Here is a 48,370-nt window from a genome sequence, read left to right as displayed (position 1 = left end):
TCCTGGAAGCACTCCGATGTTTCCCGGCTGCGCCCGTGGCGGCAGCGGCTTGCATGATGAAAGTGACTATGCCACTGTCGCCGCCATGCGGCGCACCCGGCTGACCGATGTCCCCTGTCCGATCGCCCGCGGCCTCGACGAGGTCGGGGAATGGTGGTCCCTGCTGATCCTGCGCGATGCGATGCGCGGCCTGACGCGCTTCGACGAGTTCCAGCGCAGCATCGGGCTCGCCACCAACATGCTGACCCGCCGCCTGCAGGCCCTGGTCGAGGCCGGGCTGCTGGAGAAGCGGCCCTACCAGGAACGCCCGCTGCGCCACGGCTATCATCTGACCGACAAGGGACTGGATTTCCTGCCGGTGCTGGTCGCCATGGCCGACTGGGGCAGCCGCTGGCTGCTGCCCGGCGGGGCGTTCCGGCTGGTCGACAGCGAGACCGGGCAGTCCGTCGACCCGGTGCTGATCGACCGGAACAGCGGCGAAGCGGTCCGGCCGGAGCGGCTGCGTCCGGAAATGACGATCCCTGCAAAGGACGAAACGCAATGAGACGAGTCGTGGTCACCGGTCTGGGGGCGGTCACACCGCTCGGTGCCGGCGTGATGCCGAGTTGGCGCGCCGTTCTGGACGGGCGGAGCGGCATACGGGCGATAAACCGGGATCGATGTCGCCGACCTGCCCTGCCGCATCGCCGGCCAGGTGCCGGAAAGCGGCGATGCGGCCCCGGATGCCGTCTTCGATGCCGATGCGGTGGTGCCGCCGAAGGACCAGCGCAAGATGGATCGCTTCATCCTGCTGGCGCTCGCCGCCGCGGAGGAGGCGGTGTCCGATGCCGGCTGGCGTCCGGCGGACGCGGAGGCGCAGGAGCGCACCGGCGTGCTGATCGGCTCCGGCATCGGCGGCCTGCCGGGGCTGGCCGAGACGGCGCTGACCCTGCACGAGAAGGGGCCGCGCCGCATCTCGCCCTTCTTCGTGCCGTCGATGCTGATCAACCTCGCATCGGGCCACGTGTCGATCCGCTACGGCTTCCGCGGGCCGAACCACGCGGTCGTGACCGCCTGCGCGACGGGGGCGCACGCCATCGGCGACGCGGCCCGGCTGATCGCCATGGACGACGCCGACGTCATGCTGGCCGGCGGCAGCGAGGCGGCGCTCTGCCGGCTCGGGCTGGCGGGCTTCTGCGCCGCCCGCGCCATGTCCACGGGCTTCAACGACGACCCGTCCCGCGCGTCCCGCCCCTGGGACCGCGACCGCGACGGCTTCGTGATGGGCGAAGGCGCCGGCGTGCTGGTGCTGGAGGAACTGGAGCATGCCCGACGTCGCGGAGCAACGATCCATGCCGAGGTCACCGGCTACGGTCTGTCGGGCGACGCCTACCACATCACCTCCCCGGCGGAGGACGGCAATGGCGCCTTTCGCGCCATGCGCGCTGCGCTGAAGCGGGCCGGGCTGGCGCCGGAGGAGGTCGATTACGTCAACGCCCACGCCACCTCCACCCCGGCCGGCGACCCGGTGGAGATCGCGGCGGTCAAGCGGCTGTTCGGTCCGGCGGCGGCCGGCCTTTCCATGTCCTCGACCAAATCGGCGACCGGCCATCTGCTGGGGGCGGCGGGTGCCGTGGAGGCGATCTTCGCCATCCTCGCCCTGCGCGACCAGGTGGCCCCGCCCACCCTCAACCTGGACGCGCCGTCGGAGGGCTGCGACCTGGATCTGGTGCCGCTGCGGCCGAAGGAGCGGCGTATCCGTCATGTCCTGTCCAACAGCTTCGGCTTCGGCGGAACCAACGCCGCGCTGGTGTTCAGCCCCGTGGCGTGACGGGGGTGACGGAAGGGGGGACTGGAACCCTGAGCCCGGCCACCGTAGATATGCGGGCGGCCGCGCGCCCTTCCCCCACCGCCTCACGGACCGCCGATGATCCGCGCCCTTTTTCTTGCCTTCTCCCAGCTGACCGATCCCCGCGTGCGCCGGGTGGTGTGGACCGGGATGTTCGTCTCGGCGCTCGCCTATGCGCTGCTGGCCGGCGGGACGTGGTGGGCGCTGTCGGTGACGCCGCTCAGCGGCTATGTCTGGCTCGACACCATCATCGACCTGCTGGGCGGGCTGGGGGTTCTGGTGGTGGCGTGGCTGCTGTTTCCGGCCACCGTCGGCATGGTGTCGAGCTTCTTCCTGGACGAGGTGGTCGAGCGGGTGGAGGCGCGCCACTATCCCGCCCTGCCGGCGCCTCGCCAGGCAGGCTGGCTGGAGGAACTGGCGACGGCGCTGCGATTCCTGATCCTGGTTCTGGCGATCAACCTGGTGGCGCTGCCGATCTACATCTTCGCGCCGGGCCTGAACCTGATCGTCTTCTACACCGTCAACGGCTATCTGCTGGGCCGGGAGTATTTCGAGATGGTCGCCCACCGGCGGCTGGACCGGACGTCGGCGCGGATGCTGCGGCGGGCCCGGCCGCTGAAACCTTTTTTGGCCGGGGTCGCCATCGCCTTTCTTTCGACAATCCCCTTCGTCAATTTGCTGGTCCCGGTCGTCGCCAGCGCCTTCATGGTTCATGTCCTACAGTCCATGTCGGCTCCCCTTGCGGCGGGCCGGACGACCGTGATACGCCGCTAGGCGGCACGGCCGCACACCGTCGCCTTCCCGGCGGCGCCCTTCCGGCACCGGGCCTCCAGCCCTCCGGCCCATCCCGCCACCCGTAGTCCAGATTGGGGGAACCGCTCATGCTGTTCGGACGAAAGTCTCCGCCCGCCGCTCCCAAGGCCGACAGCCCCGCCCCGCCGCAGCCGGGTGCCCGTCCGTACACACCGGGCGAGGCCGGCGCCGTCTCGTCGCCGCTCGCCTCGCTGAACACTCCGGTTCCCGGCCAAATCCCTGGGCACATGCCCGGACAGATGCAGGGCGGCGACCCGACGTCCGCCGTCGCGGCCGGCGCCGCCGCACCCAGCATGGCCCACGCGCTGGCCGATGCGCAGCACGCCGCGCCGGCTTATCCCGATATGCCTTCCGCCTCGAAGGGACCCGACATGAACAGCATTCCCAAGCCCCCGACCGCGCCGTCCGTGCCCGGCGCCGGTTTCAAGACCGATGTGCCGCGCCGCGTCGTCGACATGCCGGGCTCGGCCCCGCGCCAGCCGTCGATGCCGGTCGCCGCCGCTCCGGTTCCGCCCGCCCCGGCCCCGGCCCCTGCCCCGGCCATGCCGGAGCAGCGCCGCCTGACCGTCGGCCGCGACATCTCCCTGACCGGCGAGATCGGCTCCTGCGACGTGCTGGTGGTCGAGGGCACGGTGGAGGCCAAGCTGCGCGAGGGCCGTCTGGTCGAGATCGCTGAGTCCGGCCTGTTCAGGGGCTCGGTCGACATCGAGGAGGCCGACATCGCCGGCCGGTTCGAGGGCGACATCGCCGTCCGCGGCCGTCTGACCGTGCGCTCCACCGGCAAGATCACCGGGTCGATCCGCTTCGGCGAGCTGGCGGTCGATGCCGGCGGCCAGCTGATCGGCGACGTCCAGATCTACGGCACGGGCACCAAGCCGGCCGCCGTGCCGGTCGCTGCGCCGGTTCAGGTCGAACAGGCTCCGACGGCCGAAGCGGTCTGACCCGCACCGGACGCGAAAACGCCCGGCTGGCTCCCGCCATGCCGGGCTTTTTCTTGCCCGGACTTCTTCTGTGGGGCGCGGGTCAGGCGATGATCTTGTCCTTGAAGGCGCAGAGGTCGGCCACCGGGCAGATCGGACAGTCGGGCTTGCGGGCCTTGCAGACATAGCGGCCGTGCAGGATCAGCCAGTGATGGGCATGGCGGCGGTAGAGCTTCGGCACCGCCTTCAACAGCTTGGCCTCCACCGCGTCCGGCGTCTTGCCGGGAGCAAGCCCGGTGCGGTTGCCGACGCGGAAGATGTGGGTATCGACCGCGATGGTCTCCTCCCCGAAGGCGACGTTCAGGACGACATTGGCGGTCTTGCGGCCGACACCGGGAAGCTGCTCCAGCGCCTCTCGGTCGCGCGGCACCTCTCCGCCATGGCGTTCGATCAGCAGTTCCGACAGGCGGATGACGTTCTTGGCCTTGGTGTTGAACAGGCCGATCGTCTTGATGTACCCGCGCAGCCCTTCCTCGCCCAGCGCCACCATCTGTTCGGGCGTGGTGACGATTTTGAACAGCGGGCCGGTGGCCTTGTTCACGCCGACGTCGGTCGCCTGGGCCGACAGCACGACGGCGACCAGCAGCGTGTAAGGATTGACGTATTCCAGCTCGCTCCGGGGTTCCGGGTTGGCGGCGGACAGGCGGCGGAAGAATTCCTGGACGGCGGCGGGCTTCATGGCCGCCACCATAGCCGCAACGGCCGGGGTTGCGCCAGAGCCGGGGAGCAGGTGCCGGGATGCGGCGAACCGACCCAAACTGCAGCGCTGCATCGCATATTGCGACAGAAATGGAGAGAAATCACGCCAATCCAACAGAATTCGTCGCAGGAATGGCGCTTCTCCCCGGATCCGGCGGTGGCGTATGATTTGCTGGTCGGCAAGACACCGGCCGAACGCCTGCGCTTGAACCATGGATCTTCGTGGTTGTATTGCTCGGCCGAGATAAGGGTGTATGGATATGACCGCTTCTTATCTTGTGGAAGTCAGGGACTGGGGGCTGCACGTCCGGTTGCAGGGATCGCTGTCGATCGACCAGCGCGATGCCGTCGCCCGGCAGGTGGAGGTGCAGTGCGCCAATCTGGGCAGCCGCGGCACGCCATGGAGCAGCCTGATCGAATTCGACCGTTTCGAAATCTACGATTTCCGGCCCGAGATCGTCGTCGGCCTGATGACGCTGGCTCGGCGTTGCGGCCAACTGCGGTGCGCGGTGGTGATGACCGACTGGCACTGGGCCTCGGCGATGGCCGATGCAATGATCGCCGCCGGCACCGACGATCAGGCACGGATCTTCGTTCAGGCGGCAGGCGATACCGCAGATGCGCTGGAGGAAGACATCGCCGGCGGGATGCCGGCCGGCGATTTCACCAGGATGGACAGCGCCATGGCCTGGGTGCTGCACGGCGGCGTGGTGCCGATGGTGTCGAAAGCGGCATAACCCCGCCGTTCCAACACTTATTCGGCGGAGCGCTTTTCAGCGGGCGGTTTTCAGCGGCGCATGGGTCGTCTAGTATTGCCGCCATGCCCATCGACATCTCCGACTCCCGGCCCGGCGACCAGCCCCACGGCCGGCCGGACGGTCAGACCGGCGACGCTCCCCAGGGGGATCACGCCGGCAGCGGTCCCGTGCGCGTGTTCTTCGACGCCATCCTCCACCCCCACCGCAGCCTGGGCCGCAACGGCTACCGGACGGTGATGGGGCTGGTGATCCTGCTGAACCTGGTCGTCGCCGGCATCTTCGTCGCCAACGGCGCCTGGCCTGTGGTGCCCTTCTGCGGGCTGGACGTTCTGGCGCTGTGGCTTGCCTTCCGCGTCAGCTACCGCTCCGCCCGACAGTATGAGCGGGTGCGGCTGACCGAAACCTCCCTGACGGTGCAGCGGGTTCACTGGAAGGCGCCGGAGCGGCGCTGGTCCTTCCATCCCTATTGGCTGCGGATCACCCACGACGAGCGCGCCGACCACGACCGCCGCGGTCCGGCCGGTCAGGTCACGCTGAGTTCACACGGCCAGTCGGTGGGCGTCGGCAGCTTCCTGTCGCCGGCCGAGCGGTCCACCTTCGCCCGCGCGCTGGGCGACGCGCTGCGCAGCTGGCGCCGCCCGCCCTGCCCGCCGGCGCCGGCCGGATAGCAAGTCGGGCGGTTCCCGTTCCGCAAGGTCGCAGCCTGCCGGTTACGACCCCTGGCTGAGCGCCTCCGCCAGCGCACGGTCCTGCGGCCGACTGCCCGCCACCACCTGCATGTGCGGAAACGGGATCTCGATCCCCAGCTCGTCGAAGCGCTTCTTCATCTTCTTGTTGAAAGCGCGCTGGACACCCCACTGCTTGATCGGCCGCGTCTTGAAGCGGGCGAGGATGACGATGGCGGAGTCGGCGAACCTGTCGACTCCCATCACCTCCAGCGGCGCCAGGATGTCGGCGGCGAATTCGGGATCGACCTGCATCTCCTTGCCCAGCGCCACCAGCGCGTCGATCACATGGTCGGGATCCTCGTGATAGGCGACGCTGACGTTGAAGACGGCGAAGGAGAAGTCCTTGGTCAGGTTCTTCACCGTCGTGACCGAGCTGAAGGGGATGGAATGGACCGCACCCGCGGAATCGCGCAGCCGGATCGAGCGGATGGAGATCGCCTCGCACACGCCGGAATGGCCGCCGCCGACATCGACCACGTCGCCGACCGAGATGGAGTCCTCGAACAGGATGAACAGGCCGGTGATGATGTCCTTGACCAGGGTCTGCGATCCGAAGCCGATGGCCAGACCGACGACACCGGCACCGGCCAGCAGCGGGGCGATGTTCACGCCCAGCTCCGACAGGGTGATCAGCGAAACCATCGTCACCAGCAGGATCAGGAAGGCATTGCGCAGCAGCGGCAGAAGGGTGCGCATGCGGGCGCTGCGCTCGATCTTCGTGCCGTTCCTGTCGGTGCTGGTCAGGAAATGCTCGATCAGCGCGCTCACCACCTCCCAGGCGACGATGGCGCCGGCCAGCAGCAGGCCGATGGAGATGGCGCTTCCGACGATGCGGCGGCCGATCGTGGATTCGACCAGACCCAGCGTGTCGATGCCCCAGCCGTTCAGCGCGACACCCAGCGCGACCAGCCAGATCACCGCCTTGCCTATGCGCTGGACGATGGGAAGATAATGGAAGGCACGCATGTGCAACTGCGGCAGGTTGCCGGCCAGATCGCGGTTCATGGTCAGGCCGCGTCGCAGCGCGCGGTTGAGCCCGCCCACCAGCAGCCGGGCCACCACCACCGCCGCCACCGTCACCAGGGTGCCGCGGGAGAGATACTCGAAGCCGCCATAGACGTTCAGCACCCAGACGCCCAGCGTCACCACGACATAGAGGATGGCAAGGACGTGCCAGATCTCGGCGAAGCGGCGGCGCGCGGTGCGCAGGACGGCCCCCTGCCCTTCCGCCTCGCGCCGGGCGGTGGCCAGCGGGTCGCCGTCGCCCGACAGCGGGTTGCCGCGCATCCAGTCGGCCACCGCGACGCGGTTCTGCAGAATCAGCACGATCGTCATGGCGGCGAGCACCACGCCCAGCAGCTTCAGCAGCGCGCCGTAGGCGCCCAGCGGCAGGCCCAGCACATAGGCGCCCTCCGCCAGGAAATATCCATAGACGGCGACCGCGATCAGGCGGCGCGACCACACGTAGCAGCGGCGCGCCCCGGCGTCGCTGGTCTGGACGATCCGCAGGTTGGGGGCATCGGGAGCGAAGGTCATCCGCACCAGGATCAGCAGCGCCTGGGTGATGACCGTGGCGTTCACCACCGCCAGCGCCACCAGCCGCACGCGCGGCGCCGGTTCGGTCACCGACAGGATGGCATAGGCGACGACGATGAAGCCGACGATCGGCGCCAGTTCCAGCACAGCACGGCCGAGCAGCATGGGAATGCGCAGCAGGGCGGAGCCGACATGGCGGGCGGCCAGCGCATTGCGCGGCCGGGCGAGCAGCCAGGCGATGCCGCGGGCGGCCACGGCGCCGATGCCGAGGATCATCGCCAGCTGGACGGCGATCTGTACCCAGCGCTCGCGCGCCATATCGTCCTGCACCTGCCGCTGAACCCAGGACAGGGCTCCGGGCAGGTCGGCGAAGACGTTGGCGACCTGCACCAGCTGGCGGCTGACGACGTCCATCCGCGCCGCCAGGAAGGCCAGCGCCCGGGCGCCCATGGTCTGCGGCAGCGCCGATTCGCCCTCCGCCTCCTTGGCCTGGGCCAGCCCGCGCTGGGCGGTGATCAGGTTGCGCAGCTGCGTGACCAACTGCGACCGGGCGTCCTGGTTCTCCAGCGTGCCGACCAGCGCCTCCAGCTGCTGCACGGTCGCCTCGTCCACCACCACCGGGGCCGCAACCGCGGGGGCGGCGGCGGGTGCCGGAGCGGGGCCGGGTACGGGCGAGGCCGCCAGAGCGGCAGGCCCCGCCCCGGCGAGCAGGGCCGCAAGCAGCAGGACGGCGAGGCCGCCGGACAGGAACAAACGCCAAGCGCGTGCGACTGGGTTTGCGGCGGGCGTTGCGGACCGGATCATCGGCAAATCACTCGGGTGGTCTCGGATATGTCGGCGGAAAACGGGCAGGCGGAAAGCAGCCGGCCGGCACCCTGGCGTGGAACTGTGGCTCCAATATGCCGGGTTTCGCGAAGTTAGTTCTCCCGCTTCCGCTTGCCAACCCGGCCGGCTGTTCCTTTTTTAAGCGGGACCCCTGCCGGACGACCCGGAAACGCAAAGGAGGACGAGCCATGAGCGATACACCCCCCAAACCGGACATGAGCACCGGATTGGAACCGGGGCGGGAAGTCGAGCAGGAGGGCGCCGTGCGCGACAAGCTGGTCGCCGTCAAGGAGCAATGGGCCCGCGACGGCCGTGCGCTGACCGGCCAAGCCGCCGACCCGGCGCGCGACCGGCTGCCGCCCGGCCAGCGTCTGGTGACCGACTGGCCGGTGTTGGACCTCGGCATCACGCCGAAGGTGACCACGGCGAACTGGACGCTGGCGGTCGACGGGCTGGTGGAGAACCCGCTGTCCTGGAACTGGCAGGATTTCCAGGCCCAGCCGCAGGAAAGCTTCGTCTCCGACATCCACTGCGTCACCACCTGGTCGCGCTACGACAACCGGTGGGAGGGCGTCGGCGCCCGCCGCCTGCTGGAACTGGTCCGGCCGAAGCCCGAGGCGCGCTTCGTCGTCTTCCATTCCTTCGACGGCTACACCACCAACGTCGCCCTGTCCGATTTCGACGACGACGGCGTGCTGCTCGCCACGACATGGGAAGGCCAGCCGATCAGCCGCGACCATGGCGGGCCGGTGCGCATCGTGCTGCCCAAGCTGTATTTCTGGAAGAGTGCGAAGTGGGTGAAGCGGATCGAGCTGCTGGCCGGCGACCGCAAAGGCTATTGGGAGGTCCGCGGCTACAACAACCACGCCGACCCGTGGCTGGAGGAGCGCTATTCCGACTGACGCCGTGAAGCGGCTCTTCCCCCAAAAGCCACTTTCACCTTGCCGACGAAACCGTTAAGGTGCGGCGCAAGTGGCCCCGTAGCTCATCAGGATAGAGCGCGAGTTTCCTAAACTTGAGGCAGCAGGTTCGAGTCCTGCCGGGGTCACCACCACCATTCCGGTTTCAGTGCGCCGCGATCAATGTGCCACGATGGCGCAGACCGTCGCCTTCGTCGCCTTTGCAAGGTCGGCGGGCGCCAGCACGATCTGCAGGCCGCGCCGGCCGCCGTTCACCACCATTTCCGGCAGCGTTTCGGCGCTCGCGTCTATGAAGGTCGGCAGCGCCTTCTTCTGGCCCAGCGGGCTGATGCCGCCGACCAGGAATCCCGTGGTCTTTTCCGCCAGCGCCGGGTCGGCGAGGTCGGCTTTCTTCGCCTTGGCCGCCGCGGCGATGGCCTTCAAATCCAGCTTGGCCGCGACCGGAATGACGGCGCAGGCCAGCGCCTTGGGCTCCAGCTGGACGATCAGGGTCTTGTAGACGATGGCGGGGCCGAGCCCGAGCGATTCGGCGGCGTGCAGGCCGATGGCGTCGGCCGACGGGTCGTACTCGTACTCCATCAGCCGGAAGGCGACGCCCGCCGCCTTCACTGCATTGACCGCCGGTGTCACCTTCGCCGCCATGCTCCACACCGCTCAAAAATAACGTGCGGCGGGAGCTTGGCAGGCGCTGCAATTGGTGTAAAGCCCTCTGGACCTCACTCCATCCCGCGCGAGGACGGGTTGCCGATCATCGTCAGGAATTCGCGACGGGTGGAGGGGTCGGTGCGGAAGGCGCCCAGCATGCGGCTGGTCACCATGGTCACGCCGGTCTTGTGCACGCCGCGGGTGGTCATGCACTGGTGCTGCGCCTCGACCACGACGGCGACGCCCTCGGGCTGAAGGACCTCGTCGATGGTGTTGGCGATCTGGGCCGTCATCTTCTCCTGGATCTGCAGGCGCTTGCCATAGGCCTCGACCAGCCGCGCCAGCTTGGAGATGCCGACGACGCGGCGGCGCGGCAGGTAGGCGACATGCGCCTTGCCGATGATCGGCACCATGTGGTGCTCGCAGTAGGACTCCACCCGGATGTCCCGCAGCACGACCATCTCGTCGTAGCCGTCGGTCTCCTCGAAGGTGCGCGACAGGATCTCCACCGGGTCGATGCCGTAGCCGGCGAAGAACTCCTCGTAGGAGCGGACGACGCGGTCGGGCGTGCCGACCAGACCCTCGCGCGCCGGATCGTCGCCGGCCCAGCGGATCAGGGTCCGCACGGCTTCCTCCGCTTCCGCGCGCGACGGACGGACGACCGCCTCCGGCAGGGGGCGGCCGGGGCCGCGAAGCACGTTGTCCACGCCCTGGGGCTTGGCGAGCGGGGTCTTGGAAGCCGTCACGGGAACATCCTTTCCGTTACTGGGAGCGCCCTGTGCAGACCGGCGGCGGCAGCCGGAGGCCGGGATCGCGCAACGCGCCCATCATGTCTAGCTCGATACGGAACCTGAGCCTCGGCGGATCAACCGGATGGCTGACAGGACGAAAGGACCCATTCTGCGAACGGAGTGGCCGCACCTGCCCCGCTTCGGTCGCCTGCGCCTTTCGGAAGCCCCAAGATGGGACGGGTCCTATGGCCTTCAAGCATGAAGCAAGGTACGAGCAGCCATGCGGCTTGTCAAAGCCAAGTGTTGAATGCCTCTGAATCCACACGCATTCTATTGTATTATTTGCCCGCCTTCGATTTCCGGGATCCCCACTGCCTGATCCCACTGCCTGATCCCACTGCCCGGATCAGTTCAGCTGCATCGGCTGGTGCGGGCTGTCGAGCGAGAAGGCGGGGATCGTCACGTCGAAGGCGCGGCCGTCCGCTCCTTCCATGCCATAGGTGCCGGCCATGATGCCGGACGGCGTGCCGAGCGGCGTGCCGCTGGTGTATTCGAAATGGTCGCCCGGCTCCAGGACCGGCTGCTCGCCGACCACGCCGGGACCCCGCACCTCCTGCACGCGGCCCATGGCGTCGGTGATGCGCCAGTGGCGGGTGCGCAGCTGCACCGTCTCGCCGCCCTCGTTCTCGATGCGGACATGATAGGCCCAGACGAAGCGGCCCTCGGCCGGGGCCGACTGGTCTTCCAGGAACACGGGCTGGACGGTGACGCGGATGTCGTTGGTGACGGCGGTGTACATGGCAGACGATCCTGGCAGACGATCCGAAGACGGCGCCAGCCGAAAAAGGGCCGGCGGCTGGGGAGTCCGGGTGGCTGGGCGGCGGTTCAGCGCAGAATAAAGTCGCCCTTCCCCACTGTCCAGAACCCGGCCGGACAATCCTCCGACATCCCTGTCCCGAGCCCGCATCGTGATTGATACAGTCATGCATCATCGCCGGGTCTCCGCGGTCTTGCGACGGGGGGGCGACGATGATATATGCGCAAGTCCCAGCAACGGCCGAAGAGCCTTGTCCATGTCTCGTTCGCACGCCCTTCGCATCCGACGACGGAGCCTCGCACCGCGCATCGCGGTTGCGGCCGTCCTTGGGTCGCGTGCGAACGCCAAAGGCACAACGGGGACCTGACACCCCCGGCCTTCCGGCGGCGGCGCGATCCGCCCTTCAGAAGCCTTCTGAGAAGACCTTCTTCCCGCCGGGAGCCCCACGCATGATCATCACCGTCGAAGAGCCGAAGCACGCCGCCGCCATCGAAGCCCTGCTGGACGCCTCGTTCGGCCCGGACCGCTTCACCAAGACCGCCTACCGGCTGCGCGACGGCGTCGACTCGATCCCCGCCCTGAACCTCGTCGCCATCGAGCATGACGAACATGGGCGCGAGGTGGTGGTGGGCACCATCCGCTACTGGCCGATCCTGGTCGGCGGAACCACCCGGTCCATCCTGCTCGGCCCCATCGCGGTCGCCGCACACCTGCAGGGCAGCGGGCTGGGCAGCAAGATGATCCGGATGAGCCTGAACAAGGCGGTGGCGCTGGGCCACAAGTCGGTGATCCTGGTCGGCGACGCCCCCTATTACGAGCGGTTCGGCTTCTCCCGCGCCCTGACGCTTGGCATGGAGATGCCGGGTCCGGTCGACATGAACCGGCTGCTGGGACTGGAACTGGTCGAGGGCGCGCTGTCGGGTGCCAGCGGCATGATCGGCAAGCCGGAACCGGCCGATGCACAGGATGCCGCCGGCGCCATGCCGATGCTGGTGCAGGCCCTCGACATGCCGGCCGGCATCCAGACGGGAGACACCCCCGTCCCTTTCAGCGCCCTGTTCAGCCGGCCGGCGGCGGAGCGAATCTGGACTGACCGCGTGCGGCGGACCGACTGGTTCTGGCGCGGCGGGCTGCAGGCCGGGGCGGCGTGACGATTCCGATCCTTGGTCCGGATTGTGGAAAGACCCTGTTTGCAAATAGGGGTGGGGCGAAGCGGGATTGACTCGATTCGCCCCACACGCGATACCATCTTTTCAGGAGCGACGCCGGACGGACGGCGTGCCGCGCGCCACGCAGCATCGTGAGCGCGCTATTCGTTTTTGTTCTGAGCGGAAGGGTGCGGGTTGACCAAGAAGCTGTTCATCAAGACCTGGGGCTGCCAGATGAACGTGTACGACTCCGCCCGGATGGCGGACGTCCTGGCACCGCTGGGCTACCAACCGGTCGATGAGCCGGACGGCGCCGACATGGTGATCCTGAACACCTGCCATATCCGCGAGAAGGCCGCCGAGAAGGTCTTCTCCGAGCTTGGCCGCCTGCGCCAGATGAAGGACCGCAAGGCGGAGGCCGAGGACGGCCGGATGATCCTGGCGGTCGCCGGCTGCGTCGCCCAGGCCGAAGGCGAGGAGATCGTCGCCCGCGCCCCCTTCGTCGACATGGTCTTCGGTCCGCAGACCTACCACACCCTGCCGGAGATGGTGGCGAAGGCCAGCCGCGCCGCCGGCAGCGTGCTGAACACCGATTTTCCGGCCGAATCCAAGTTCGACTTCCTGCCGGAGGAAGCCGGCAGCCAAGGCGTGTCCGCCTTCCTGGCCGTGCAGGAGGGTTGCGACAAGTTCTGCACCTTCTGCGTGGTGCCCTACACCCGCGGCGCCGAATTCTCCCGCCCCGCCGGCCAGATCGTTGCGGAAGCGAAACGGCTCGTCGCCGGCGGCACGCGCGAGATCAATCTGCTGGGCCAGAACGTCAACGCCTGGCACGGCGACGGGCCGGACGGCACCACCTGGGGCCTCGGCCGGCTGGTCCGCGAACTGGCGGAGATCGACGGGCTGGAGCGCATCCGCTACACCACCTCGCACCCCCGCGACATGGCCGACGACCTGATCCGCGCCCATGCCGAGGTGCCGCAGCTGATGCCCTACCTGCATCTGCCGGTGCAGGCGGGATCGGACCGTATCCTGGCGGCGATGAACCGCAAGCACACCGCCGACGACTACCGCCGTCTGGTCGACCGGCTGCGCACGGCCAAGCCCGATCTGGCGATGTCCGGCGACTTCATCGTCGGCTTCCCCGGCGAGAGCGACGCCGATTTCGCCGCGACGCTGAAGCTGGTCACCGAGATCGGCTATGCCCAGGCCTATTCCTTCAAATACAGCCCGCGCCCCGGCACCCCGGCCTCGGTCGAGGGATCCCAGGTGCCGGAAGAGGTGAAGGAGTCCCGGCTGGCGGCGCTGCATCAGCTGCTGAACGCCCAGCAGGTCGCCTTCAACCACAGCTTCGTCGGGCGCAGCGTCCCGGTGCTGTTCGACCGCGTCGGACGGCGCGACGGCCAGCTGCTGGGCCGCAGCCCCTGGATGCAGTCGGTCCATGCGGAGGCGAACGAACGGCTGCTCGGCCGTATCGTCGAGGTGCGCGTCGATGCCGCCCTCGCCAACAGCCTGGCCGGCACCGTGGTCACGGGTGAGTACATCACCGCCTCTCCCTTCCAGCCTGCCGTAACCTTGGAGGCAAGCGCTTGAACGGTCTGCCCGAACGGCGTATCGACGTTCAATTCGATGACAACCGGCTGCTGCCGATGCTGTACGGGGAGCATGATCGCCACCTCGCCCGCATCGAATCCCTTCTGGGCGTGTCGCTGATCTCGCGCGGCAACACCCTGACCATCTCCGGCCCGCCCGACGCCGCCGAGACGGCGCAGGCGGCGCTGAACGGTCTGTACCAGCGGCTGACCCGCGGCCAGACCATCGATGGCGGCGAGGTCGACGGCGCCGTCCGCATGGCAACCGCCGATCCCGGTTTTGCCGGTGTCGCCTCCGGAGAGGAGCCGCGTGCACCCGGTCAGCAACAGGCAACCATCACCCGTGCCGAGATCGCGCTGCGCACCCGCCGGCGCGGCCCGATCACCCCGCGCTCCCCCACCCAGGCTGCCTATCTGCAGGCTTTGGCGGAGAGCGAGCTGGTCTTCGGCCTCGGTCCGGCGGGCACAGGCAAGACCTATCTCGCCGTGGCGCAGGCGGTGGCGCTGCTGACCACCGGTCAGGTCGACCGCATCGTGCTGTCGCGCCCAGCGGTCGAGGCGGGCGAACGGCTGGGCTTCCTGCCCGGCGACCTGAAGGAGAAGGTCGATCCTTACCTGCGTCCGCTCTACGACGCGCTGCACGACATGCTGCCGGCGGAACAGGTGAAGAAGCGGCTGGAGTCCGGCGAGATCGAGATCGCGCCGCTGGCCTTCATGCGCGGCCGGACGCTGGGCAACGCCTTCGTCATCCTGGACGAGGCGCAGAACACCACGCCCATGCAGATGAAGATGTTCCTGACCCGTCTCGGCGAAGGCGGGCGGATGGTCGTCACCGGCGACATCTCGCAGATCGACCTGCCGACGGGCACCCGGTCGGGCCTGCGCGACGCGCTGGACATCCTGCGCGGGGTGGAGGGCGTGCGCTTTGTCCGCTTCACCGACGCCGACGTCGTCCGCCACCCGATGGTGGCCCGCATCATCCGCGCCTATGACCAGGCCGATGTCCGCGAAGCCGCGCGCAAGCAGGCCCGCCGCGCCAACCCCAAATCCGAGTATTCCGCACCCGAAACGATCGACCGCGAGGCCGGTATCGTTGGGGAGGAGGAATGACCAGCGCCGTCGACATCACTGTTTCACGTGAAGCCGGCGACTGGGCCGAGGACGCCGAGTGGCTGGCCGAGCGCGCGGCGCTCGCCGCCCTGGGCGCCGCCTACGACGACGAGGAAGGACCGGCCGAGCTGTCGGTCGTCCTGGCCGACGACGCGCTGGTCCACAGGCTGAACCGCGAGTATCGCGGCAAGGACAAGCCGACCAACGTGCTGTCCTTCGCCCTGACCGAAGCGGAGGAGCCGGAAGCGCAGGACGGCATGCCCGTCATGCTGGGCGACGTCATCCTGGCCTACGAAACGGTCGCCCGCGAAGCCTCCGAACAGCGGAAAAACTTCAAAGACCACATGACTCACCTTGTGATGCATGGTGTTCTGCATCTGCTGGGCTATGATCACGAGACGGACGACGAGGCCGAGGAGATGGAAGCGCTGGAAACCCGGTTGCTCGCCAGCTTCGGAATCGCCGACCCTTATGCCGCCAACCACCAACCGCCGGACCGATGAGCGAAATATCCGACAGTCGCACGCCCCGTGATGACCACGGGGCCGAAGACCATTCCCTGGGCCACCTGTTCAAGGGGTGGCTCCGCACCGTCTGGGGCGGCCGCGAGGACACATCCCTGCGCGGCACGATCGAGGAACTGATCGCAGGCCTGGACGATGCCGCCAGCGAGGACGGCGAGGATTCGCTGGGATCCGGCGAGCGGGCGCTGCTGACCAACATCCTGAAGCTGCGCGACCGCACCGTCGCCGACGTGATGGTGCCGCGCGCAGACATCATCGCGGTCGAGATCGACACGCCCTTCCCCACCCTGGTCCAGCGCGTCGCCGAGGAGGGCCATTCCCGCCTGCCGGTGTTCCGCGAGACATTGGACGACGTGGTCGGCATCATCCACATCAAGGATGTGCTGACCCTGCTGGCGAAGCAGGCGATCTCGCCGGAGGGCCTGCGCCACAGGCCGGACCTGACCGGCATCATCCGCGAGGCGAAGATCGTCGCCCCCTCCATGCATGTGCTCGACCTGCTGGTGCAGATGCGCCAGACCCGCCAGCACATGGCGCTGGTGGTGGACGAGTTCGGCGGCATCGACGGCCTCGTCACCATCGAGGATCTGGTGGAGGAGATCGTCGGCGAGATCGAGGACGAGCATGACGAGACCGCGGCGCCGCGGCTGGTCGAACGCCCCGACGGCAGCCTGATCGCCGACGCCCGCCTGCCCATCGAGGATTTCGAGCACCGCGTCGGCCCGGTCCTGTCCGAGGAGGAGCGCGAGGACATCGACACGCTCGGCGGTCTGGTCGTCTCCATCGCCGGCCGCGTCCCCGGCCTGGGCGAGCGGCTGGTCCACCCCTCGGGCCTGGAGTTCGAGATCGTCGATGCCGACTCCCGCCGCCTGAAGCGCCTGCGCGTCCACAACGTCCCGGCCAACAGCTCGGAGTTGGCGGAGACGGCCTAAGGGTCAGCATGCTGCTCTCTCCCTAACCCTCTCACGCCATCGGACGGACCTTCGGTCCGCCGAGAGCGGGAGAGGGGGCTTCCGCCGCTTCGCGATGACATCACGCCATCAAGCGTTCTACCCCCTCCACCGCTGACAAGCGGGGAGGGATGGGGCATAGGCGCTAACATGAGACTGTTGCGATAGATGGTTTGGGCGTGAGGAATTGCCCCGGGCTTTGTTTTTCCGGGATGTTTGCGACCGATCCCACCGATGCCCCCTGGCGTGCGGTTGAGACGCTGGTCCGCTCGGTCATCGACCTTGAGGCGAGCGCAGCCGAGACGGGGGCCTTCCGCCAAGCCCGCGGCGTGCCGAGCGCCGCGGTGCTTCTTCGCCTCTGTCTGGCCTCTGCGGTGTGCCGGCTGTCCTTGCGCCAGACTTGCGCCTGGGCGGCGGAGATCGGTGTGGCCCGGCTTTCCAACCCAGCCTGGGAGAAGCGCTTCCAGAACGCTGGCGCGTGGCTGGGTGAGATCGCCGGTGCGCTGTTGGCGGCGCGTGCCGCGGTGCCGCCGCGTTGGCCCGGGTACCAACTGCGCTTGGTCGATGCCACCGCGCTCAGCGTCCCTAGCGCCTCCGGCACCTCCTGGCGGCTGCACCTGAGCTACGACCTCGGGCGCGGGTGCATGTGCCAAGCCAGCCTCACCGATGGGCACGGCGGCGAACGGCTGGGCCGCTTTGCCCCGCCGCTGCCCGGCACCGTCGTGCTGGCCGACGCCGGCTACCCGCATCCACGCGAACTGCGCGGCCATCTGGCGGCGGGCGGCGACCTCATCGTGCGGACGAGTTGGGCGGCGGCGCGCCTGCTGACCCCGGCGGGCGGGCGCTTTGATCTGTTCGACGCCTTGCGGCGGCTCGACGGCCCGGCGGGAGCCTGGGATGTGGTCGTCGACGACCACCAGCCGGCGTTGCCGCCGCTGCACCTGCGCCTGGTCGCCGGGCGCAAGCCGGCGGCGGCGTGCGAACAAGCGCGCCGCCGGGTGCGCGAGACCGCCAAACGCAAGGGCAAGACGCCCGACGCGCGCTCGCTGGAGGCGGCCGACTGGGTGTTGCTGCTGACCTCGCTGCCGGCCGCCGCGTTCGATGCGGCGGCGGTGCTGGCCGCCTATCGCTTGCGCTGGCAGGTGGAACTGGCGATCAAACGCTGGAAAACCTTGCTCGCCTTGGGCGAGGTGCCGGTACGCACCCCGGCAACCGCGACCGCCTGGATCTACGCCATGCTGATCGCGGCGCTGCTCATCGAGGATAAAGTTGCCAGGGCGGCGACGCAATTCCCCCCTGGGCTGCCCGCGCATGCCGCAGGGGTTCTCCCTGTGGCGCATGTTCGCGCTCTTGGCCCACAGCCTGTGCTTGGCAGTGTTCGGGCCATTCCACTGGCCGTCGCTTGATCCACTGGCACCGTGGCTCACCCGACACATCGCCGACCCGCCCAGACGACGAAAACGCCAGACCGAAACTATACCGCATCCTTTCATAAGCGGGCCGGCATGTTAGCGCCTATGGGAGGGATGGGGAGGGGGCACCCCGCAACGACGCCCCCTTCCACAACCCAGCCACGCCCACAAGCACCTTGGCGCCCCTGCCCGGCCGCATTACCTATGGCGCCGCCTGCCCTTGCCGCTGCCGGAGTTTCCGCCTTGACCGCCACCGACACCCTGCCCGTCCCGGCCCGGCTGGGCCGCGTCTCCGCGCGGCTGTCCGCGCTGACCGGATGGCGCCGGATGACCGCCGCGATGATGCTGGGCGGGCTCGCCACGCTGGCGCTGCCACCGGCCGATCTTCTGCCGGTGCTGCTGGTGGCATTTCCCGGACTGATCTGGTTGCTGGACGGTGTCGAGACGAAGAAGGGCGCTTTCGCGGTCGGCTGGTTCTTCGGCTTCGGCCATCACCTGCTGGGCCTCTATTGGGTCAGCGCCGCGCTGTTCACCGACATCGAGCGTTTCTGGTGGGCCTTGCCGCTGTCGGCGGCCGGACTGCCGATCCTGCTGGCGATGTTCAGCGGCGGCGCCACCCTGTCATTCCACCTGCTGCGCCGCCGCGGCTTCGGCGCCGGGCTGGCGCGGCCGCTGCTGTTCGCCGCCTGCTGGTGCCTGTGGGAATGGCTGCGCGGCCATGTCTTCACCGGTTTCCCGTGGAACCTGATCGGCTATGGCTGGGTCGGGGTGCTGCCGGTGCTGCAGAGCGTGGTCGCTGTTCGGCATCTATGGCCTGACGTTGATCACGGTGCTGGCGGCCTCGCTGCCCGCCGCCCTGCCCGACCGCGACACCACGCAGCGCCGCGCCTGGGCCGGCATCGCCGCCGGGCTGGCGCTGCTGGCCGTGCTCGGCGGCTGGGGAGCCTGGAGGCTGGCGGGTGCGGTGGACGAACCGGTACCGGGGGTCAGGCTGCGGCTGGTCCAGGCAGCCATCGACCAGCGGCTGAAATGGGCTCCCGGCGAACGGGTGCAGAATTTCCAGAGCCACCTCGCCCTGTCGGCCGCCCCGCCGGCCGATCCCGCCGCCCCGCCGCCAAACGTCGTCATCTGGCCGGAGACCGCCGTCCCCTTCTTCATCGAGGACGACGCGCGCGTGCGGCAGGCGATGGCATCCGTCACCCCGTCCGGCGGGCTGCTGATCACCGGAGCGCCCCGCACCACCGTCGGCGAGGACGGCGAGCGGCGCTACTACAACGGCATGGTGGCGGTGGACGGCAGCGGCGCCGCGGTCGCCAGCTACGACAAGTTCCACCTCGTCCCCTTCGGCGAGTACATGCCGCTCCGGCAGTGGCTGCCGGTCGGCGCCATCGCCGGCAACGGGGCGGAGTTCTCCGCCGGGCCGGGACCACGCACCCTGCATCTTGCGGGCAGTGCCGCCGGTCTGCCGCCCTTCAGCCCGTTGATCTGCTACGAGAGCATCTTCCCAGGTGCCGTGGTCGACACCGCCGACCGGCCGCAATGGCTGCTGAACCTGACCAACGACGCCTGGTACGGCCGCACCGCCGGACCCCACCAGCATTTCGTCATCAATCAGGTCCGCGCGGTGGAGGAAGGGCTGCCGCTGGTCAGGGTGGCGAATACGGGAATATCCGGGGTGGTGGACGCGTACGGACGTGTGCAACAATTGCTCGGCCTGGGTGAACGAGGCTTCATCGATACCACGTTGCCGAATGCGCCATCCGGCGTCACAGCCTATGCCCGCATGGGCGACTGGATTTTCGGCATAGGGCTTCTGGGCTGTTTTCTGGCGGCGTTGGCCTCGCGATATGACCGTTGACGCAGCATTACGGGCAATTGACCCGCCATTGGCAGAACAATTTCGTGCAACCGGGTTGACCGGAGCGGACTTGACTGCATACGTGGATATGTCGTAACTAGGTTGCACAACCGCTACAGGGATAAACGAGATGCAGACTGAAACTGGGGCGCCGCGCGGGCGCCGTGCGGGTGCGGGCCGTCCGAAGACCGGAAAGCCGAATCCCATCGACGTCCATGTCGGATCCCGCGTCCGTCTCCGCCGCACGCTTCTCGGCATGAGCCAGGAAAAGCTGGGCGAGGCGATCGGCCTGACCTTCCAGCAGGTGCAGAAGTACGAACGCGGCGCCAACCGCATCGGCGCGTCGCGTCTGTTCGATCTCAGCCGCGTGCTCGACGTGCCGGTCTCCTTCTTCTTCGACGACATGCCGGCCGATGCCGCCGCCGCCCGTGTCGAGGACGACGATGAGGCGGGTGCTTCGGACGAGCGGGCCGTCGCCGCCTACGAGCCCGATCCGATGGCCAAGCGCGAGACGCTGGAACTGGTCCGCGCCTATTACAAGATCAGCGACCCGTCGGTGCGCAAGCGCCTGTTCGAGTTGACGAAAGCGGTCGCCAGCGCCGCCGTCGCGGAAGCGGCCGAGTAACTCCTGCCGGTTGATGCACGGCATGCGATACCCACCGAAAGGGGATGGTGCGGCGCGCCCGCGCTCCCCCTTCGTGTGGCGTGTGCGCTGATTGGTCCGATCCCTTACCGCTGGTAGTCTTCTTGACCGCGGGTGAATTCCTTGTCAAAACCGGCTTTGGACCGGTGTCTGCGGCCGCTGTAACCGGTCTGCCGTTTCGGCTCATGAAATAGCGTGCCGCCGAATGCCGAGGTTTCCCGTGGCAAAGCTCAACTACGTCTTCACCAGCGAGTCCGTGTCGGAAGGTCATCCCGACAAGGTCTGCGACCGCATTTCCGACGCCATCGTCGATCTTTATCTTTCGCACGACCCGCAGGCCCGCGTGGCCGTCGAGACGCTTGCGACCACCAAACCAGGTCGTTCTGGCCGGCGAAGTCCGCGGCCCCGACAGCATCAAGGCCGACCAGCTGGTCGAGGTCGCCCGCGCCGCGGTGAAGGACATCGGTTACGAGCAGGACGGCTTCCATTGGGAGAAGATGGACGTCAAGTGCTTCGTCCACTCCCAGTCCGCCGACATCGCGGTCGGCGTCGACGCCGCCGGCAACAAGGACGAGGGTGCCGGCGACCAGGGCATCATGTTCGGCTATGCCTGCCGCGAGACCCCGGCCCTGATGCCGGCGCCGATCTATTACAGCCACGCCATCCTGAAGTCGCTGGCCGAGGCACGCCATTCCGGCGCCGCCCCGCAGCTGGGCCCGGACGCCAAGAGCCAGGTCACCCTGCAGTACATCGACGGCAAGCCGATGCGGGCCACCGCCATCGTGCTGTCGACCCAGCACGCCGAGGGGCTGGAGCAGGACGCCGTGCGTGAGATCGTCCTGCCGCACATCGTCAACTGCCTGCCGGAAGGCTGGATGTGCGACGATAAGAACCTGTACGTCAACCCGACCGGCCGTTTCGTCATCGGCGGCCCGGACGGTGACGCCGGCCTGACCGGCCGCAAGATCATCGTCGACACCTACGGCGGCGCGGCCCCGCACGGCGGCGGCGCCTTCTCCGGCAAGGATCCGACGAAGGTCGACCGCTCGGCCGCCTATGCCGCCCGCTATCTCGCCAAGAACGTCGTCGCGGCGGAACTGGCGGAGAAGTGCACGATCCAGGTCTCCTACGCCATCGGCGTGTCGAAGCCGCTGTCGGTCTATGTCGACACCCACGGCACCGGCAACGTCGACGAGGACCGTCTGTCCGACATCCTGCAGCAGCTGGTGGACCTGTCCCCGCGCGGCATCCGCACGCATCTGGGCCTGAACAAGCCGATCTACGCCCGCACCGCCGCCTACGGCCATTTCGGCCGCGAGCCGGAGGTCGACGGCGGCTTCTCGTGGGAGAAGACCGATCTGGTCGGCGACCTGCGGAACGCCTTCCTCTAAGGCGCCTTCGCGGCATAGTATCCGCAGCCGATGCGGAAAAGACGGCAGGGGCTGGAAACGGCCCCTGCTTTCTTTTGCGCTTTCCTCATTTCCATGCAGCGTTCCGACATGACCGACGACAGCACCTCCGGTTCCCTTTCCGAAAGCTCCAACCGCCTGTTCGGGCGCCGCAAGGGCCGGCCGTTGCGCAAACGCCGGACGGAGCTGATCGACGTCCTGCTGCCGCAGCTTCAGATCGCGCTGCCCAAGCCCGGCGACAGCCTGGATCCCGCCGGGCTGTTCGATACACCCAAGCGCGAGGTCTGGCTGGAGGTCGGGTTCGGCATGGGCCATCACCTGGCCTGGCAGGCCGGACACAATCCGGATGTCGGTTTCATCGGTGCCGAACCCTTCATCAACGGCATCGCCGGCCTGCTGGGCATGGTCGAGGACGAGACCTTGAGCAATGTCCGCATCCAGCCCGACGATGCCCGACCGCTGCTGGACGCCCTGCCCGACGCCTCGATCGGCCGCGCCTTCGTGCTGTTCGCCGACCCATGGCCGAAGAAGCGTCACGCCGACCGCCGCTTCATCGGACCGGAGAACCTGCCGCGGCTGGCCCGCGTGCTGAAGGACGGCGCGGAGCTGCGCCTGGCCAGCGACGACATGGGTCTGGTGCGCTGGATGCTTGAACACACGGTCAGGCATCCCGATTTCGAATGGACGGCGCGACGCCCGTCGGACTGGCGCGTCCGGCCCGACGACTGGCCGGCGACCCGGTACGAGGAAAAGGCCATCGCTGCCGGCCGCAAGCCGGTCTTCATGCGGTTCGTCCGTCGCCCGCGAAGCTGACGCATACCCGTTCCGCTTGAGAATCCGACCGGCAAAGCCGATCAGGCCGGAAAAGGCTTGCGGCATCGGGCGGAATGACTATATTCACCCTCTGAGAACCCATACGGATTGGCGGCCCGGGCAACCGGGCCGGCGAGACGCTTTGCGGGTGGGCTTTTGCCCACTTATTTTTTTATCAGCGTGTGGAAACGCGCGCTTTTTGAACCTTCTGTTGTGGAAACCTCGTCCGGTTCGATCCCGGCCGCAGGCTTTGGGTCAGGTGGAATGGACGCTACAGGTCGCATCGAACAGATCATCACGCCGTCGGTCGAAGCCATGGGCTATGAGGTCGTGCGCGTTCAGATCTCAGGCGGCCAGCGGTCGATTCTCCAGATCATGGCGGAGCGCGCCGACGGCGCGCCCATGACTGTCGAGGATTGCGCCGACATCAGCCGCTCCGTCTCGGCCCTGCTGGACGTGGAAGACCCGATTCGCGAAGCCTACACGCTGGAGGTCAGTTCGCCCGGCATCGACCGGCCCCTGACCCGCCTCAAGGATTTCGAGCGCTTCGCCGGCTTCGAAGCCCGGCTGGAGAGCCGCATGGCCATCGACGGCCGCAAGCGTTTCAAAGGCATGCTGAAGGGCGTCGAGGACGGCCTCGTGTGCGTCGACACCGAACAGGGACCGGCCCGGCTGGAGTTCGACAACATCCTGCGCGCCAAGCTGGTGCTGACGGACGAGTTGATCCGCGCCAGCCAGGAGCAGCAGGAGGGCCCGCAGAACTGACGGCCCGGGTCCGCCAAGGACACGCCGACAGGATGCCCGCCCCCGAAAGCCGAACCGACATCCCGCCGAACCGACCGGACATCACGCAAGACCGGCATCACACAAGACCGAGCCAGGAAGTGTAACGGATGGAATTGCTGCAAGTCGCTGACGCGGTCGCCCGCGAAAAGAACATCGACCGGGACGAAGTCCTGGAGGCGATGGAGCAGGCGATTCAGAAGGCCGGCCGCTCCAAGTACGGCCACGAGCACGACATCCGCGCCCGGATCGACCGCAAGACCGGCGACATCCATCTGACCCGCCACCTGGAGGTGGTCGAGACGGTGGAGAACGAGGCCACGCAGGTCACACTGCCCTACGCCCAGCGCCGCAAGCCCGGCGCCAAGATCGGCGATTTCCTGGTCGACCCGCTGCCGCCGATCGATTTCGGCCGCATCGCCGCCCAGACCGCCAAGCAGGTGATCGTGCAGAAGGTGCGCGACGCCGAGCGCAAGCGCCAGTTCAACGAGTACAAGGATCGCAACGGCGAGATCGTCAACGGTCTGGTCAAGCGCGTGGAATACGGCAACGTCACCGTCGACCTGGGTCGCGCCGAAGCGATCCTGCGCCGCGACGAGCTGTTGCCGCGCGAGCATTTCAAGAACGGCGACCGTGTGCGCGCCTATATCTACGACGTCCGCGAGGAACCGCGCGGGCCGCAGATCTTCCTGTCGCGCACGCATCCCATGTTCATGGCGAAGCTGTTCGCCCAGGAAGTGCCGGAAATCTACGACGGCATCATCGAGATCCGGGCGGTCGCCCGTGATCCGGGAAGCCGTGCGAAGATCGCCGTCCACAGCAACGACAGCTCCATCGACCCGGTCGGCGCCTGCGTCGGCATGCGCGGCAGCCGAGTCCAGGCGGTCGTCGGCGAGCTGCAGGGCGAGAAGATCGACATCATCCCGTGGTCGGGCGAGGCGGCGACCTTCGTCGTCAACGCGCTCGCCCCGGCCGAGGTCGCCAAGGTCGTGCTCGACGACGACAACCGCCGCATCGAGGTGGTGGTGCCCGACGACCAGCTGTCGCTGGCCATCGGCCGCCGCGGCCAGAATGTGCGCCTCGCCTCGATGCTGACCGGCTGGGACATCGACATCCTCACCGAACAGGAGGAGTCGGAGCGCCGGTCGGAGGAAATCCACAGCCGTTCGGCCCTGTTCATGAAGGCGCTGGACGTCGACGACGTGATCGCCCACCTGTTGGTTGCCGAAGGCTTCACCTCTGTCGAGGAGATCGCCTTCGTCGAGACCGAGGAGCTGGCGGAGATCGAAGGCTTCGACGAGTCGGTTGCCGACGAGCTGAAGCAGCGCGCCCTCGCCTTCCTGGAAGTGCAGGACGAGCAGGCGAACGAACGCCGTCTGGAACTGGGCGTCGAGGACATCGTCGCCGAGCTGACCGGCTTCACCGCCACACAGCTGGTGAAGCTGGGCGAGAACGGCGTGAAGACGCTGGACGATCTGGCCGATCTGGCCGGTGACGAGCTGGTCGAGATCCTGTCCAAGGACGGCGCCAAGGACGCGCCCTCGGAGGAAGAGGCGAACGCGATCATCATGGCCGCGCGCGCCCACTGGTTTGAGGGTGAGGAACAGGACGGCGCCGCCGCGGCCCCTGCGGCAGATGGCAGCGCCGGTGGTCAGGGCGCGCAGGCCTGACCGGCAGCAATGCCGGTTGGAACTGCGCCCGACAGGAACGATTATTCGGGACCGCGCGAGCGGATGACGATCGGATGACCGAACGGAACGACGAACGGACACCGACCGCCGCCGCGGATGCGGTGCCGGAACAGGAATTGGCACAGGACGAAGGTGCCGGGACGGACCGCCTGCCGGCCGACGACGAGAAGGGGCCTCTGCGCCGCTGCATCGCGTCGGGCACGGTCGGGCCGAAGGAGAGCATGATCCGCTTCGTGATCGGCCCCGACGGCGAGGTGGTTCCCGACCTGGAGGAACGTCTGCCCGGCCGCGGCCTTTGGGTCACGGCCGACCGGGATGCCCTGGCGAAGGCCATGGGCAAATCCGTTTTCGCCAAAGCGGCCCGTCGGGCGGTGAAAGTACCGCCCGATCTGGCCGAGAGGCTGGAACGGCTGCTGGAACGGCGTTGTCTGCACGCGTTGGGCCTTGCCCGCCGTGCCGGGCACGTTTTGGCGGGGTACGAGAAGGTGCGCGAGGCGTTGAAGGCCAACCAGGTCGGCCGTGCGGGTCCCCCGCCGGCCCTGCTGGTGGAAGCCGCGGACGGCTCGCTGGACCAGCGCGGCAAGGTGACGGCGCTCGCGCCGTCGCTGCCGGTGATCGATCTGTTCGAGTCCTCGGCCTTGGCCGCGGCGCTGGGACGCGATCACGCGGTGCATGCCGTGGTGGCGCGAGGCAGGCTGGCCGCTGGGCTGGTCCGCGAAGCGGCACGCTTGAGGGGGCTGAAAGGTCCCCGGAGGCACCTGGACCTGAAAGATCCCCCAGGGGATCGGGATGCGCACCAGGATTCTGATAAGGGCTCGGGAGTCGGCGATACGGCCGGCCGGCCTGCGATGTAACGTCTGACCACTCGGGAACCGATGACCGATAGCAACGACCAGGACCAGAAGAAAGTCTTGCACCTAACCGGCGCCAGCAAAGGAAAGCTGGAGTCGAAGAAGCCGGTCGAGACCCAGGTCCGGCAGAGCTTCTCCCATGGCCGGTCAAAAGCGGTGACCGTAGAGGTCAAGCGCAAGCGTCATGTTGAAAAGGGCGCCGTGCCCGGCGTTGCCGACGGCGGCGCCGCTGCGCGTCAAGCTGCCCAGGGCCTGCCCATGCGCGGCGCGCAGGGCCAGCGGCCCCGCGGCGGCGGCGCCCCTGCCGGGCGCCAACTGACCCGCGAGGAGCTGGATTCCCGCCTGCGTGCGCTCCGTGGCGCCGCGGCGTTCGAAGAGCAGCGCCGGATCGAGGCCGAGGAAGAAGCGGTCCGCGCGGAAGCGCGCGCCGCCGAGGCCGCCGCCCGTGCCGCCGAAGAGGCAACCGCCGCTCCTGCCGCCGCATCCGATACCGCTGCCGCTCCGACCGTCTCCGACGCTCCGGCCCAGGCCGAGCCGGAAATGCCGCCGATCATCCTGGACGCCGACACCTTGCGCCAGCGCGAGCTGGACGAGATGCGCGCCATCCAGGAGGAAGAGCGCAAGATCGCCGCAGAGGCCGAACGCCGCCGCAAGGAGGAAGAGGCCAAGCGCAAGGAAGCCGAGGAGGCCAAGCGCCGCGATGCCGAACCGGCGGTCCGCCGCGACGGTGGCCGCGACGGTGGCCGCGATGGCGCCGCCCGTGACGGTGCCCGTCCGGCCGGTGCCCGTCCCGCCGGCGATCAGCGCCCCGGCGGTGCCTCCGCGCGTCCTGCCGGCGACGCCGCTCCCGGCCGTACCCTGCCGGGCGTCGGCGCTCCGCCGGCCCGCGCCGAGGAAGAGGACGACAACCGCCGCAAGGGCGGTCGTGGCGGCGCCCCGGCCAAGGCCGCTCCGGCCCGTCCGGCCGCCAAGGCTCCCGCCGGTGCCGACCGCCGCAAGGGTACCAAGCTGACCGTCTCGCAGGCGCTCAGCGACGACGGCAGCGACCGCACCCGGTCGCTGGCCGCCGTCCGCCGTGCCCGCGAGCGTGAACGCCTGCGCCAGATGAGCCGCCAGGAGACGGCCAAAGTCACCCGCGACGTCGTGCTGCCGGAAGTCATCACCGTCCAGGAGCTGGCCAACCGCATGGCCGAGCGTGGCGCCGACGTCATCAAGGCGCTGATGCGCATGGGCGTGATGGCGACCATCAACCAGACCATCGACGCCGACACCGCCGAGCTGCTGATCACCGAGTTCGGCCACCGCGTCCGCCGCGTGTCGGAGTCCGACGTCGAGATCGGCCTGCGTGCCACCGAGGAAGAGGGTGCCGTCCTGGTCCCGCGTCCTCCGGTCGTCACGATCATGGGCCACGTCGACCACGGCAAGACCTCGCTGCTCGACGCGCTGCGCCAGACCGACGTGGTGTCGGGCGAGGCCGGCGGCATCACCCAGCACATCGGCGCCTATCAGGTGCAGCTGGAGTCGGGTGCGAAGATCACCTTCATCGACACGCCGGGTCACGCCGCCTTCACCGAGATGCGTGCCCGCGGCGCCAACGTCACCGACGTGGTCGTGCTGGTGGTGGCCGCCAATGACGGCGTCATGCCGCAGACGATCGAAGCCATCCGCCACGCCAAGGCGGCCAAGGTTCCGATCATCGTCGCCATCAACAAGTGCGACCTGCCCGATGCCAAGCCGGAGCGCGTCCGTCAGGAACTGCTCCAGCACGAGCTGGTGGTCGAGGAGATGGGCGGCGACGTTCTCGACGTCGAAGTGTCGGCCAAGGCCAAGCGCAACCTGAACAAGCTGGAAGAGGCGATCCTCCTCCAGGCCGAAATCCTGGAGCTGCGGGCCAACCCCGAGCGCGCCGCAGAAGGCGTCGTCATCGAGGCGAAGCTGGAGCGTGGCCGTGGTTCGGTCGCCACCGTGCTGGTCCAGCGCGGCACGCTGAAGGTCGGCGACGTGTTCGTGACCGGTGCCGAATGGGGCCGCGTCCGTGCGCTGATCAACGACCGCGGCCAGAACGTCAACGAGGCGGCCCCGGCCGTCCCCGTCGAGGTCCTGGGCCTGAACGGCACGCCGATGGCCGGCGACGACTTCACCGTCGTCGAGTCCGAAGCCCGTGCCCGCGAGATCGCCGAGTTCCGCCAGCGCAAGAAGCGCGAAGCGGTGGTGGCGGCGTCGGCCCGCGGTTCGCTGCAGGACATGTTCAGCCGCATCCAGGCCGGCGAGGCCAAGGAACTGCCGGTCGTCATCAAGGGCGACGTGCAGGGCTCGATCGAAGCCATCGCCAGCTCGCTGGAGAAGCTCACGGCCGAGAACACCGAGGTCAAGGTCCGCGTCCTGCACAACTCGGTCGGTGCGATCAACGAGTCCGACATCACGCTGGCCAATGCGTCCAACGCGATGATCATCGGCTTCAACGTCCGCGCCAACCCGCAGGCCCGCGACCTCGCCAAGCGCGACGGCGTCGAAATCCGCTACTACTCGATCATCTACAACGTGATCGACGACGTGAAGGCGGCGCTGACCGGTCTCTTGTCTCCGACGCTGCGGGAACGCTTCATCGGCTACGCGACCATCCGCGAGGTGTTCAACATCACGAAGGTCGGCAAGGTCGCCGGTTGTATGGTCACGCAGGGTGTCGTCAAGCGCGGCGCCGGCGTCCGCCTGCTGCGCGACAACGTCGTCATTCACGAAGGCACGCTCAAGACGCTCAAGCGCTTCAAGGACGAAGTCAAGGAAGTGCGCGAGGGTTACGAGTGCGGCATGGCCTTCGAGAATTACGACAACATCCAGGCCGGCGATCAGATCGAAGCCTTCGAGATCGAGGAAATCGCTCGCGAGCTGTAAATCCGACGAACCGCCCGGCCCCTTCCGGCCCATCTTACGATGGATCACCGGAGCGGGCCGGGCGGTTCGTTTTCCAGACGAGAGGTGAAGCCTACCTGGAGGTGACGCAATGGATCGTATTCCACTGTCCAAAGCCGACGGGCACATGGCCGAACTGATCGACCGCGTGGAGAATGGCGAAGAGATCGTCATCCTTCGCGACGGGAAGCCAGCGGTGAAGCTGGTGCTTGTCGTCGAAAACGCGCAGTCCGAAGGCGTTCCGACCGGCAAGCCGCCAATACGGTTCGGCTTCGCCAAGGGCCGGATCCGGATCGCCGATGATTTCGACGCTCCGCTGCCGGACGATCTGTTGAAGAGTTTCTACGGTCTCGCTCCGGATGAGGAGTGGCCGGACCAGTGGAAAGGAATGCCGGGGTGAAGCTGCTGCTCGACAGCCATGTGCTGCTGTGGCTGGCCACCGACGACCCGAAGCTCGGCCCTGCCGTCCGGACGGTGATTGCCGACGGCTCCAGCACCGTTCTGGCGAGCATCGCATCGCTCTGGGAACTCACCATCAAGGTTGGTCTCGGAAAGTTGACGTTGCCCAGCGGGTTCCATCGCCTTCTGGTCGAAAACGGACTGACGATCCTTGCCATAGATGTCCGTCACATCGAGAGGTTGGACAGCCTGCCCCGGCACCATGGCGATCCCTTCGACCGGATGCTGATCGCACAGGCGCAGGCGGATGGCTTGACGCTGGTGAGTGCCGACCGAACCATAAGACTTTACGACGTGCCCGTTCTCTGGTCCTGACCGCCGTCGGACCGCACGGGTAGCAGACATCGACGAAAGACACGTATCATGGCCAGCAAGAAGCGCGGCGCGTTCACCGCCGGCAAGCCCCCGTCCCAACGGCAACTGCGCGTCGGCGAGGAGTTGCGCCACGCCCTTGCCGACCTGTTCCGCCGCGGTGACTTCCACGATCCGGAGCTGGCCTCGCTGAACGTCACGGTCACCGAGGTGAGGATCAGCCCCGACCTGTCCAACGCCACCGTCTTCTATTCGACGCTGGGCGGCGAGCGGATGGAGGAGGCCCAGGTCGCCCTGAAGCGGGCCGCCGCCTTCCTGCGCGGACAGGTCGCGCGCATGGTCAACCTGCGCCACGCCCCGACGCTGAGCTTCGAAGGCGACACCTCGTTCGACTACGCCCACCGCATCGACAGCATCCTGCACAGCCCGGAGGTCGCCCGCGACCTGAGCGGACATCCGCTGGGCCGCGTCAACGGCGACGACGACCATGACGAGGATGAGGACGACTCCTGGGACGAGGATGAGGATGATCTCGGCCCCGACGAGGCGGACCCCGATGAGTCTGACGAGGACGACGACCGCGCCATGCTCGACGACGAGGAAAAAGGCGAGGAAAAGGGCGAAAGCGACGACGAGAGCCGGGGTGAGAGCCGGGGCGGCCGTCGTGGCTCGTAAGCGGAAGGGCACGCCGATCCATGGCTGGGTCGTGCTGGACAAGCCGGAAGGCATGACCTCCACCCAGGCACTGTCGAAGGTGCGCCGCCTGCTGAATGCCGAGAAGGCCGGGCATGGCGGCACCCTGGACCCGCTGGCGACCGGCATCCTGCCGATCGCGTTGGGCGAGGCGACCAAGACCGTCTCCTACGCCATGGATGGCGCCAAGACCTACCGTTTCTCCATTCGTTGGGGCGAGCGGACGACCACCGACGACCGCGAGGGCGCGGTGATCGACCGCTCCGACCACCGGCCAACGACCGAGGCGATCCGCGCCGCCCTGCCCGCCTTCCTGGGCGAGATCCAGCAGGTGCCGCCACAATTCTGCGCCATCAAGATCGACGGCGAGCGTGCCTACGACATCGCGCGCGAAGGCGACGCGGTCGATCTCGCCGCCCGCACCGTGCGCATCGACCGCTTCGAACTGGTCGAGGAACCCGACACCGACCATGCGGTGTTCGAGGTGGATTGCGGCAAGGGCACCTATGTCCGCTCGCTGGCCCGCGACCTGGCGGAAGCGCTGGGAACGGTCGGCCATGTCGGGCTTCTGCGTCGTTTGCGCGTCGGGTCCTTCACGCTGGACCGCGCGATTTCCCTGGACGAACTGGCCGCCATGGAGCAAGGTGCGGCCGTCGAACGACTTCTGTTGCCGATCGAGACCGCGCTGGACGACATCCCGGCGCTGGCCCTGACGGAAGCGGAAGCGCACCGACTGAGGCACGGCCAGACGGTGGCTCTCCTCACCCGGCAGGATCGTGACCGCCTGATGGCGGTTCAGGGTGCTGACGGTGGGGATGGCACCGTTATTGCGCTTTTCGGCGGAACGCCGGTGGCGTTGGCCCGTGTCGAGGGGGCGGAGGTCCGTCCGGTGCGCGTGCTCAACCTCACGTGATTTAGGAGACCCCGATGTCGATTACGCCCGAGCGCAAGCAAGAGCTGATCAAGGAATATTCGCGCGGTGAGGCCGACACCGGCTCGCCCGAGGTTCAGGTGTCGATCCTGACGGAGCGCATCAGCAACCTGACCGAACACCTGAAGAGCCACAAGAAGGACTTCCACTCCCGCCGTGGTCTGCTGGTGATGGTCGGCCAGCGCCGCCGTCTGCTCGACTACCTGAAGAAGAAGGATCAGTCGCGCTACGCCGCTCTGATCGAGCGTCTGGGCCTGCGCCGCTGACAGCTGCGCCGTCCCGCTGACGGGTTCGGGTTCCCCTGGCCGGCCACCGGCCGGGGGTTTCCCCGGAAGTCCGGCGGGAACACAGAAGTCGAGCACCGAAGCCGTCGTCCACCTGTATCGTTCCGGAACACCTCATTGGTTATTGGCAATAGAAACTCGATCTTGAGCGTTTCGTGATGGACAGGCCGGCCCGATCATTCGGGGACCGGCCTTTTTTGCATCCACGGCACCTCTATCTTGATTCGTTCATTCCTGTTGTCGAACACCATATCTCCAGTTTTCTCGCGGGGTCCTACGACCGATGGCCCCGGCCTTGGGCGGCAATCCGGCCGTTGCAGGGTGTCGGATGGAAGGAAAGAATCGATGTTTACTGTTCATCGCAAGGAAATCGAATGGGGCGGGCGCAAGCTGGTCCTGGAAACGGGCAAGATCGCCCGTCAGGCCAACGGCGCGGTTCTGGTCACCTATGGTGACACCACCGTCCTGTGCACCGCCGTCGCCGCCAAGGCGCCGAAGCCGGGCGTCGATTTCTTCCCGCTGACCGTCAATTACCAGGAAAAGGCCTTCGCGGCCGGCAAGATCCCCGGTGGCTTCTTCAAGCGCGAAGGCCGTCCGACCGAGAAGGAAACGCTGGTCAGCCGCCTGATCGACCGTCCGATCCGTCCGCTGTTCGCCGATGGCTTCCGCAACGAGACGCAGGTCGTCTGCACCGTGCTGAGCCATGATCTGGAGAACGATCCGGACATCGTGGCGATGGTCGGCGCCTCGGCCGCGCTGACGATCTCCGGCATCCCGTTCCTGGGTCCGATCGGCGCCGCCCGCGTCGGTTACAAGAACGGCCAGTATGTGCTGAACCCGACCATGGACGAGGTCGAGGACAGCGACCTGGATCTGGTCGTCGCCGGCACCGTCGAAGGCGTGCTGATGGTCGAATCGGAAGCCAAGGAGCTGACCGAAGAGGTCATGCTGGGCGCCGTCATGTTCGGCCACACCAACTTCCAGCCGGTGATCGAGATGATCATCGACCTGGCCGAGGAAGCCGCCAAGGAGCCGTGGGATCTGCCGGAGCCGGCCTACGACCGCAAGGCCCTGAAGGCCCGCCTGCGCGAGACCGTCGGGTCGGATGTCGAGGCTGCCTACACCGAGACGGTCAAGCAGAGCCGCTACGAGAAGGTCGGCGCCGCCAAGGCGAAGGCGCTCGAGACGCTGGCCGAGGAATTCGACGCCCAGTCGATCGGTTTCGAGTTCAAGGAGCTGGAGGCCGACATCCTGCGCGGCGCCGTCCTGAAGACCGGCCGCCGCATCGACGGCCGCGACACCAAGACCGTGCGTCCGATCGTGTCGGAAGTCGGTATCCTGCCGCGCGCCCATGGTTCGGCCCTGTTCACCCGCGGCGAGACCCAGGCGCTGGTCGTCACCACGCTGGGCACCAGCCAGGACGAGCAGATCATCGACGCGCTCGAAGGCGAGTACCGCGAGCACTTCATGCTGCACTACAACTTCCCCCCGTACTCGGTGGGTGAAGCCGGCCGCATGGGCAGCCCCGGCCGCCGCGAGATCGGCCACGGCAAGCTGGCGTGGCGCGCCATCCACCCGCTGCTGCCGAAGAAGGAAGACTTCCCCTACACGCTGCGCGTCGTGTCGGAAGTCACGGAGTCCAACGGCTCCTCCTCGATGGCCACCGTCTGCGGCACCTCGCTGTCGCTGATGGACGCCGGCGCGCCGCTGGCCCGTCCGGTCGCCGGCATCGCCATGGGCCTGATCAAGGAAGACCACGGCTTTGCCGTCCTGTCGGACATCCTGGGTGACGAAGACCACCTGGGCGACATGGACTTCAAGGTCGCCGGCACCGAGGTCGGCGTCACCGCCCTGCAGATGGACATCAAGATCACCTCGATCACCGAGGAGATCATGAAGATCGCGCTGGGCCAAGCCAAGGACGGCCGCCTGCACATCCTGGGCGAGATGTCGAAGGCGCTGACCGGCGCCCGCGAAGGCGTCAACGAGAACGCCCCGCGCATCACCGTGATCAACATCCCGAAGGAGAAGATCCGCGACGTGATCGGCTCCGGCGGCAAGGTGATCCGCGAGATCGTCGAGCAGACCGGCGCCAAGATCGACATCGACGACGACGGCACCGTCAAGGTCTCGGCCGTGGACCAGAAGAAGTCGGACGCCGCCATCGAGTGGATCAAGGGCATCGTCGCCGAGCCGGAGATGAACGTCGTCTACACCGGCAAGGTCGTGAAGGTCGTCGATTTCGGCGCCTTCGTGAACTTCCTGGGCTCGCGCGACGGCCTCGTCCACATCTCCGAACTGGCGCAGCAGCGCGTCGGCAAGGTGTCGGACGTCGTGTCGCAGGGTGACTCGGTGAAGGTCAAGGTCATCGGCTTCGACGACCGCGGCAAGGTCAAGCTGTCGATGAAGCAGGTCGATCAGGCCACCGGCGAAGACCTGACCAAAAAGGCGGAGTGATCCGTCGATAAGGTTCGGGTACGCCGGGCAACCGCCCGATGAAGCCTGCCGTGAAGAGGGGCGCTTCCCATCGGGGAGCGCCCCTTGTCATTATGCCCGCGGCATGACCGTCCTGCAGCAGCCGACCGCGATGGATTTCGGTCATACCCTTCCGTTTCGGCCTGCTGCCGGGCGGCCATACTGGCGGGGATGCGGGAGGAGTTGAGGGCCTGACCGAAAAAAGATCCGGCGGCGGGCTGGGATGAAAAGCCCCTTCCCAGGCGTCTATACAGCCAATGAAGCGAGTGCCCCCAGGGGCTTGGGACCTCTCATACCTTGGTGTCAGAGTACGAACGAATGGCTGTTCCTCCTGACCGAGATCAAGGCGAAACCCCTCGCAGTCCGCCATACATGCGCTTATATCGTCCGCAAGCCTGACCAAGGTCACCTGTACCGGGGCTATCGTTCTATGCATCGCTTCGCCAATCCCGCCCGTTTCCTGCGCCTGTCGGCCGTGCTTCTGCCGTGGTGCGCAGGGGCGACCGTGATCCTGACGATCCTCGGGCTGTGGCTCAGCCTGTTCGGCTCGCCGCCGGACTATCAGCAGGGCGAGACGGTGCGGATCATGTACATCCATGTGCCCGCCGCCTGGATGAGCCTGTTCGTCTACACCAACATGGCCGTCGCCGCGGCGGCGGGTCTGGTGTGGAAGCACCCGCTGGCCGACCTGTTCGCCAAGGCCGCCGCCCCCATCGGTGCCGGCTTCACCTTCGTGTGCCTGGTGACCGGATCGCTATGGGGTGCGCCGATGTGGGGCACCTGGTGGGTGTGGGACGCCCGGCTGACCAGCGTGCTGATCCTGTTCTTCCTGTATCTGGGCTACATGGCCCTGGTGAACGCCTTCGACGATCCTCAGCGCGGCATGAAGGCCGGCAACGTCCTGCTGCTGGTCGGCATCGTCAACGTGCCGATCATCAAGTTCTCGGTCGATTGGTGGAACACGCTGCACCAGCCCGCCAGCGTCGTGCGCATGGGCGGCCCCAGCATCGACCCCACCATGCTGACGCCGCTTCTGGTGATGGCCGGTGCCTTCACCGCCTATTTCCTGTCGGTGGTCCTGCTGCGCGTGCGCACGGAGATCGCCCAGCGCAAGATACAGACGCTGAGGCTTTCGGTTGCCGGCGACGGCGCCGTGACGGACGGAATGCAGGGATAAGGGACGCAGGGAAAGACGATGAACGAATTTCTCCACATGGGCGGGTACGCCGCCTACGTCTGGCCGGCCTACGGCATCGCCACCCTTGTCCTGCTGGCCTGCTGGTCGCCACCTGGAAGGGGCTGCGCAACGCCGAAGCGACGCTGAAGGCGCTGGAAAGCGCCCGCCCGGCCCGCCGCCGCACCCGCAACGCCGGCCGCAAGCCGGCCGATCAGAACGCCGGAACACCGGCGGAAGCGAGCGAAGGATGACCCGCAAGAAACGCCGCCTCTACATGCTGGGCCTCGCCCTCCTGGGGCTGGGCTCGGCGACCGCCCTGGCGCTGACCGCCTTCCAGGACAACATCGTCTTCTTCTACAGCCCGACCCAGCTGCAGACGCAGCAGGTCGGCGACCGCAATTTCCGCCTGGGCGGGCTGGTCGAGGAAGGCAGCGTGCAGAAGACGCCGGACGGTCTCACCACCTCCTTCCGCGTCACCGACACCGCCCACACCATCGACGTCCGCTATCGCGGCCAGCTGCCCGACCTGTTCCGGGAGGGCCAGGGCGTGGTGGCCGAGGGCAAGCTGACCGGCGGCGTCTTCGTCGCGCGCGAGGTGCTGGCCAAGCATGACGAGAACTACATGCCGCCCGAGGTGTCGGAGGCGCTGAAGCAGGCCGGGGTCTACAAGAACCCGGCGGAGTCCGAGACGAAGACCGCGAAGAAGGAGTAGCGGGACCGTGATCCCCGAACTCGGCCATTACGCGCTGGTGCTGGCGCTGTTCGTCGCGCTGGTGCAGTCGGTGCCGCCGCTGGTCGGCGCCGCCACCCGCAACGGTGCCTGGATGAACGTCGCGGTGCCCGCGGCCATCACCCAGATGCTGCTGGTGCTGGTTGCCTATGCCGCCCTGACCTGGGCACATGTGGTGTCCGATTTCAGCGTGCTGAACGTGGTGCAGAACAGCCACTCGGCCAAGCCGATGCTCTACAAGGTGTCGGGCGTCTGGGGCAACCACGAGGGCTCGATGATGCTGTGGATCGTCATGCTGACGGTCTTCGGCGCCGCCGTGGCCATGTTCGGGCGCAACCTGCCGCCGACCTTGAAAGCACGCGTGCTGGCGGTCCAGGGCCTGATCGGGATCGGCTTCCTGCTGTTCATCCTGGCGACGTCCAACCCTTCATCCGCGTGGTCCCGGCGCCGATCGACGGCAACGACCTGAACCCGCTGCTGCAGGACCCCGGCCTCGCCTTTCACCCGCCCTTCCTCTATGCCGGCTATGTCGGCTTCTCCATGGCCTTCTCCTTCGCCGTGGCCGCCCTGATCGAGGGGCGGGTCGATCCCGCCTGGGCGCGCTGGGTGCGGCCCTGGACGCTGGCCGCCTGGTCGACCCTGACCATGGGCATCGCCATGGGGTCCTGGTGGGCCTATTACGAGCTGGGCTGGGGCGGCTGGTGGTACTGGGACCCGGTCGAGAACGCGTCCTTCATGCCCTGGCTGGCCGGCACCGCACTGCTGCACTCCGCCATCGTGGTGGAGAAGCGCGACGCACTGAAGAGCTGGACCATCCTGCTGTCCATCGTCACCTTCTCGCTGTCGCTGATGGGCACCTTCCTGGTGCGCTCCGGCATCCTGACCTCGGTCCATGCCTTCGCGGTCGATCCAAAGCGCGGCGTCTTCATCCTGGTGCTGCTGGCGATCGCCACCGGCGGCTCGCTGCTGCTCTACAGCCTGCGCGCGCCGTCGCTGAAGGCCGGCGGCCTGTTCGCGCCGATCAGCCGCGAGGGCGCGCTGGTGATGAACAACCTGCTGCTGTCCACGGCGACGGCGACGGTGTTCATCGGCACGCTCTATCCGCTGTTCCTCGACATCCTGGAGCTGGGCAAGGTTTCGGTCGGCGCCCCCTTCTTCAACGCCACCTTCATCCCGGTCGCGATCCCGATGATCGTCGCCATGGTGGTCGGCCCCTTCCTGTCGTGGAAGCGGGCGGATCTGTGGGCGGCGCTGAGCCGGCTGTGGATCGCCGGCGTCGCCGTGGTGATCGCCGTCGCCATCACCGCCTATGTCAAGGCGGGCGGCGGGCCGCTGCTGGCGCTGGTGGGCATCGCACTCGCCGCCTGGGCCTTCGTCGGCTCGCTGGTGGAGTTCGCCGACCGCATCGCCCTGTTCCGCACCTCCTTCCGCAACAGCTGGCACCGCGCCGTGCATCTGCCCCGCAGCGCCTGGGGCATGACCATCGCGCACGCCTGCGTCGGCCTGTCGATCCTCGGCATGACCGGCACGTCGGCCTGGCAGACGGAATCGATCACGGCGATGAAGCCGGGCGACCAGACCACCGTCGCAGGATACGAGTTCCGCTTCGACAGCATCGGGCTGGTCGACGGCCCGAACTTCAAGGCGGAGCGCGGCGTCTTCACCGTCACCGAGGACGGCCGGCCCGTCGCAACCCTGACGCCGGAACGCCGCAGCTACACCACCACCCGGATGACGACGACGGAATCGGCCATCCACACCACGGTCTTCTCCGACCTGTATGTGGCGCTGGGCGACCCGACGCAGAACGGCACCGCCTGGATCGTCCGCATCTACCACCACCCGCTGGTGCCATGGATCTGGATCGGCGGCGCGGGATGATGCTGGGCGGACTGGTGAGCCTGACCGACCGCCGGTTCCGCATCGGCGCGCCGGAACGCCGCCGTACGGCCGGCAAGTCGGCTCCGCTTCCGGCCGAATGAGGACCAAGACACCATGCGCCGCCTTCTGTACCTGCTGCCCTTCCTGCTGTTCATCGGGGTGGGTGTCGCCTTCTACCTGGGGTTCCAGCGCGACCCGCGCGACATCCCGTCGGCCCTGATCGACAAGCCGGCGCCGACCTTCGACCTGCCGGCCATTCCGGGCCAGCCGGCGACGGGCGGCCTGTCCTCGGCCAAGCTGACCGGCGACGTGACGCTGGTGAACGTCTTCGCCTCCTGGTGCATCCCCTGCAAGGCGGAGCATCCCGTCATCACCCGCCTGTCGCGCGAGCAGGGGGTGACGGTCTACGGCATCAACTACAAGGACAAGCCGGAAGACGCGCTGACCTGGCTGGCGCGCAACGGCAACCCCTATGCCGCCATCGGCGCCGACCAGGACGGCCGGGTGTCGATCGACTGGGGCGTCTACGGCGTGCCGGAAAGCTACCTGATCGACCGCCAGGGCCGGATCCGCTTCAAGCATGTCGGCCCGCTGACCCCGCAGGTGGTGGAGGAGCAGCTTCTCCCCATGGTCAAGCATCTGAGGCAGGGCTGATGACGCGCATCCTTCCCGCCGCCCTGCTGGCGCTGTCGCTCACCCTATCGGCGCTGACCCCCGCCCTGGCCGTCCAGCCCGAAGAGGTCCTGCCGGATCCGGCGCTGGAATCCCGCGCCCGCGCCATCAGCCAGGAGCTGCGCTGTCTGGTCTGTCAGAACCAGTCGATCGACGACAGCAACGCGCCGCTGGCCCGCGACCTGCGCGTTCTGGTACGCGACCGGCTGCAGGCCGGCGACAGCGACGCGAAGGTGATGGAGTACGTCACCGACCGTTACGGCGATTATGTGCTGCTGCGCCCGCCCTTCAAGGCGACCACGCTGGTGCTGTGGATCGGCCCCTTCGCCGTGCTGCTGCTGGGGGCTATCGGCACCTTCCTGTTCCTGCGCGGGCGGCGGGGTGCCGCCGCCGGCGTCGACACCGCTCCCCTGAGCGCGGATGAGCGGCGGCGGCTGGATCCCTGCTGCGGAAAGACGACTGATGCTGTTCTGGATTCTCGCCGCCGTCCTGACCGCGGCCGTGCTGCTGTTCATCGTGCCGCCGCTGCTGCGGTCCGGTGCCGCCGCCCCCGACCGCGACGCCTTCGACCGCGAGGTCTACCGCGACCAGCTGGACGAGCTGGAGCGCGACCGCGCGCGCGGCCTGATCAACGACGCCCAGGCCGAGGCCGCCAAGGCCGAGATCGCGCGGCGCATGCTGGCGACCGAGGAGAAAAGCGGTTCCGCCGCGACCCCCGCAACCCCGCGCAGCGCGCGTGTGCTGGCGGTGCTGCTGGCGCTGATGCTGCCGCTGGGCGCGCTCAGCGTCTATGGCCTGTATGGCCGCCCGGATCTGCCGGCACAGCCGTTGGCGTCGCGCAACCTGGAGCAGGAACGCGGCGGCCCGCCAAGACCGTGCTGGCGGCGATGGACAAGCTGAAGGCGCAGCTGGCGGAGAATCCGAACGACCTGCAGGGCTGGCTGATCCTGGGTCAGGCCTATGCCAAGATGGGCCGCAACGCCGACGCGGCGGATGCCCTGCGCCACGCCGTCGCCCTGAACGGAGATGATGTCGAGCTGCAGGGCCTGTTCGGCGAGACTCTGGTGTCGGCCAACGACGGCATGGTTCCTGAAGAGGCGGTGAAGGCTTTCGACGCCGTGCTGGCGAAGGAGCCGAAGGATCCGCGCGCCCGTTTCTTCGCGGCGCTCGCGCGCTATCAGGCCGGCGACCGCCAGGATGCGCTGAACCGCTGGGCCTCGCTGATGGCGGAATCGCCGGCCGACGCGCCCTGGGTCCCGGTCCTGCGCGATCAGATCCGCGAGGCCGCGATCGCGCTGGACATGGACCCCGCCAAGGTGACGCCGCAGCCGCTGCCCGCAGAGCAGAAGCCTGCCGGTCCCGTGGCAAGCCAGGGGCAGAGCGGCCAGCCCGGCCAGAACGGGCAGGCGGCCGAGGGCCAGAGCCAGGACGAGATGATCCGCGGCATGGTCGCCAGCCTCGCCGCCAAGCTGGACGCCGACCCGTCGGACGTCGAAGGCTGGCTGAAGCTCGCCCGCTCCTACGGTGTGCTGGGTGAACCGGACAAGGCGCTGGAAGCGGCCCGCAAGGCGCGCGAGCAGGCACCGGACCGCGCCGACGTGCAGGTGGTCTACGCCAACGCCGTGCTGCAGACCCAGCCGCGCAACGAGACGCCCAAGCCCCTGCCGGAGGAGGCGACCTCCGCCCTGCGTCTGGCGCTGAAGACGGAGCCGGAGAACAAGGACGCGCTGTGGCTGCTGGGCCTCGACGCCATGATGTCGGGTCGCAAGGACGAGGCCGCCGCCCATTGGGGCAAGCTGATCGCCCAGTTCAAGCCGAGCGATCCGGAATACACCCTGTTGAAGGGGCGTTTGGACGCGTTGAAGGCGGGCGGCTGAGGCTTTCCGCCTGCCTCCTTCCATTTCTCCCGACGCCTTTTCTTTCGCGTTGCGGCAACACACATTGACAGGGGCGCGTCGGCGGGCTTTATCCCACGGTGCAGCCCCTTTTTCCTTTCCGCAGAAGGTTCCGCGCCGATGACCCGCAGACGACTGCCCACGCCCGACGAGCGGCGCTTGTGGCGGATCGCCATGCGCGACGCCGAACCGATGCCGGGCCGGCAGATCGAGACCGAGCCGGAGCCCCTGGCGACGATGGCGGAGCTGGTGGAGGAACCGGTGGCGACCAGCCTCGCCCCGCCGCCGACCGCAAGGCAGCATCCCTCCCCGCCCCGGCCGGTCCGCGCCCCCCATCCGCCGTTGACGCCGGGGTCCACCGCCAACATCGACCGCCGGACAGGCGACCGCTTCCGCCGCGGCGAGCTGGAGATCGACGGTCGCATCGACCTGCATGGCATGACCCAGGCGCAGGCGCATACCGCGCTCGCCTCCTTCGTCCACCGCGCCTGGAACGAGGGGCGGCGCTGCGTCCTGGTCATCACCGGCAAGGGCAGTTTCGGCGGGCTGGGCGTGCTGCGTCAGGCGACCCCCCGCTGGCTGGCGGATCCGGCCCTGCGCCCGATGGTGCTGGCGATCCAGCCGGCCCGGCCCAAGGATGGCGGCGACGGCGCGCTGTATGTCTTGATCAAACGGCGGCGCGACCGTAAGGACTGAGTCCCAAACACTCAGGGACTACCCATGACCCCGTTCGGCGAACGGGTCCGGTCGCTGCGCGACGCCAGGGGCGTGACGCTGAAGCAGATGGCGACGGACCTGTCCATTTCGTCCGCCTATCTGTCGGCCCTGGAACACGGCAAGCGCGGCCAGCCCTCGCCCCAGCTGGTCCGGCAGATCTGCGCCTATTTCGGCATCATCTGGGACGACGCGGAGGAACTGGAACGGCTGGCGGATCTGTCCCATCCCCGCGTGACGGTCGATACCGCGGGCTTGAGCGCGAAAGCGACGGAGCTTGCCAATCTTCTGTCGGAACGCATCGGCGACCTGGACGAGGAACGGATCGACACGATCCTGGCGATCCTGGACACGGTGCCGCCGAAGAAGGGTGCACGGCGGCGGGCGGGGGTGCGGCGGAGGTAGTGGAGAAGTGTCGGCTTCGAATGCCCCCACCTAACCTCCCCCGCTTCGCAGGGGAGGGACTGCCGCCGCCTTCCCGAACAAGCCCTTGTCCCCTCCCCCGCCCAGCTCTCGCACAAAGCTATGCTTTGTGCTGACGCGGCAGGCGGACCGTAGGTCCGCTGAGAGCGGGGGAGGGTTAGGGTGGGGGTTAACTCCCCTCAAGCCTTCCCGATCATCCGCCCCAGGTCGCGCCCGGCGAACAGGTGGATGTGCAGGTGGGGCACTTCCTGGTGCGCGGCCTCGCCGCAGTTGGACAGGATGCGGTAGCCGGGACCGTCGGCGCCGACCATGCGGGCGACCTCGCCCACCGCACGGAACAGGCCGGCGATTTCGGCCTCCGACGCCTTGGCGGTGAAGTCGTCCATGTCGATGTAGGCGCCCTTCGGGATCACCAGCACATGGGTCGGCGTCTGCGGGTCGATGTCATGGAAAGCGAGCGCGTGCTCGGTCTCGTGGACCTTCTTGCACGGGATTTCGCCGCGCAGGATGCGGGCGAACACGTTGCTGTCGTCATAGCTCTTGGCCATCGCGTGCGTCCTCTTGGTGGGGAATCCCGCTCAGGCTTTGCGGGATTTCTTCTCGTCGATGCCGCTGGTGCCCTCGCGCTGGGCGAGTTTGGTCCAGACCTCCGCCGGATCCAGCCCCAGGTCGGCCCACAGCACCAGCAGGTGATAGAGCAGGTCGGCGGATTCCGCCGCCAGCGCCGCCTTGTCGCCGCGCACTGCCTCCAGGATCGCCTCCACCGCCTCTTCGCCCACCTTCTGGGCGATCTTGGCGGTGCCGCGGCTGTAGAGCTTCGCGGTGTAGGAGGTCTCCGGATCCGCGCCCTTGCGGGCCTGGACGGTGACGAACAGCCGGTCGAGCACCTCGGCGCCCAGCGGGGCCGGCGCCTTGTCGGCAGACTTCTTGTCACCCATGTGCCGTCTCCACCGCCGCGTTCGACGCCCGGGCCGGGCGCACCGGGATGCCGGCGGCGCTCAAGGCCGCCTTGGCCTGACCGATGGTGTAGGTGCCGAAATGGAAGATCGAGGCGGCGAGCACCGCGGTGGCATGGCCCTCGCGGATGCCCTCCACCAGATGGTCGAGCGTGCCGACGCCGCCCGACGCGATCACCGGGATGCGGATCGAGTCCGCCACCGTGCGCGTAAGCTCCAGGTCGAAGCCGCTCTTGGTGCCGTCGCGGTCCATCGAGGTCAGCAGGATTTCGCCGGCCCCCAATGATTCCATCCGCTTGGCCCATTCCACCGCGTCGATGCCGGTGGCGTTGCGGCCGCCATGGGTGAAGACCTCCCACTTGCCCGGCGCAACCTTCTTGGCGTCGATGGCGACGACGATGCATTGCGCCCCGAACTTCTCCGCACCCTCGCGCACGAAGTCGGGGCGGTGGATCGCCGCGGTGTTGATCGACACCTTGTCGGCGCCGGCCAGCAGAAGCTTGCGGATGTCGTCCACCGTGCGCACGCCGCCGCCGACGGTCAGCGGCATGAAGACCTGCTCCGCCGTCCGCCGCACCACGTCGAAGATGGTGTCGCGGTTCTCGTGGCTGGCGGTAATGTCGAGGAAGGTCAGCTCGTCGGCGCCTTCGCGGTCGTAGACGCGGGCCTGTTCCACCGGATCGCCGGCATCGACCAGATCGACGAAGTTGACCCCCTTCACCACCCGGCCGTCCTTGACGTCCAGGCAGGGGATGACGCGCATCTTCAGCATCAGTCGGCGTCCTCGACGGCGGGGGCGGAGAGCAAGGCCAGCGCCTCCTTGGGGTCGATCCGGCCGTCATACAGCGCGCGGCCGCAGATCACGCCCTCGATCCCGGCGTCCTCTTCGATCTTCAGGGCCTTGAGGTCGTCGATCGACGACACGCCGCCCGACGCGATCACCGGGGTGGTGAGATGGTAGGCGAGGTCGGAGGTCGATTCCACGTTGACGCCGCCCATGGCGCCGTCGCGGTTGATGTCGGTGTAGATGATGGCGGAGACGCCGCAATCCTCGAACTTCAGCGCCAGATCCAGCGCCTTGATGTCGGAGGTCTCGGCCCAGCCGGCCACCGCGACATAGCCTTCGCGGGCATCGATTCCCACCGCGATTCTACCCGGAAACTCACGGCAGGCGGCCTTGACCAGCTCCGGATCGCGCAGCGCCACCGTGCCCAGGATGACGCGGCTGACGCCCTTCTCCAGCCACATGCCGATGGTGTTCAGATCGCGGATGCCGCCGCCGAGCTGTACCGGGATGGTGACCGATTTCAGGATGCTTTCGACCGCGGCGCCGTTCACCGGCTTGCCTTCGAAGGCGCCGTTGAGGTCGACCAGATGCAGCCATTGGAAACCCTGGCTCTGGAACAGGCGGGCCTGTTCGCCGGGATCGGTGTTGAAGACCGTGGCCTGGCTCATCTCGCCGCGCAGCAGGCGGACGCAGGCACCGTCCTTGAGGTCGATGGCGGGGTAGATGATCATCGCTGGCGTCTTCCTATGGCGTTGCTGGCTGTTAAAGGGCTGGCGGCTGGTGGGCAGGCTGGAGGTCTTTGCAGTAGAAATGGCCGGCGAGCGGCTTGCCCTGCACCAGCGCATAGAAGGGATGGGTTCCCCAACGCCTGAAGCCGAGCGATTCATAGAGCGTGATGGCTGCCTCCTGCGTCACGCGGACGTCCAGGTTCAACACCTGGAAACCGGCGGCGCAGGCTTCGTCCACCACCGCCATGGTCAGCCGGCGGGCAAGCCCGTGGCCGCGCGCCCAGGGGGCGACGAAGCTGGTGGTCAGCTGGGCGGCGTGGGCCTGCGCCTCGTTGTTGCGCGGCGGCTTGACCAGCTGGGCGGATCCGGCAACCACCCCGTCGAGGCGGGCGACGAACAGCACCCGTTCCGGCACCACCAGCACGCCTTTCCAGAACCGCTCCATCACGTCGCGCGGCGGCGGCTCGACCCAGCCGAAGCCGCCGCCGGCCCGGATGGCGTCGTCGGCGGCATCGCAGAGGTCGTGCAGGTCGGCGGTCTTCAGCGCATCGACCTTGTCGATGGCGATCTCGGCCATCGCGTCAGACCTTCCAGCGCAGGAAGTTGGCGATCAGCGCCAGACCGGTCGCCTGGCTCTTCTCCGGATGGAACTGGGGTGCCGACCAGATTATCGCGTCCGACCACCGCGGCGAAGGGGCCGCCATAGTCGGCCGACGCGATCAGCGTGTCGGGATCGGCCAGCTTGAACTGGTAGGAATGGACGAAATAGGCGTGGCTGCCCTCCGGCAGACCGGCCAGCACCGGGTGCGGATGGCGGATGTTCAACTCGTTCCAGCCCATATGCGGGATTTTCAGGGCCGGATCCGCAGGCTCCAGCTTCACCACCTCGCCCCGGATCCAGCCCAGCCCCTCGGTCACGCCATATTCGCGCCCGCGTTCGGCCATCAGCTGCATGCCGACGCAGATGCCCAGGAAGGGCCGGCCGCGGCGGTGCACCACCTCTTCCAGCGCCTCGAGCATGCCGGGGACCTCCGACAGGCCGCGCTTGCAGTCGGCGAAGGCGCCGACGCCCGGCAGAACCACGCGGTCGGCCCGGCGGACGGCGTCGGCATCGGAGGTGACGAGGACGGTGTAGGAGGCTTCGGCTTCGCCGGCGGCGCGCTCGATCGCCTTGGCGGCGGAGCGCAGGTTGCCGGAGCCGTAATCGATCAGCGCGACCGTTTCCATGAACGTGACAAACCTTCCGATAGGACGGCGGAGGGGGAGTTCAGGTCCCCGCCGTCAGAGCGATCCGCCGAGCGTGCCCTTGGTGGAGGGCACCGCATCGCGCTTGCGCGGGTCGATCTCCACCCCGGCGCGCAGCGCGCGGGCAAGCGCCTTGTAGCAGCTTTCCACGATATGGTGGTTGTTCTCGCCATACAGGTTCTCGACGTGCAGCGTCACGCCGGCGGCCATGGCGAAGGCCTGGAACCACTCACGGAACAACTCGGTGTCGAAGTCGCCGATCTTGTCGCGGGTGAAGTTCACCTTCCAGATCAGGTAGGGCCGGTTGGAGAAGTCCAGCGCCACCCGGGTCAGCGTCTCGTCCATCGGGACATAGGAATGGCCGTAGCGCTGGATGCCCTTGCGGTCGCCCAGCGCCTTCGCCACCGCCATGCCGATGGCAATGCCGGTGTCCTCGGTCGTGTGGTGGTAGTCGATGTGCAGGTCGCCGTCGGCCAGGACCGTCAGGTCCATCAGGCTGTGGCGCGACAGCTGTTCCAGCATGTGGTCGAGGAAGCCGACCCCCGTCTTGACGTCGTAGACGCCGGTGCCGTCAAGGTTCAGCGCGACCCGGATCCGGGTCTCGGTGGTGTTCCGCTCGATCGAGGCGCGGCGGCCGCCGTTGATGGGGGTCTGGTCCATGGCGGTTTTGTAGCAGGAAGCATCCCTGCGCGCCAGCATCCGGCACGATTGATGCGCGGCATGTCCATTCCGACGATTGTCCTACGAAAGTGTGCAGGGTAGAGTTCTCCACATCTCCTACGTGCATATCCGCTTATGATGCCCCGCCCGCGCCCATTCGCCGCAGTCCTGATTCTCCTTCTCGGCCTGCTGCCGGCCGGCTGCGGCGGCATGTCCCCGCCGCAGCAGGCTGGAAAAGCGGCACCGCCGGTCGCCATGGGAAGCACCACCCCCTTCCGCTTCGGCGAACTGGCGATCGGGTCGATGCGGCGCGGGATGCAGATCGGCCGCTATGTCTGGGGCATCGACTGCGCCCCGCCCTATGACGACGTCTATTGGACCAGCGGCGTCAACATGCGCCGCGGCTCCACCTTCGAGGAGCGGTTCAGTGAGGTGATGACCGCCGCCGGCTTCGACGTTGTCGGACGGCCCGGCGGTCCCGACAGCCCCGACGGCAACCGCAGCAGAGCCCGTTTCACGGTGCAGGGCGACCTGCGCGATGTGCAGTTGGAGTTGTGCCACCGCGTCAACTGGCTGACCGGCAGCAGCAAGGGCAGTTCCGGCAGCGGCAGCGTCAAGGTGGAATGGACGGTCTACGACACGCGCGGCGGCGGGCTCGTCCACCGCATCGTCACCACCGGGGCCACGACGCAGGAGCGCGGCGTACCCCAGGGCGACACCCTGCTGATGGAGGAGGCGTTCGCCGCCGCGGTGGAGGCGCTCGCCGCCGATGCCGGCTTCCGCGCTCTGCTGTCGGGCGGCACCCTGCCCGCTCCGGTGGCGACGGCGGCAGCAATGGTTTCGACGGCAACACCGGCCGGATCCGGGCCGATCCCGCTGACTCCGGCGGTTGCTACTCTGGGTTCGGCATCCTCTTACCCATTGGCAGGCCGGCTTCTGCTGCGGACCGGATCCGGGTCCGGCCGGGTCGCGTCGGCGCGGGTGGCCGTTGGCGGCTCATCGGGCCTTTCCCATGGCTTCGTTATCGGAGAGACCGATGTGGCGGGCGAGGTGCAGGCCGTGCTGCTGGCTCCCCTCCCCGGCTCCGACCCCACGGTGACGGTTCGGCCGGCGCGCGGGGTGGAGTTGACCGGCTGGGTGGTTGGACGCGATGCGGCGAGCGGCTTCGCGCTGGTGAGGGTGCCGGCGCGGCTGACCGCCCTTCCCGTCCGCACCGGGATCTTGCGCGTCAGCGAAGCGGTGCGGGCGATCCCCGGCGGACGGGCAAGGAGGTCGAGGGGATCGTCGGCAGCCTGCAATCCGGAGAGAACCGCGGTACCACGCTGATCCAGGCGGATCTGGGCTCCGCCGCCCTGTTCACGGCAGTGACGGAGGCCGGCGATCCACTGCTGGATGGCGGCGGCATGCTGGTCGGGGTGGCGGCGACCGGCCGCCGCTCTGTCGCCACCCCGGCCGGGCTGGTCGAGTTCCTGGCGATCGGACCGCTGCTCGACCGGCTGGGGGCGGATCCGGCTGGACCGAGCCTGTCCGCTCAACCACCGAAACAGGATCGGACTGGACGCAACCAGGCTTACGCGACGGAACGAAACCGGCCGGGCCGCGGCATTCCGTCTGATCCCTGGGCGGAGGATGACGAGCTTGACCGCGATGTTCTTGACGGGGACCGCGCCCCTCCCACATAGACCGGATGCCCTGCCGCCGCGGCTCAAGGGGGTTTGCGCCCTACCTTCTGGTGCGCCTTCCCGGGGCGGCGGGCGGCTCCCCTTTTCCTGCATGGTTTGCGCATGACCTACCCAGCGTCCAATCCACACGATCCCATCCAATGGCACGGCACCACCATCCTGTCCGTGCGCAAGAACGGTCAGGTGGTGATCGCCGGCGACGGGCAGGTCTCGGTCGGCCAGACGGTGATGAAGGCCAACGCGCGCAAGGTCCGCTGGCTGGCCGGCGGCACGGTGATGGCCGGCTTCGCCGGCGCCACCGCCGACGCGCTGACCCTGTTCGAGCGGCTTGAAGGCAAGTTGGAGCAGTATCCCGGCCAGCTGACCCGCGCCTGCGTGGAGATGGCCAAGGACTGGCGCACCGACCGCTACCTGCGCCGGCTGGAAGCGATGATGGCGGTGGCCGACAAGTCCGTCAGCCTCGTGCTGACCGGCAACGGCGACGTTCTGGAACCGGAGGACGGGCTGATCGGCATCGGTTCCGGCGGGTCCTACGCCCTGTCGGCGGCACGCGCGTTGATCGACATCGACGGGATGGATGCGGAGGCGGTGGCGCGCAAGGCGATGAAGATCGCCGCCGGCATCTGCGTCTACACCAACGAAAACGTCACCCTGGAACAGCTGTGAGCGCCATGACGATTCAGACCGCTTCCGTG

At 68.0% G+C, this 48,370-nt stretch carries 47 protein-coding genes, 1 tRNA gene and 7 pseudogenes (1 of these 55 cut by a window edge); 43 read left to right on the top strand and 12 right to left on the bottom strand.

Features of this window, described 5'->3' with window-relative positions; genetic code table 11:
- From F1643_RS11705 to F1643_RS11690, 4 genes and pseudogenes are all read left to right on the top strand, one after another.
- Nucleotides 1–544 (top strand): helix-turn-helix domain-containing protein (locus tag F1643_RS11705; protein ID WP_206692454.1); only part of this gene is annotated, 544 nt, incomplete at its 5' end.
- A pseudogene (gene fabF / locus F1643_RS11700) lies at nucleotides 541–1,738 on the top strand (beta-ketoacyl-ACP synthase II); the annotation flags it as partial. The gene F1643_RS11705 and the pseudogene fabF, both read left to right, overlap by 4 nt.
- Before the next feature lie 168 nt (nucleotides 1,739–1,906).
- Nucleotides 1,907–2,602, top strand: coding sequence for an EI24 domain-containing protein (locus F1643_RS11695; RefSeq protein WP_194913353.1), 696 nt, complete (start codon nucleotides 1,907–1,909; stop codon nucleotides 2,600–2,602).
- Nucleotides 2,603–2,709: 107 nt separating this feature from the next.
- Nucleotides 2,710–3,582, top strand: coding sequence for a polymer-forming cytoskeletal protein (locus F1643_RS11690; protein WP_194913351.1), 873 nt, complete (start codon nucleotides 2,710–2,712; stop codon nucleotides 3,580–3,582).
- 82 nt (nucleotides 3,583–3,664) lie between these two features.
- Here F1643_RS11690 and nth read toward each other — a convergent pair whose 3' ends face one another.
- Entirely contained in the window at nucleotides 3,665–4,300 is a 636-nt protein-coding gene (gene nth, locus F1643_RS11685; protein WP_194913349.1) for an endonuclease III, read from the bottom strand.
- Nucleotides 4,301–4,580: 280 nt separating this feature from the next.
- Here nth and F1643_RS11680 point away from each other — a divergent pair, with 280 nt between their 5' ends.
- Together F1643_RS11680 and F1643_RS11675 are read left to right on the top strand one after the other, a co-directional pair.
- Complete coding sequence (locus F1643_RS11680) at nucleotides 4,581–5,057, top strand: hypothetical protein (protein ID WP_194913347.1); 477 nt, start codon at nucleotides 4,581–4,583, stop codon at nucleotides 5,055–5,057.
- A gap of 83 nt (nucleotides 5,058–5,140) precedes the next feature.
- Nucleotides 5,141–5,746 (top strand): DUF2244 domain-containing protein, encoded by a 606-nt coding sequence (locus F1643_RS11675; RefSeq protein WP_206692453.1) that lies wholly within the window; start codon nucleotides 5,141–5,143, stop codon nucleotides 5,744–5,746.
- Between the two features lie 42 nt (nucleotides 5,747–5,788).
- Here F1643_RS11675 and F1643_RS11670 read toward each other — a convergent pair whose 3' ends face one another.
- A complete protein-coding gene (locus F1643_RS11670; protein ID WP_255542665.1) occupies nucleotides 5,789–8,095 on the bottom strand; it encodes a mechanosensitive ion channel domain-containing protein in 2,307 nt (768 codons plus the stop codon).
- Nucleotides 8,096–8,355: 260 nt separating this feature from the next.
- Here F1643_RS11670 and F1643_RS11665 point away from each other — a divergent pair, with 260 nt between their 5' ends.
- Entirely contained in the window at nucleotides 8,356–9,069 is a 714-nt protein-coding gene (locus F1643_RS11665; protein WP_370540565.1) for a sulfite oxidase-like oxidoreductase, read from the top strand.
- 72 nt (nucleotides 9,070–9,141) lie between these two features.
- A tRNA-Arg gene (locus tag F1643_RS11660) sits at nucleotides 9,142–9,218 on the top strand.
- 28 nt (nucleotides 9,219–9,246) lie between these two features.
- Here the strand turns inward: F1643_RS11660 and ybaK are convergent.
- From ybaK to apaG, 3 genes are all read right to left on the bottom strand, one after another.
- Nucleotides 9,247–9,729: a Cys-tRNA(Pro) deacylase gene (ybaK, locus tag F1643_RS11655; protein WP_194913344.1), complete on the bottom strand. Its 483-nt coding sequence runs from the start codon at nucleotides 9,727–9,729 to the stop codon at nucleotides 9,247–9,249.
- A 74-nt stretch (nucleotides 9,730–9,803) separates the two neighbouring features.
- Nucleotides 9,804–10,430: a GTP cyclohydrolase I FolE gene (folE, locus tag F1643_RS11650; protein ID WP_370540566.1), complete on the bottom strand. Its 627-nt coding sequence runs from the start codon at nucleotides 10,428–10,430 to the stop codon at nucleotides 9,804–9,806.
- Nucleotides 10,431–10,869: 439 nt separating this feature from the next.
- Nucleotides 10,870–11,262, bottom strand: coding sequence for a Co2+/Mg2+ efflux protein ApaG (gene apaG, locus F1643_RS11645; protein WP_194913343.1), 393 nt, complete (start codon nucleotides 11,260–11,262; stop codon nucleotides 10,870–10,872).
- A gap of 467 nt (nucleotides 11,263–11,729) precedes the next feature.
- Between apaG and F1643_RS11640 the strand changes: the two genes are divergently transcribed.
- From F1643_RS11640 to F1643_RS11500, 31 genes and pseudogenes are all read left to right on the top strand, one after another.
- A complete protein-coding gene (locus F1643_RS11640; RefSeq protein WP_194913342.1) occupies nucleotides 11,730–12,431 on the top strand; it encodes a GNAT family N-acetyltransferase in 702 nt (233 codons plus the stop codon).
- A 192-nt stretch (nucleotides 12,432–12,623) separates the two neighbouring features.
- Entirely contained in the window at nucleotides 12,624–14,018 is a 1,395-nt protein-coding gene (gene miaB / locus F1643_RS11635) for a tRNA (N6-isopentenyl adenosine(37)-C2)-methylthiotransferase MiaB (protein ID WP_194913341.1), read from the top strand.
- The gene (locus F1643_RS11630) at nucleotides 14,015–15,127 is read left to right on the top strand and encodes a PhoH family protein (protein WP_194913339.1); all 1,113 of its coding nucleotides are present in this window, start codon (nucleotides 14,015–14,017) and stop codon (nucleotides 15,125–15,127) included. Before miaB ends, F1643_RS11630 begins: the two co-directional genes overlap by 4 nt.
- Nucleotides 15,124–15,630: an rRNA maturation RNase YbeY gene (gene ybeY, locus F1643_RS11625; RefSeq protein WP_014249225.1), complete on the top strand. Its 507-nt coding sequence runs from the start codon at nucleotides 15,124–15,126 to the stop codon at nucleotides 15,628–15,630. Before F1643_RS11630 ends, ybeY begins: the two co-directional genes overlap by 4 nt.
- A complete protein-coding gene (locus F1643_RS11620) occupies nucleotides 15,627–16,583 on the top strand; it encodes a hemolysin family protein (protein ID WP_194913336.1) in 957 nt (318 codons plus the stop codon). The genes ybeY and F1643_RS11620 overlap by 4 nt, the downstream gene beginning before the upstream one ends.
- Nucleotides 16,584–16,813: 230 nt before the next feature.
- Nucleotides 16,814–18,007, top strand: coding sequence for an IS4 family transposase (locus tag F1643_RS11615; RefSeq protein ID WP_194913335.1), 1,194 nt, complete (start codon nucleotides 16,814–16,816; stop codon nucleotides 18,005–18,007).
- 99 nt (nucleotides 18,008–18,106) lie between these two features.
- Nucleotides 18,107–18,742 (top strand): annotated as a pseudogene (locus F1643_RS24735) (hypothetical protein); the annotation flags it as partial.
- Between the two features lie 25 nt (nucleotides 18,743–18,767).
- The gene (gene lnt / locus F1643_RS11610) at nucleotides 18,768–19,871 is read left to right on the top strand and encodes an apolipoprotein N-acyltransferase (protein WP_255542664.1); all 1,104 of its coding nucleotides are present in this window, start codon (nucleotides 18,768–18,770) and stop codon (nucleotides 19,869–19,871) included.
- Between the two features lie 130 nt (nucleotides 19,872–20,001).
- A complete protein-coding gene (locus F1643_RS11605) occupies nucleotides 20,002–20,496 on the top strand; it encodes a helix-turn-helix domain-containing protein (RefSeq protein ID WP_149223706.1) in 495 nt (164 codons plus the stop codon).
- Nucleotides 20,497–20,719: 223 nt separating this feature from the next.
- A pseudogene (metK, locus tag F1643_RS11600) lies at nucleotides 20,720–21,905 on the top strand (methionine adenosyltransferase).
- A 108-nt stretch (nucleotides 21,906–22,013) separates the two neighbouring features.
- Nucleotides 22,014–22,736, top strand: a complete 723-nt coding sequence (locus tag F1643_RS11595; protein WP_194913334.1) for a tRNA (guanosine(46)-N(7))-methyltransferase TrmB — start codon at nucleotides 22,014–22,016, stop codon at nucleotides 22,734–22,736.
- Between the two features lie 264 nt (nucleotides 22,737–23,000).
- Nucleotides 23,001–23,501 (top strand): ribosome maturation factor RimP, encoded by a 501-nt coding sequence (gene rimP / locus F1643_RS11590; RefSeq protein WP_194913331.1) that lies wholly within the window; start codon nucleotides 23,001–23,003, stop codon nucleotides 23,499–23,501.
- 128 nt (nucleotides 23,502–23,629) lie between these two features.
- Nucleotides 23,630–25,189: a transcription termination factor NusA gene (nusA, locus tag F1643_RS11585; protein WP_194913330.1), complete on the top strand. Its 1,560-nt coding sequence runs from the start codon at nucleotides 23,630–23,632 to the stop codon at nucleotides 25,187–25,189.
- Nucleotides 25,190–25,263: 74 nt separating this feature from the next.
- Nucleotides 25,264–26,064: an RNA-binding protein gene (locus tag F1643_RS11580; RefSeq protein ID WP_194913328.1), complete on the top strand. Its 801-nt coding sequence runs from the start codon at nucleotides 25,264–25,266 to the stop codon at nucleotides 26,062–26,064.
- Between the two features lie 21 nt (nucleotides 26,065–26,085).
- Nucleotides 26,086–28,953, top strand: coding sequence for a translation initiation factor IF-2 (gene infB, locus F1643_RS11575; RefSeq protein WP_194913327.1), 2,868 nt, complete (start codon nucleotides 26,086–26,088; stop codon nucleotides 28,951–28,953).
- 109 nt (nucleotides 28,954–29,062) lie between these two features.
- Entirely contained in the window at nucleotides 29,063–29,371 is a 309-nt protein-coding gene (locus F1643_RS11570) for a type II toxin-antitoxin system Phd/YefM family antitoxin (RefSeq protein WP_194913326.1), read from the top strand.
- Nucleotides 29,368–29,745 carry a type II toxin-antitoxin system VapC family toxin gene (locus F1643_RS11565; protein WP_149223713.1) on the top strand — a complete coding sequence of 126 codons (378 nt, stop codon included), beginning with the start codon at nucleotides 29,368–29,370 and terminating at the stop codon, nucleotides 29,743–29,745. Before F1643_RS11570 ends, F1643_RS11565 begins: the two co-directional genes overlap by 4 nt.
- 48 nt (nucleotides 29,746–29,793) lie before the next feature.
- Nucleotides 29,794–30,312, top strand: a pseudogene (gene rbfA / locus F1643_RS11560) (30S ribosome-binding factor RbfA); the annotation flags it as partial.
- Between the two features lie 94 nt (nucleotides 30,313–30,406).
- Complete coding sequence (gene truB / locus F1643_RS11555; RefSeq protein ID WP_194913324.1) at nucleotides 30,407–31,348, top strand: tRNA pseudouridine(55) synthase TruB; 942 nt, start codon at nucleotides 30,407–30,409, stop codon at nucleotides 31,346–31,348.
- Between the two features lie 14 nt (nucleotides 31,349–31,362).
- Nucleotides 31,363–31,632, top strand: a complete 270-nt coding sequence (gene rpsO / locus F1643_RS11550; protein WP_085090536.1) for a 30S ribosomal protein S15 — start codon at nucleotides 31,363–31,365, stop codon at nucleotides 31,630–31,632.
- Nucleotides 31,633–31,995: 363 nt separating this feature from the next.
- Entirely contained in the window at nucleotides 31,996–34,107 is a 2,112-nt protein-coding gene (gene pnp, locus F1643_RS11545; RefSeq protein ID WP_194913323.1) for a polyribonucleotide nucleotidyltransferase, read from the top strand.
- Between the two features lie 448 nt (nucleotides 34,108–34,555).
- On the top strand, nucleotides 34,556–35,302 hold the full coding sequence (locus F1643_RS11540) for a heme ABC transporter permease (RefSeq protein ID WP_194913322.1): 747 nt from the start codon (nucleotides 34,556–34,558) through the stop codon (nucleotides 35,300–35,302).
- Nucleotides 35,303–35,320: 18 nt separating this feature from the next.
- Nucleotides 35,321–35,449: a heme exporter protein CcmD gene (gene ccmD / locus F1643_RS22925; protein ID WP_194913321.1), complete on the top strand. Its 129-nt coding sequence runs from the start codon at nucleotides 35,321–35,323 to the stop codon at nucleotides 35,447–35,449.
- A 100-nt stretch (nucleotides 35,450–35,549) separates the two neighbouring features.
- Nucleotides 35,550–36,014 (top strand): cytochrome c maturation protein CcmE, encoded by a 465-nt coding sequence (gene ccmE / locus F1643_RS11530; protein WP_149223723.1) that lies wholly within the window; start codon nucleotides 35,550–35,552, stop codon nucleotides 36,012–36,014.
- A gap of 7 nt (nucleotides 36,015–36,021) precedes the next feature.
- Nucleotides 36,022–38,014: pseudogene (locus F1643_RS11525) on the top strand (heme lyase CcmF/NrfE family subunit).
- 13 nt (nucleotides 38,015–38,027) lie between these two features.
- Nucleotides 38,028–38,567, top strand: a complete 540-nt coding sequence (locus tag F1643_RS11520) for a DsbE family thiol:disulfide interchange protein (protein ID WP_194913320.1) — start codon at nucleotides 38,028–38,030, stop codon at nucleotides 38,565–38,567.
- A pseudogene (locus F1643_RS11515) lies at nucleotides 38,567–38,965 on the top strand (cytochrome c-type biogenesis protein); the annotation flags it as partial. The gene F1643_RS11520 and the pseudogene F1643_RS11515, both read left to right, overlap by 1 nt.
- 82 nt (nucleotides 38,966–39,047) lie before the next feature.
- On the top strand, nucleotides 39,048–39,485 hold the full coding sequence (ccmI, locus tag F1643_RS22920) for a c-type cytochrome biogenesis protein CcmI (RefSeq protein ID WP_255542671.1): 438 nt from the start codon (nucleotides 39,048–39,050) through the stop codon (nucleotides 39,483–39,485).
- A complete protein-coding gene (locus F1643_RS11510; protein WP_255542670.1) occupies nucleotides 39,473–40,462 on the top strand; it encodes a tetratricopeptide repeat protein in 990 nt (329 codons plus the stop codon). The genes ccmI and F1643_RS11510 overlap by 13 nt, the downstream gene beginning before the upstream one ends.
- 138 nt (nucleotides 40,463–40,600) lie before the next feature.
- The gene (locus F1643_RS11505) at nucleotides 40,601–41,176 is read left to right on the top strand and encodes a Smr/MutS family protein (protein ID WP_149223728.1); all 576 of its coding nucleotides are present in this window, start codon (nucleotides 40,601–40,603) and stop codon (nucleotides 41,174–41,176) included.
- 24 nt (nucleotides 41,177–41,200) lie between these two features.
- Nucleotides 41,201–41,599, top strand: coding sequence for a helix-turn-helix domain-containing protein (locus F1643_RS11500; RefSeq protein WP_194913319.1), 399 nt, complete (start codon nucleotides 41,201–41,203; stop codon nucleotides 41,597–41,599).
- Nucleotides 41,600–41,796: 197 nt separating this feature from the next.
- Here the strand turns inward: F1643_RS11500 and F1643_RS11495 are convergent, their stop codons facing one another.
- The 7 genes and pseudogenes from F1643_RS11495 to hisB all read right to left on the bottom strand — a co-directional run bounded on the left by F1643_RS11495 (nucleotide 41,797) and on the right by hisB (nucleotide 45,993).
- A complete protein-coding gene (locus tag F1643_RS11495) occupies nucleotides 41,797–42,165 on the bottom strand; it encodes a histidine triad nucleotide-binding protein (RefSeq protein ID WP_111067488.1) in 369 nt (122 codons plus the stop codon).
- Nucleotides 42,166–42,195: 30 nt separating this feature from the next.
- Nucleotides 42,196–42,555: a phosphoribosyl-ATP diphosphatase gene (locus F1643_RS11490; RefSeq protein WP_194913318.1), complete on the bottom strand. Its 360-nt coding sequence runs from the start codon at nucleotides 42,553–42,555 to the stop codon at nucleotides 42,196–42,198.
- A complete protein-coding gene (hisF, locus tag F1643_RS11485; protein WP_194913316.1) occupies nucleotides 42,548–43,345 on the bottom strand; it encodes an imidazole glycerol phosphate synthase subunit HisF in 798 nt (265 codons plus the stop codon). Before hisF ends, F1643_RS11490 begins: the two co-directional genes overlap by 8 nt.
- Entirely contained in the window at nucleotides 43,345–44,091 is a 747-nt protein-coding gene (gene hisA / locus F1643_RS11480; protein WP_194913314.1) for a 1-(5-phosphoribosyl)-5-[(5-phosphoribosylamino)methylideneamino]imidazole-4-carboxamide isomerase, read from the bottom strand. Before hisA ends, hisF begins: the two co-directional genes overlap by 1 nt.
- A gap of 31 nt (nucleotides 44,092–44,122) precedes the next feature.
- Nucleotides 44,123–44,665 carry a GNAT family N-acetyltransferase gene (locus F1643_RS11475; protein WP_194913311.1) on the bottom strand — a complete coding sequence of 181 codons (543 nt, stop codon included), beginning with the start codon at nucleotides 44,663–44,665 and terminating at the stop codon, nucleotides 44,123–44,125.
- Between the two features lie 4 nt (nucleotides 44,666–44,669).
- Nucleotides 44,670–45,315 (bottom strand): annotated as a pseudogene (hisH, locus tag F1643_RS11470) (imidazole glycerol phosphate synthase subunit HisH).
- Nucleotides 45,316–45,369: 54 nt separating this feature from the next.
- On the bottom strand, nucleotides 45,370–45,993 hold the full coding sequence (gene hisB, locus F1643_RS11465; RefSeq protein WP_044550958.1) for an imidazoleglycerol-phosphate dehydratase HisB: 624 nt from the start codon (nucleotides 45,991–45,993) through the stop codon (nucleotides 45,370–45,372).
- A gap of 135 nt (nucleotides 45,994–46,128) precedes the next feature.
- On the opposite strand from hisB, the gene F1643_RS11460 reads away from it, so the two are divergent.
- The 4 genes from F1643_RS11460 to hslU form a co-directional block, all read left to right on the top strand.
- On the top strand, nucleotides 46,129–47,319 hold the full coding sequence (locus tag F1643_RS11460) for a serine protease (RefSeq protein ID WP_255542663.1): 1,191 nt from the start codon (nucleotides 46,129–46,131) through the stop codon (nucleotides 47,317–47,319).
- A gap of 38 nt (nucleotides 47,320–47,357) precedes the next feature.
- Nucleotides 47,358–47,675, top strand: a complete 318-nt coding sequence (locus tag F1643_RS22915; protein ID WP_255542662.1) for a hypothetical protein — start codon at nucleotides 47,358–47,360, stop codon at nucleotides 47,673–47,675.
- A gap of 102 nt (nucleotides 47,676–47,777) precedes the next feature.
- A complete protein-coding gene (hslV, locus tag F1643_RS11455; RefSeq protein ID WP_194913309.1) occupies nucleotides 47,778–48,341 on the top strand; it encodes an ATP-dependent protease subunit HslV in 564 nt (187 codons plus the stop codon).
- Between the two features lie 5 nt (nucleotides 48,342–48,346).
- Nucleotides 48,347–48,370: the beginning of an ATP-dependent protease ATPase subunit HslU gene (gene hslU / locus F1643_RS11450; RefSeq protein ID WP_194913306.1), read on the top strand. 1,320 nt of this gene lie beyond the right edge of the window; only the first 24 of its 1,344 coding nucleotides appear in the window; it begins with the start codon at nucleotides 48,347–48,349; its stop codon lies beyond the right edge, outside the window.

The organism is Azospirillum sp. INR13, from assembly GCF_015390205.1.
Taxonomy (GTDB): Bacteria; Pseudomonadota; Alphaproteobacteria; order Azospirillales; family Azospirillaceae; genus Azospirillum.
The sequence above is the reverse complement of the archived record's forward strand: the minus strand, read 5'-3'. Positions and strand labels throughout refer to the sequence as shown.

What these genes read in the sequence shown, in the direction of transcription:
- F1643_RS11695 (WP_194913353.1), top strand. Translation starts at nt 1,907, where the DNA reads ATGATCCGCGCCCTTTTTCTTGCCTTCTCCCAGCTGACCGATCCCCGC.
- F1643_RS11690 (WP_194913351.1), top strand. Translation starts at nt 2,710, where the DNA reads ATGCTGTTCGGACGAAAGTCTCCGCCCGCCGCTCCCAAGGCCGACAGC.
- nth (WP_194913349.1), bottom strand. Translation starts at nt 4,300, where the DNA reads ATGAAGCCCGCCGCCGTCCAGGAATTCTTCCGCCGCCTGTCCGCCGCC.
- F1643_RS11680 (WP_194913347.1), top strand. Translation starts at nt 4,581, where the DNA reads ATGACCGCTTCTTATCTTGTGGAAGTCAGGGACTGGGGGCTGCACGTC.
- F1643_RS11675 (WP_206692453.1), top strand. Translation starts at nt 5,141, where the DNA reads ATGCCCATCGACATCTCCGACTCCCGGCCCGGCGACCAGCCCCACGGC.
- F1643_RS11665 (WP_370540565.1), top strand. Translation starts at nt 8,356, where the DNA reads ATGAGCGATACACCCCCCAAACCGGACATGAGCACCGGATTGGAACCG.
- ybaK (WP_194913344.1), bottom strand. Translation starts at nt 9,729, where the DNA reads ATGGCGGCGAAGGTGACACCGGCGGTCAATGCAGTGAAGGCGGCGGGC.
- apaG (WP_194913343.1), bottom strand. Translation starts at nt 11,262, where the DNA reads ATGTACACCGCCGTCACCAACGACATCCGCGTCACCGTCCAGCCCGTG.
- F1643_RS11640 (WP_194913342.1), top strand. Translation starts at nt 11,730, where the DNA reads ATGATCATCACCGTCGAAGAGCCGAAGCACGCCGCCGCCATCGAAGCC.
- ybeY (WP_014249225.1), top strand. Translation starts at nt 15,124, where the DNA reads ATGACCAGCGCCGTCGACATCACTGTTTCACGTGAAGCCGGCGACTGG.
- F1643_RS11620 (WP_194913336.1), top strand. Translation starts at nt 15,627, where the DNA reads ATGAGCGAAATATCCGACAGTCGCACGCCCCGTGATGACCACGGGGCC.
- F1643_RS11615 (WP_194913335.1), top strand. Translation starts at nt 16,814, where the DNA reads ATGTTTGCGACCGATCCCACCGATGCCCCCTGGCGTGCGGTTGAGACG.
- lnt (WP_255542664.1), top strand. Translation starts at nt 18,768, where the DNA reads ATGGCTGGGTCGGGGTGCTGCCGGTGCTGCAGAGCGTGGTCGCTGTTC.
- F1643_RS11605 (WP_149223706.1), top strand. Translation starts at nt 20,002, where the DNA reads ATGCAGACTGAAACTGGGGCGCCGCGCGGGCGCCGTGCGGGTGCGGGC.
- F1643_RS11595 (WP_194913334.1), top strand. Translation starts at nt 22,014, where the DNA reads ATGACCGACGACAGCACCTCCGGTTCCCTTTCCGAAAGCTCCAACCGC.
- rimP (WP_194913331.1), top strand. Translation starts at nt 23,001, where the DNA reads ATGGACGCTACAGGTCGCATCGAACAGATCATCACGCCGTCGGTCGAA.
- nusA (WP_194913330.1), top strand. Translation starts at nt 23,630, where the DNA reads ATGGAATTGCTGCAAGTCGCTGACGCGGTCGCCCGCGAAAAGAACATC.
- F1643_RS11580 (WP_194913328.1), top strand. Translation starts at nt 25,264, where the DNA reads ATGACCGAACGGAACGACGAACGGACACCGACCGCCGCCGCGGATGCG.
- infB (WP_194913327.1), top strand. Translation starts at nt 26,086, where the DNA reads ATGACCGATAGCAACGACCAGGACCAGAAGAAAGTCTTGCACCTAACC.
- F1643_RS11570 (WP_194913326.1), top strand. Translation starts at nt 29,063, where the DNA reads ATGGATCGTATTCCACTGTCCAAAGCCGACGGGCACATGGCCGAACTG.
- rpsO (WP_085090536.1), top strand. Translation starts at nt 31,363, where the DNA reads ATGTCGATTACGCCCGAGCGCAAGCAAGAGCTGATCAAGGAATATTCG.
- pnp (WP_194913323.1), top strand. Translation starts at nt 31,996, where the DNA reads ATGTTTACTGTTCATCGCAAGGAAATCGAATGGGGCGGGCGCAAGCTG.
- F1643_RS11540 (WP_194913322.1), top strand. Translation starts at nt 34,556, where the DNA reads ATGCATCGCTTCGCCAATCCCGCCCGTTTCCTGCGCCTGTCGGCCGTG.
- ccmD (WP_194913321.1), top strand. Translation starts at nt 35,321, where the DNA reads ATGAACGAATTTCTCCACATGGGCGGGTACGCCGCCTACGTCTGGCCG.
- ccmE (WP_149223723.1), top strand. Translation starts at nt 35,550, where the DNA reads ATGACCCGCAAGAAACGCCGCCTCTACATGCTGGGCCTCGCCCTCCTG.
- F1643_RS11520 (WP_194913320.1), top strand. Translation starts at nt 38,028, where the DNA reads ATGCGCCGCCTTCTGTACCTGCTGCCCTTCCTGCTGTTCATCGGGGTG.
- ccmI (WP_255542671.1), top strand. Translation starts at nt 39,048, where the DNA reads ATGCTGTTCTGGATTCTCGCCGCCGTCCTGACCGCGGCCGTGCTGCTG.
- F1643_RS11510 (WP_255542670.1), top strand. Translation starts at nt 39,473, where the DNA reads ATGGACAAGCTGAAGGCGCAGCTGGCGGAGAATCCGAACGACCTGCAG.
- F1643_RS11505 (WP_149223728.1), top strand. Translation starts at nt 40,601, where the DNA reads ATGACCCGCAGACGACTGCCCACGCCCGACGAGCGGCGCTTGTGGCGG.
- F1643_RS11500 (WP_194913319.1), top strand. Translation starts at nt 41,201, where the DNA reads ATGACCCCGTTCGGCGAACGGGTCCGGTCGCTGCGCGACGCCAGGGGC.
- F1643_RS11495 (WP_111067488.1), bottom strand. Translation starts at nt 42,165, where the DNA reads ATGGCCAAGAGCTATGACGACAGCAACGTGTTCGCCCGCATCCTGCGC.
- F1643_RS11490 (WP_194913318.1), bottom strand. Translation starts at nt 42,555, where the DNA reads ATGGGTGACAAGAAGTCTGCCGACAAGGCGCCGGCCCCGCTGGGCGCC.
- hisF (WP_194913316.1), bottom strand. Translation starts at nt 43,345, where the DNA reads ATGCTGAAGATGCGCGTCATCCCCTGCCTGGACGTCAAGGACGGCCGG.
- hisA (WP_194913314.1), bottom strand. Translation starts at nt 44,091, where the DNA reads ATGATCATCTACCCCGCCATCGACCTCAAGGACGGTGCCTGCGTCCGC.
- F1643_RS11475 (WP_194913311.1), bottom strand. Translation starts at nt 44,665, where the DNA reads ATGGCCGAGATCGCCATCGACAAGGTCGATGCGCTGAAGACCGCCGAC.
- hisB (WP_044550958.1), bottom strand. Translation starts at nt 45,993, where the DNA reads ATGGACCAGACCCCCATCAACGGCGGCCGCCGCGCCTCGATCGAGCGG.
- F1643_RS11460 (WP_255542663.1), top strand. Translation starts at nt 46,129, where the DNA reads ATGATGCCCCGCCCGCGCCCATTCGCCGCAGTCCTGATTCTCCTTCTC.
- hslV (WP_194913309.1), top strand. Translation starts at nt 47,778, where the DNA reads ATGACCTACCCAGCGTCCAATCCACACGATCCCATCCAATGGCACGGC.